Source organism: Candidatus Omnitrophota bacterium (assembly GCA_018894435.1).
Classification (GTDB): domain Bacteria; phylum Omnitrophota; class Gorgyraeia; order JAHIPI01; family JAHIPI01; genus JAHIPI01.
Genome location: JAHIPI010000027.1, coordinates 1 through 57,671 on the forward strand (window position 1 = coordinate 1; position 57,671 = coordinate 57,671).

Sequence of the window (57,671 nt, forward strand, 5' to 3'; positions counted from 1 at the left end):
AGTAGCAGAGTACTTGACTGTAGAGGTTCCGGGAGTTAAGGTACCACTTACTGTTAAGACTGTAGCAGTGGCGCCTGCATTGGCTAAGGTAAGTGTATAGCTTCCTGCTCCCAGATCCAAAGTATCAGGAGAGCCTACAGTGCCATCAATGGTGAGAGTATCTACTGTCATAGATGAGGCGAGGGTGAGTTTATTATTAGTAGCCGGCGCTACTGTATCTGTCTTATTGATGGAGACTATTCCGATATTCTGAGGTGTAGCTGTTGAGTCTGTGTATGTGGTAGCGGTTGTCCCATCAAATGTCCAGGTGCCTGTGCCTTTGGTAACTGCGCCAGCGGAAGCTATTGAGACACTGCCTGCTGTATTGACATTAGGATTATAGCTACTCAGTTGTAACTGTCCATTAGTAATCGTGAATGTGCCGTCTACATCTAAGTTACCGAAAATTATTATATCATCATTGATCGTGCCGTCGGGTCCGGTATTATTTAAAGTTAAATTATTGAATAGTTTACCTGCGCCTACACCGCCAGTGGTAATGCTCTGTTGGGCGGTGCCGTTAAAAGTAACCGTGTTGCTTCTGGCAGTGAAGGTGCCTGAATTAGACCACTGACCAGCGAGAGTAACACCATAGGAATTGGCTAATGTGGTATCGAGCGTAGCCCCAGTATCTATTGTTAAATTGCCGGTGAGAGCATTGCCAGCTGTTAAGTTACCAGTTAAGTCATAGGTCTCAGCGCCTGAGAGCTGTAATGAGTTGTAAGTAGTAGTGGCAACATTGATATTCCCTGCTGAATTGGTAGCAGAATATTTGACTATAGATGTGCCAGGGGTCAGTGTGCCGGCTACTGTCAGCACTGTAGCAGTAGCGCCGGCATTGGCTAAGGTAAGTGTATAGCCGCCAGCTCCTAAGTCCAAGGTATCAGCTGAACCAGCAGTGCCATCAATAGTTAAAGTATCAACCTTCATGCTTGAAGCTAAGGTTAACTTATTATTTGTACCCGGAAGAACTGTATCAGTCTTATTCAAAGTGACTATACCGATATTCTGGGTAGCTGCAGTTAAATCTGTGTATGTAGCAGCGGTTGTGCCGTCAAAGGTAATCGCTCCGCCCTTGGTAAAGGTGGTGCCTGCGTCTATTTGGAAGTTGCCTGCGTAGTTCTGGGTCTGAGAGTTAGCATTGAATGTGCCTGATTGCAGACGGAAGGTGCCGTCTACATCAAGCGCGGCGCCCAATACATATGTGGCCTTATTCGTATTCGTATCGTTAATGGTGAGGTTATAGTAATCCGCGCCAACGCCGAAGTCTTTTATGGTTAAGCTCTCGGCAATGTTGCGGCCATAGTAGGTAACTGTGCCTGAATCGATATCAAGGTTATTCACATTGGTAAACGTTTCAATACCTTTTAATCTGAATGTTCCGGAATTAGAGACTGCCCTTGCGATTGAGAACGCGAAATCGTAACCAGCTATATCCAATGTAGCGCCTGTATCTATTGTGAGATTACCCGTTAAGGCATTGCCAACTGTTAAGTTACCGGTCAAGTCATAAGTCTCAGTTCCTGAAAGCTGCAATGAATTGTAAGTAGTGGTAGTAACATTGATGTTGCCTGCTGAGTTAGTAGCAGAGTATTTAACTGTAGAGGTGCCGGGAGTTAAGGTGCCGCTAACAGTTAAGACTGTAGCAGTAGCGCCTGCATTGGCTAAGGTAAGCGTATAGCTTCCTGCTCCAAGATCTAAGATATCAGCCGAACCAACTGTTCCATCGATCGTCAGCGTATCCACAGTCATTGAAGAAGCAAGAGTGAGTTTATTGTTAGTAGCCGGAGCTACAGTATCAGTCTTATTGATTGAGACTACGCCGATATTTTGTGGAGTGGCAGTTGAATCAGTATATGTAGCTGCGGTTGTGCCATCGAATGTCCAGGTGCCTGTGCCTTTGGTAACAGCTCCTGCGGAAGCTATTGAGACATTGCCTGCGGTATTGACATTAGGATTATTGGTCAAAAGATTTAGGGTGCCATCAGTAATCGTCAGTGTCCCATTTACATCCAAAGCGCCTGATATAATCGCCTGGTCATAAGTCGCCTGGGTATTATTGAGCGTCAGGTTATAGAATGCCTGTCCGGCAGTAGTGATTGTCTGATGAGCTGAAGCATTGCCGGTGAGAGTAACTGTGCTTGTGCCTGCAGTAAATGTTCCTGAGTTAGTCCAGTTGCCGCTTGCTGTAATAGGGGCGTATGAGCTTGTCGCATCGAGGGTGCCATTTATTGTAATGTCTACGGCAGTAAGGCCATACTCTGTGCTAGTGGGTTTCACATCCAATGTGGCGTTAGAATTGATTGTTAAATTGCCTGTCATGGCATAGCTGCCTATAAGGTCGCCGGTCAGATTATATGTTGTAGCGCCTGTTGGAGTAAGTGTCAGGTTATTGTAAGCGACTCTTGCGATATTAGTGGCTGTAGCAGTGCCGGTATAGATTACTGTAGAGCCTGTGCCTTTATTGAAGGTGCCTGTAGCTACAAGAGGAGTACCTGTGCCTGTGATGGTTAATATATATGAGGTTGTCCCAAGATTAAATGTTGTGCCGGTACCGATACTTAAAGAGGTTAGCTTTAAGTTACCTATCATCGTGGTAGTGCCTGTACCACTAGTTACTACTACGCCTATGTCATTAGTAGTGGCGTTAGCATCTGATATATTCTGGGTAGCGCCGTCCAATGTGAGAGCCTGGCCGCCTGTGGCCTTGGTGAATGTGGAGCCATCCGCTATCGTGAAGTTACCTGATACATTAAGAGTCGAGGTGGCCTGAGTGAATGTGCCTGAATTAAGCGCGAAGGCTCCGTTAACGTCTACTGAGCCGGCCGCACCGCTTGTAAACGTCCCTCCCCCTATCGTTAACCCACCGTTAAAGGTCTGAAGGGCTGTTGAGGCCGAGTATGTGCCGCCGTTAATAGATGTAAGGCCTGTTACCGTGACGGTCATGGTGTTGGCATCGAAGATGCCAACTGAATTGATGAAGGCGCCTGTTACTGAAAGAGCATCCGCTAACTGCAGCGTGCCGGCTCCGGAGTGAGTGAGGTTGTAGAAGGATGAATTCGTTGTACCGGAAGTTAACGTCTGGGTTCCGCTAGCTTTATTAAAAATAACCGTAGAATCATCGGCGATGAACTGTGACGGCGCTGTGCCTGTGCCGTAGTTAAGCCAGTTACCACCGACGGTGATGGTTGATGTGCGGCCAGCGCCAACGTTACGCGTGGCATCGAGTTTTCTTAAACCTGTCTCATCATTAAAACCAATTGTTAAATTTCCGCCAACCGTAAGGTTATAACCATCGGTTTTCCAGGTAATTACGTTTCCAGCCGAATAAGCGGTTATAGATAAACTGTTTGTACCATTAAGCGTAACATTGCCTGTTTGAGTTATTGTTACGTTACCCCCTGTGACGATCCCACAATTATAGCCATTAGTTAGTGTGGGTATTGTAGCACTTGCAACAAAAGATAACATAGTAAGAGTAAGACTCGAGTTGACATCGAAACTGAGCGGATTAGCCCCTTTGAGATATATCCATTTGCTACCTGTCAACGTACCGGAACCAATCGTCAATATCGACCCAATGGCAATATGGCTACCCAAAGTCGTCGTATTACCGCTCTGTCCGGCGGTCAGGTTATTGAAGCCGTTAGCCGAATAACCTGATAAATTATTATACGTCAGCGTATTCACCCCATTCAGCACTAAGGTAGCACTGTTGTATTGAGTAGATGCCACTGTCCCATCCGCTGTGAATGTGCCGTTGCCGTTAATGGTAATAGTTGATGAATTGGCGTTGAAGCGTGAGGTAATAGATGACTGAACGAAGTTGCCGGCGAGCGTAATACCGTAAGAGTTGGCTAATGTAGTATCAAGTATCGCTCCTGCATCAATAGTCAGATTACCGGTTAAGGCATTGCCAACTGTTAAGTTACCGGTCAAGTCATAAGTCTCAGTTCCCGAAAGTTGCAATGAATTGTAAGTAGTAGTGGTAACATTGATGTTGCCAGCTGAGTTAGTAGCAGAGTACTTGACTGTAGAGGTTCCGGGAGTTAAGGTACCACTTACTGTTAAGACTGTAGCAGTGGCGCCTGCATTGGCTAAGGTAAGTGTATAGCCGCCAGCTCCTAAGTCCAGGGTATCAGCTGAACCGGCAGTGCCATCAATAGTTAAAGTATCTACTGTCATGGATGAGGCAAGAGTGAGCTTATTGTTTGTGGCTGGGGCTACTGTATCTGTCTTATTGATGGAGACTATTCCGATATTCTGAGGAGTAGCTGTTGAGTCTGTGTATGTAGCAACGGTGATGCCGTCAAAGGTAACTGCTCCGCCCTTGGTAAAGGTGGTGCCTAGATCCAGCTGGAAGTTGCCGGCATAGTTCTGGGTTTGACTGTTGGCATTAAATGTTCCTGACTGTAGCCTGAAGTTGCCATTCACATCCAAGGCATCTATTAATACCGCACTGCCAGCGGATTTATTGATGGTCAAGCCATAGAATGACTGACTATTCGATGTGATATTCTGGGTTCCTGTGCCGTTTAGAATAACCGTGGAGCTGCCGGGGGTGACGGTGGCGCGGGTAAAATCAACATTTCCGCCGATACTGACATTGCTCGTTGTGCCAAAATCGAAATAGCCGTAGGTATAACCGCTGCTGCCGTCCACATTAACATTGCCGGTAATGCTGTGCGTGCCGGTCTTAAACAGAATTTTTCCTCGATAGCCTTCCGGATAAGGAGCGTAACTTATTCCTAAATCCAGATTACCATTAACGGTTAGATTAAAGCCGTTTGTATCTAAAACTTGCGCTTCTGCTTCTGTATCAGCTAAGAAATCGCCGGCAATCCATAAAGTTCCGGTTGTCCAGTTGCCTGTCATTTGAATAGTCTTTGTATTAGCATACGCTATCTTGACCTGAACAGAAGTGCTAAATGCTTTTTGTGTTAAAGGGGTAGCGCTGGGTACAATGTCTATTCCACCGGTGGTTATACTCGAACCAGCGCCCATATCTAAAAAGTCATTCGCATTCGGATAAATAGCAATAGTACTCGCACCGGTCAAGACTGCGCTAGTTCCGAGAACAAGCTTCTTAGTGAAAACTCCGCCGGTTCTCGTGGAAGTAACACTGTTGCCAATTTGCAATACAGCAATAATATTGCCAGAATTTGGATTGGAGATATTCCCGTTTGCTCCCTGGATCCACGTACCTGTTGATGTAAGGATACCCGAAGTATTGGCAATGCTGATATTGCCATTTACAGTTACGGTTTGGCCGCCATCGATCAGTGTGCCATCGGTAACAGTAATACCTGTGCACGTTAACGCATCCACCAGCGTCCATCCGCCCGCGGCATTGCTTGAGTCAAATACGACAGTATTAAAAGTAGAGCCGCCGGTCGTAATAGTTTTTCCTACTGCGCTAGCGGTAAAGGTAACTGTTTCGCTGGCGCCTTTGGTATATACACCTCTTGTCCCAGAATCCCAATTGCCGCCGACATTAATCGGCGTATTATTGACTGAATTATTCAGGGTAATGGTTACGGCGCCGACCGTTGTATGGGTTATGGTAAGATTACCACCCACAGTAAGAGTGCCAATGCCTAAAACACCTGTAGCGGAGCCGGCATTGCTATTCGTTATGGTTAAATTGCCGCCGTAGGTTGTGGGGGTTATGGGCGCGGTTGTAGCGCCTTGTCCAATCAGATATTCAAATAAGCTCACAGAAATCGTGCCATTGTTGACAATGTTAGATGAGGCATTGCTAACATCTTTAGAAAACCTGCCCGCGCCGCTTAAGGTGCTTGCATTATTGATGGTTAAGGTGCCAGTCTGACCTACGTATAATCTCTTACCTGTCCCGATTTCCAGTTCTCCTGTAATATTCAGGGCATAAGAGGGATAGGCGGAAGTGCCTGTATTCCAGCTCACTTTGTTAATTCCGGAATTTATGGTTAATTTGTAGAATTTAACGTCCCAGTAACTCCCGCTTGTAGGAGTAGTAATGGTTTTGTTTCCCCCTGTGGCTGTCATAATTACTTCGCTTGTGCCATAAGTAAACGTCCCTGCCGAAGAATCCCAGTTGCCGCCGACATTAATTAGCGTGGCGCCGCTGCAGGTAAGCGTAACACCGGAGTTAATCGTGAGATTGCCTGAAACGCCGATAGTATAGACACCCACAGTATAGGTAGCGGCAGTGGTGGTCTTAGCTAATGTCAAAGCGCCGGCTGAAGTAACTGCCTGAAGCGTTGATGATACGCCTTCGCTGGTTAAGGTAATGTCACCGCTGGTAACTGTAGAAATCGTCCCTGAAGACTGGATGAGCGCTCCTGCGCCGGTATTAATCTGCAGCGCTCCGCTAGTGACTGTGAGGTTCCCGGCAATGGTGAGCGTATTGCCATTACTATTAATATATGCGCCGCCGGAGCCTGCAACTACGCCAGTGAGCGCTGTAGAAGGAGCAATATATAAATTCGCTACGTCTGTGCCTAATCCGCCAGTCGCGCCGCCGGCTGTCAATTTAAGATTTGCTGCCTTGATAATATTGGAAGCGCCGCCGGAATGGGTGATGTTTCCTGCTGCTGCCGCTAGCGTTAGGTCGCCAAGAGTTTTATAAAGTAGGTTGTCGCCGGTATTTTCCAAAACTCCGCCATAAGTAGCTGTGTTGGAAACAATGGCTAATTCTTCAGTCGTGCCGGATTCAACCGCGGTCTTAATATCCAAATTGCCCGAGGCTTTAGAAATGTGCGAAGCGCCAAGGGGCGTATTAGTTTCTACATAGACGCCTGTTGCAATTGGGATTGGCGTAGAGGCAGTGCCGACACTACCGGAGGTAGATTTTAGGACTATCGCGTCAGCGCTAAAGCTGGCTGAATTTGAAGTTATATTATTTGTTGCTGTAACATAGATAAAGTTGGCTCCGGAAAATGCGGAAATAGACCCCAGCGAAATATCATAACCCTTGATTGTTATATTGGAAGCCGTTGTGGTTGAAATTGTTCCGGAAGTATGGGTGAAATTTCCTGAGCCATTGGCATCGTAATCAGCTTGGATAGCTATAGAGCTGCCGGTTGAGCTAACATTTGCCTGGATATCAATATCGCCATTGGAATAGAGAAAAATATTCCCTGATCTGGAGAACGCGCCTGTAACTGTTAATTCTACCGGCGCGCCGGCAGTATCGCCAGTAGCATAAATAGTAGTGGTAGCTCCTCCGGATAAGCTGGCATTCTGGGTGGAGCCGCCGGTAGTAATAGTATTACCATTAATGATAAAGGTATTGGCGCCTTGCAGGGTTAGAGGGTTTCCCGTGCCGGCAGTTAAAGTCACTAAGCCTGCAGCGGTAAAAGTGAGGTTGCCTGAGCCATTGGCATTATAATCAGCTTGGATATAAAGGTAACTTTCGGTTGAGCCAACATTAGCCTGGATATCAATATCACCTTTGGAAAAGAGATAAACTACCCCTGATTTGGAAATCGCGCCTGTAACTGTCAACTCTACCGGTGCGCCGGCAGTATCACCAGTAGCATAAATGTTAAGGCTATTTCCTCCGGATAAGCTGGCATTCTGGGTTGAGCCAGCAGTAGTAATAGTATTGCCATTAACGCTAAAGGTATTGGCGCCTTGCAGATAATGAATGTTTGACGCGCCGGCAGTTAAAGTCACTGTAGCTGCAGCAGTAAAAGTGAGATTGCCTGAGCCATTGGCATCATAATCAGCTTGGATATAAAGGTAATTCCCTGTTGAGCCAACATCAGCCTGTATATCAATATCACCTCTGGACCAAAGAGTAACTATGCCGCTCTTAGAGATCGCTCCTGTGACTGTCAGCTCTACTGGCGCGCCGGCAGTATCGCCAGTAGTATAGATTTGTAAGCTATTTCCTCCGGATAAGCTGGCATTCTGGGTTGAGCCAGCAGTAGTAATAGTATTGCCATTGATGCTAAAGGTATTGGCGCCTTGCAGATAATGAGTGCTTGACGCGCCGGCGGTTAAAGTCACTGTAGCTGCGGCAGTAAAAGTGAGGTTGCCTGAGCCATTGGCATCTATATCAGCTTGGACATAAAGTGAGCTTCCCGTTGAGCTAACATTTGCTTGTATATCAATATCTCCTTTGGAATAGAGATAAACTGTCCCTGATTTGGAGACCGCTCCTGTAACTGTCAGCTCTACTGGCGCGCCAACAGTATCGCCAGTGGCATAAATAGTAAGGCTATTTCCTCCGGATAAGCTGGCATTCTGGGTGGAGCCGCCGGTAGTAATAGTATTGCCATTAACGCTAAAGGTATTGGCGCCTTGCAGATAATGAAGGCTTGATGCGCCGGCAGTTAAAGTCACTGTAGCTGCGGCAGTAAAAGTGAGGTTGCCTGAGCCATTGGCATCATAATCAGCTTGGATATACAGGGTATCTCCCGTTGAGCCAACATCAGCCTGTATATCTATATCGCCATAGGCTCGAAGATTAACCGCGCCAGTCTTAGAGATCGCTCCTGTAACTGTTAATTCTACTGGCGCGCCGGCGGTATCGCCAGTAGCAGTAATGGTAAGGCCGCCACTTCCTCCGGATAAGCTGGCATTCTGGGTGGAGCCAGCAGTAGTAATAGTATTGCCATTAACGCTAAAGGTATTCGCGCCTTGCAGGACATGAGCGCTCGATGCTTCGGCAGTTAAAGTCACTATGCCGACAGCAGTAAAAGTGAGATTGCCTGAGCCGTTGGCATCATAGTCAGCGTAGATACCTACAGAGCTGCCGGTTGCGCTAACATCAGCCTGTATATCAATATCACCTTTGGAAAAGAGATAAACTGCCCCCGATTTGGAAATTGTGCCTGTAACTGTCAACTCTATTGGTGCGCCGGCAGTATCGCCAGTAGCATAAATGTTAAGGCTATTTCCTCCGGATAAGCTGGCATTCTGGGTGGAGCCACCGGTAGTAATAGTATTACCATTAACGCTAAAGGTATTGGCGCCCCACAGTTTATGAACGCTTGATGCGCCGGCAGTTAAAGTCACTAAACCTGCAGCAGTAAAAGTGAGGTTGCCTGAGCCATTGAGATCGTAATCAGCTTGGATATAAAGGTAATTCCCTGTTGAGCCAACATCAGCCTTTATATCAATATTTCCATTTGCCCATAATCTTATAAGGCCGGCGCAGGAAATCGTATCATTGACTGTAATGTCCCCGACTATAGCCGAAATAATTGATTTGTAAACACTTAATGAGCCTGCAGAAGTAATCGCATCTAACGTGGCATTTGCCGCGTAGATGATGATGTTTGCTGTGCCGGTAGTGGTAATTTGTGTGGCAGAGCCCTGGATAAACGAACCATTGCCATCACGGTCAGAATCCGCGTTAAAAGTAATCGTGCCGGAGGCGGAAACCGAGGCATTGACATATATATCATTAGTAGCGGTGAAGGTCAGCGCGCCGGCATAGGCAGTAATCGGAGAATCAATCCAGATATTTACCGGGTCAAAATCAAGGTGGCTGGCAGAATAGGTGCCGCCAATGTCAAGGCTGTCAGCCTTAAAGATAATCGTGCCGTAGTCAGGGTTGGCAGCCATAATTCCGCGGGCGTAAATTGTCCCATTTAATGCTTTTAATACTATATCGCCGGTGGGCGTAGATAAAGTGCCGTTTAAGAATAAATTTTGGGTGGTTGAGATGAGGGTGAGGTTGTTGCTGGAAATAGTTACACCCCTAGCGACATAGATAGACCCATCTTGCGCTTCGAGGATAAGATTTGTGCTCTTTAAGTATTGAATTGCGAAATCGTCGCCGGGAGGACCCCTGACGGTTACGCCTTCGCCCATGATAGAAGATAAAGCTATTACTATATCTTCATTGGTTCTCACCACCTTGAGCGTGCCGGCTGCGGTTATTACGGGTTCCTCGCTATGACCGATATTGTTGCCTATAAGGGTGAGTGTTGAGGCAGGTATTATGGCCTGTCCTGAATCTGTCACTCCACCATTTTGGGCCTCCAGGGTAAGAGACTTAAGCGAACAATAGGTCACTGCTCCGAAACCTTCAACCGGTCCGACAATCGTAACCTGGTCTCCTTCTAACTCTATAACTGCTACTATGTCAATGTCACTTATATTCCTATATATATGGGTGACATTCGCGTTCACTATGAAAGGCTCTTCAATACTGCCTATTTGAATTCCTATCAGCTTAACCATATCACCGGGAACTGCTGTATCCGATATGTTAGTAACTTTCCCGTTTGGCGCTTCCAGCGTAATACTGCCGGCAGTCGCATACCTTAATATATCACCGTGCTCTGTGGTCATGGTGGTTATGCCGGCATCTGAGGTTACTGTGTTAATCTCTATGTCGCCTGCTGTATGGATGTAATGGGGCAGGCCCGCTATCTGAATCGGTGCAACACGGCTTCCTATTAATATATGGCCCTCGGCCGCCTCCATATCGTACAGGGTAAGAAGAGGAGCATCGACCATCAGGTCGCCTTCAAGAACGGCCAGCTTTGTCCCTTCGATCTGCCTCACCTCGCCGCCGAACGCGGTAATATCGAGGTCGCCCGATGAAGAGACGTTAGCCACTGTCACGCTTCCGGTTCCGGAATAGGCAGTGGTGCCTGACCTTATGGTTATATCCCCACCTCCCTGAGTAGATATGGCAGCATCGGCGAGTTGGGTGAAATCGCCTCCGTTTAGGTTATCATCATCTGCTATGAATACAAGGTCTGCCCCGTTTAATCCATATACATTGCCTGTAATATTGATATTGGCAGGCGTCGCTACGGTGAGGGACGCGGTTGCTTCCATTGTGCCTGCTAATGTAGTATCTAACAATGAGCTATATGAGATGTTCGCGCCCGTAACTTCGGCGCTTGCCAGTTGTACTATTTCGCCTTTCGTCGCCTCTATAGTGATATCACCTGAGGCGTACATGGTACCGCTATTTTCTATATCGCCCTCAGGCGCCAGGAGCGCAATGGTTCCGTCCGCATTCTCCACGATCTTAGCGGCCAGTATCATGCCTTCGTTGTTAACGGCATTAGCAAAGGCGTCTCTGGCAGCTGAGGCAGCAATAATGACTTTGCCTGAATCGGCCTGGATTGTCCCTGTATTTATTATGGCAGCTTCCTCATTGGTGGGGTTAGAGGTAACAGGTTCATCTATAGCCACCTGTATGAGGCGGTTATTTTCGAAACTGATGGTAACCTTGTTCCCGCTTGCCAGTGCCACCGTTCCCTGATCGGCCTGCAGCATCCCTTCATTTTTGATAGTCTGGGCTAAAAGGGCAATGAAGCCGCCATCGTTCACAGCTATTACTGCCTGGTTTACAATCTGGCCATCTTTGTTCAGTTTCTGGAAAACATATCTGCCGTTTCTGAAATCTTCTGTATCAATGTTCATTGTTGATGCAACAAGCGATCCAACATTGATGTTTGCGCTGGGGTCAAATACTATGCCGTTCGGGTTGACTATAAAGATATTGCCATTGGCATAAAGATAGCCAGCAATTACTGATTGCTGGCCGCCTATGACATTGTTAAGGACGTTTGAGTTTGCTGATGTCTGATAATAATAGACGCTCTCGTTTGCTGTGATATTTAAAGACTGCCAATTTAAAACTGCATTATCTGAGGGCCTTACGGTTACACTATTGGGGATCGAATAATCGATTTCGGCTGTGCCTTCAACTACCTGGCATCCTTCAGGAAGTGCGTGTACTGTGTTTACGCTAAATAATAAAAAAAGAGCAATCAAACCCGCAGCCCACATTATGCCGCTTGTGGCGCGTGTCTTTCTTGCCCTTATAATCTCGTTTTTACTGTGGCTTAACGTTCTCATTGCAAATCCTATTTTCGGCAACTGACAGCCATGACCAGAATGGCTTTAGGCTCTTAGTTTTGCGTCGCCAGCTTTTGCTGGTTTTGCCTTTTCGCTATAGAATTTAAAGAGAACCCGAATTACTTTGAGTGGTTTGGTTCGTCTTTACCCTTTTAGCCCTACTAAGAGTATAACACATAGTACCTTAAAAATCAAGTTTCGAGTCGTGGTATTATACGTAACTCATTGTGCTATAATATGTTATCTTACTAAACCCCCATTAAAAAGTCTTCCCTTGCCGAAAAATCGTGACAGGCGCTTATTTTTTCAGCCACTTTGTAATCTTAGGGTTCCGGCTCAGTTTGTCTATCTTCTTGTAAACTGTTACCGCCTCCTCATATCTTTTCTCAGCCAAAAGCGACTCTGCCTCATCATAAAGCGGCTTTATCTCAGAAAGTATACCTTGAAGTTTGTCTTGCGCTTGCTCCTCCCAAATCTTTTGCTCGATCTCCTTTATGCGTACCTTCGCTTTCCTCGCCAGCTCATCTATGTTGTATCTGTAGAATTCGGCACGGGAGGTACTAGTAAATAGCAGAACAACTAATATGGTCATTGCGAGCGCCGCGAAGCGGCGCGTGGCAATCTCAAAGTTTTTCATATAGATCCGTAAATTTAGGATTCAAGCTGTTTATCAAATCTATCTTCTTCTTTCTAGAACCAGCTTTAATCTGTTTTTCTCTTGCGATAGCCGTTTCAATATCGTCAAATACTTCATAATATACCAGCTTGTCAACATTGTATTTCTTGGTAAATCCCTCTACCATCTTATGCTTGTGTTCATACGCTCTCTTACGTAAATCGCTTGTAACGCCTGTGTAAATAACCGCATCCCCTTTGTTAGTCATTAAATAGACGTAGCCTTGCTTTTCATGCATATTTTATTTATTGAGATTGCTTCGTCCCGCCAAGGCGGGACTCGCAATGACACAGCCCCCCTTATCTCGCGAGCTCCAATGCCCTTTGATACGCTTCCCCGGCCTTTTCGAGGTCGCCTTCTTTATCGTACTTTTCTGCCTCTTCAAAGGCCTTGACCGCCGCCTCTTCTTCCGAATTTCCCGTGTGGCTCCAAGCCAGTTCAAGTACCTTCACATACGCCTCTTTTGCCTTTTTCCAATCTCCTTCTTTCTGGTATTTCACTGCCTGCTCAAACGTCATCTGCGCTTCTTCCTCTTTCTGGATAGTATCTTTTATCTCCACCTGAGTGCCGGTAATGACCTGGTCACGCAGCTCAACGACCTTGGCATACAGTTCCTTTGCCTCTTCGTAGCGGCCTTCCTGCTCCAGCGCCTGAGCCGTCTCAAACGAGTCTTTCATCTCCACTGACGGTGTTTCGTGCTTTACCTTCGTCAGTCTGTCTTCTATCCTCGTATACATCATCTCTTGTAAAAGCTGTTCATACTCGGCGAGTGACGGCTCCTCAAAGCTGAAATACATGTGCGCCTTGGGGCTTCTGCCGTAAGACGAGGCATCGCCGACAGGCCAGGCAACGTCATACCGAGCGGAGAGGCAATTCATAATATTTGCCCTTCCGCCAAAACCTACGCCTATGAAATTATGGTTATGCCTTGGCGTCGGGCTGGGCTCTCGGTAGTGCGCAAAGCCCCAGTCGGCAAATATCGTGCCCTGCAGGACGCGCCTCGGATGTATACCCTCAATGTGAAAACTGTCCGGAATAAAATAAAACGGATAACGTAATTCTATGCTCGCATTGTTGCCGTAATCGCCCAATGCGTCGCCTTCGCCGTAGCCCCTCACCGTATACATGCCGCCAATTCTATACTGCTCGGAACTTACAAGCGGATTATTTGACGCCTGTCCCGCCGCGCTCAAAAGAAGGTACGTTGAAAGAGGCATGGCGTTCATGCGAGAAATGGAGTAGGTATATTTAACAAATTTCCCGCCGCCTTTTTCTCTGGAGGAGTGTATGTCGTTCTCGTCCATAGAGTCCAGGAAATTAGGGAATGAAACGTTCAGCTCGTTTCTGAGCTGCGTCCTCCCGACGGCATCGCTCTCGTCAAGCGTAAAGGCGCCTTTCATAATCCGCAGTTTGTCGCGCGAATCCAAAACACCGCCTATGGTGGTCTTTGCCTCTTTTATGTCCATGCCACCGTCAATGGTGCCACCCAATGTGCCGGATTTGTAAGTAAGGTTAAAAACGGGGTGCGACATAAAGGGCGATACCGTTCCCGACCAGCTTTTTATACCGTAATCCTGAAAATCACCGCCTATTCTCGATTTAAAGTAAGACGCGGAAATCCCCAGCTTTGTACCGGATTCGTTAACGGGTATCGTGTAGTCTGCTATCCAGCCATAAAAATTGAATGTATCGGATCTCATGAAACGGCCGAAGAAGCGGTCGTCCCAGCCGAGGAGCGAGTTGTCTTCCAGTCCAAGGGTAAGACGCCAATTACCTGTCGTATTATTGCCGGTGTTATCAAAACTCAAAAAAGGATGCACCGGCGGCCTGTCCTTTACTTTTATCATTACGTCGCTCGTGTCCGGAAGCGAGCCGCGGTAAAGTACGGCCCGCACAATTCTATCGGGGCTCTGGTTTAGATACAAGAGGTCGTCTCTTAAGTCATTGTAATCTAAGATGTCGCCCCTATTGTTATTAATGCGTCTCTTTATTACGGACTCGTTTGAATTCTGAACGCCCTCTATATTGATATTGCCGTATTTGCCTTCAAGGACTTTTATGGTAACGGTATTGTCTGCGATCGTCTGCGGCGGGACATATGCCTGCGAGGTTATATAACCTTCCGATGTGTAAAGAGCGCTTATCTTATTGGCCGCCTCTATAAGGTCGTTCAGTGACAATTCCCTGTTTTCGTAAGGTTGCGTGATCTCTTTAATACGCTTCTCGGGAAATACGGTATTGCCTTCTACGTTTATGTGCTCAATTAGGAATTTCTTTGTGGATTCGGCCTCGGGGACTGCTATTTTCTTTTCTTCGTCTTCTATGTTTACTTTTGGCTGGGGTTTGAAACCTTGGAAAGGTTTTTGCTTCAAGATAGCGCTGCCCTCTTTGCCCGCTGTAGGTATGGGTGGTTGAGCGCGCAACAAAGAAGCCGTGAAGATACAGACGGCTAAAAGTGCAAAAAATATGATTTTTCGTAACTCTTTTTCTTTATTAGGCATATGTGTATTTGCGCTAATTATATTACTAACAATAATACCTGATTTTTTGGGTTTAGTCAACCCTTCGACGCACTATTTTGTAAAATCTAGCGGGTTTGCTCAGGGTTGACCCTGAGCGTAGTCGAATGGGTCAAGGCTGGAAGGTAAATTAGACGTACCTTTTCATCAATTCTTGCCACTTTCCCTGGGCCTTCAGGATAATCTCTATGACTTCGCGCACTGCGCCGCGTCCGCCCCCTTTTGAGGTTACATAATGGGCGGCTTCAAGGACTTCCGGTACGGCATTGGATACCGCTACGGCAAGACCGACTTTTCTCAAAACCGGCAGGTCCACAAGATCATCGCCGATGAAACAGACCTCTTCGGGAATGACTTTAAAATCGGACAATATCTCCCCGTATGCATCCGCCTTGCGTACGGCATTCTGGTAGGATTTGTCTATATTGAGGGTTTTTGCTCTTTTTGCCACAATCTGTGACTTTTTGGCGGTAAGTATAGCGGTTTTAAGGCCGGCCCTTTTAAATAGCGACAGCCCCATGCCGTCAGTCACGTCAAAAAATTTGAGTTCATCTCCTGAATTTGTGTATATTATGCGGCCGTCTGTCAGGACGCCATCCACGTCCATTACAAGTAGTTTGATCTTTTTAGCTTTTTCGTTTATCATCGTCATTTGGGGTCAGACCCTCGTTATGTAAACTACACCAGCCCCGCTTTCAGTAGATCCTGCACGTCCAGAAGCCCTGCGGGCCGGCCCTTGCGGTCAACCACCGGCATTTCGTCTATCTTTTTGGACTGTAATATCCGAAGGGCGTCAATTGCCATGGCCTCTTCCCCGATAGTTATAGGGTTCTTTGTCATTACCTCTTTTACGCGCTTACGCGTAATATCGCCTTTCGCCCTCACCTGGCGCCTCAGGTCGCCGTCGGTAAATATGCCTCGCAATACGCCGCTTTTATCAACAATGCTCGCTGAACCTGCGCGGGCGCGCGTTATCTTCAATAAAATTTCTCTCACCAGCTCGTCTTCACGCGCCACGGGATTAGCATCGCCCTTTCGCATTATGTCTTTCACCCTCAAAAGAAGCCGCTTGCCTAAATTGCCGCCGGGATGGTAGAGCGCAAAATGTTCTATTTTGAAACCTTTTTTCGCCTGCACCGCCACAGATAGCGCATCGCCCATCGCGAGCATAACGGTCGTGCTCGTAGTAGGAGCAAGCCCGAACGGGCACGCCTCTTTATTTATGCCGACATTCAGGACGCAGTCCGCGTTTCTCGCGAGCGTGGAAGACACATTGCCAACCATCGCAATAAGCGTGGCTCCTATCCGCTTTACAATCGGCAGTAAACTTATTATCTCCTCTGTCTCGCCGCTATTGGATATAGCTATAAGGCAGTCGTTCTTTGTAACTCTGCCAAGGTCGCCGTGCAGCGCCTCCGCGGGATGCAAATAAATGCTCGGCGTCCCCGTTGATGAGAAAGTCGCGGATATCTTCTGCGCTATAAATCCGGGTTTTCCCATGCCGGTTACTATTACGTGGCCCTTTGTCTTCAGGACGATTTTTACCGCCTTCACAAAATTTGAATCTATCCTTTTTATGAGGTCTTGTATGGCTTTTGCTTCTATTTTCAGCACTTCTTTGGCTTTTTTTATCGACATAACCCCTCTTTATGGGGTCAGACCCTCGTTATGTTAACTACGTAGTTTACATAATCAGGGTCTGACCCTAATGACCTTCTCTATTTTTTTCATTTTTTCAAGTATCGCCGGCAATTCCGCCAAAGGCAGCATATTCGGGCCGTCGCATGGAGCCTTGTCCGGCGCTTCGTGTACCTCTACAAATATGCCGTCTACGCCAACCGAGATAGCCGCATAAATAAGCGGCTCTATAAAACGCCTCTCCCCGCCGCTTGCCGCCCCAAGTGAGCCCGGCAGCTGTACCGAATGGCTCGCATCATAAATAACCGGTACCCCGAACCCCCGCATTATCAAAATGGAGCGAAAATCACTCACAAGATTATTGTATCCGAATATCGTGCCGCGTTCTGTGATTATTACTTTATTATTACCCGCGGAGGCGGCCTTTTCTATAGAGTGCTTCATGTCCCACGGAGAAAGGAACTGCCCCTTCTTTATATTCACTATTCTTTTCGTCTTTGCCGCCGCTATTATAAGGCTGGTCTGCCTTGAAAGAAGCGCCGGTATCTGCAAAATATCGAGGACCTCGCCCGCTCTTTTCGCCTCTTCTTCCGTATGCACGTCGCTCAGGATAAATACGCCGAGCGAGTCCTTCACCTTCTTCAGTATCTTAAGGCCTTTATCTATGCCCGGCCCCCTGTAAGATTTAACTGATGTCCTGTTTGCCTTGTCATAACTCGATTTAAATATAAAAGGCACCTTCGCTTTATCGGTAATCTTCTTGAGCCGTTCAGCGTGGCGCATCGTGCTTTTTTCGTCTTCTATGACACACGGCCCGGCTATTAAAACAGCGGGATTGTTGCCGCCTATTTTTATTTTGCCCAAAGTAACTACGTTCATTTGGCACCCATAATAGTTCTCGCGCGTTCCAAATCTTCCGGGGTATCTATTCCTATAGTATCGAACTTCGTTTCTATAACCTTTATCTTATATCCCGATTCCAAAACGCGCAGCTGCTCAAGCCCCTCGGTCATCTCAAGATGCGATTTCGGGAGATTGGTAAACTGAAAGAGGAAATCCTTGGTATAGGCATATATCCCTATATGCTTATAGTACATTGGCGTCGTCTCATGCCTGCGGTAGGGTATAATCGAGCGCGAAAAATATAAAGCGAAGCCGTTTTTGTCCTTCACCACCTTGACTACGTTCGGATTTTCTATCTCGCTCTTATCCTCTATCTTCTTTGCCAGGGTGGCCATATAGACATCTTTATCGTCCAAAATCGCTCTCGCCAGATCGTCTATCATCTCGGGCCGCACCATCGGCTCATCGCCCTGGATATTTATAATCACCTTAACGTCCAAAGGGTTTACCACTTCTATTAATCTGTCGCTCCCCGACGGCTGGTCCGGCGAAGTATATATGGCCTTTGCGCCAAAATCCGTCGCCGCTCTAAGCACCCTTTCATCGTCGGTCGCGATTATAAGATCGTCCACCATCTTGGCTTTTTTAGCGCTCTCCCACACGTGCTGGACAACGGGTTTACCCAAAAGATCGGCAAGAACCTTGCCGGCGAACCTCGCCGAGCTGAATCTCGCCGGAATAACTCCTATTACATTCATTTAGAGCTCCTTGACTGGTCGCGGGACACGTTCCTTAAGAATCGCTAATTTAATCGCCGGAACATGTCCCGCCGTTTGGCATTACAACCATTCTTTGCGTTATTGGTTCACCTGCTATGGCTACTGTCTATCTCTTTTCTAATTTTGTCTATCAATTCTTTTTGCGTAGTTACCGCGATACCGACCTTGCCGACCACTATCCCTGCCGCGCAGTTTGCTATGTGCGCCGCCTCTATAGCCTTTGCGCCGGAGGCAAGCGCCAGCGTATAGGCGCTTATGACCGTATCGCCCGCGCCTGAAACATCATACACTTCCTGCGCCACGGTGGGTATTTTTGTTATCTTGCCGTTTTTTTCGAAGACGCACATCCCGTTCTCCCCCAAAGTAATAAGTACCGCTTCGCAATTCAGGCGCTTTAGAAGCTTTCTCCCTATATCTTCTATAGAAACGCCGTTCTCCGTCAATATGCCCGCTGCCCTCGCCGCTTCATGATGATTGGGGGTGATAGCCGTTACATTCTTGTACATCGGAAAATGGCTCTCTTTAGGGTCGACCGTTATGATCTTTTTATGTTTTTTTGCCAGCTTTACAAGCGGAGAAAGGAGCTCCGGCACTATCACTCCCTTTCCGTAATCTTCTATTACCACAGCATCAATATGGCCTATGATCTCGTTAGCGAAATCCAGTATTTTCTTTACGGTGTCTTTGCTTATATTGCTAAGTTTTTCCCTGTCTATTCTTACTACTTGCTGGCTATGCGCTATAACTCTCGTTTTTAGGGTGGTGGGCCGCTCTGCTTCCATTATTACTCCCTCGGCATTTATCTCTCTCTTTGAAAGCTCTTCTATAAGGAGCCGCCCTCTTTCGTCATAGCCCACTGCGCCGGCCAAGTAGACTTTACAGCCGAGAGAACGTATGTTATTGGCGACATTGCTCGCGCCGCCCGGCATAAGGCTTTCTGAAGTAGCCCACACAACCGGCACCGGCGCTTCCGGGGAAATCCTCGAGACCTTGCCCCATATAAATTCATCAAGCATCAGGTCCCCTACGACAAGAACGGAGGCATTATCGAAATGCCTGATGATTTTTTTAAGTTTTTCTATTTTGAGGTCTTTCATATTACAGCCATTCCTTCCGCTTGAAATACACCAGCATGCTGATACCGAGAAGCAACATAACAATAGATATACCCAGAAAACCGTATTCCCAATTCAGGATAGGCATATACCTGAAGTTCATGCCGTAGACACCCGTTATTAAAGTTAGCGGCATCATTATGGTAGCTATCATTGTAAGCACCTTCATTATATCGTTGGTCTTATTTGATACCGTGGAGATATACACATCAAGCGCGCTGTTCAGCACATCTCTGTAAGTGTCTATAGTGTCGTTTATGAATATCATATTATCGTAAACATCGCGGAAATAGATGCGGGTCTTGGCATGAATAAAAGGCGAATCTTCTTTCGACAGGAAATTTACCGTATCGCGCTGGGGCCCTATAAAACGCCTCATATTCAGGACTTCCTTCTTTAAAGTAAATATACTGTTAAGTATGCTCTGGGTCGGATTTTTGAGCATCTGCGTCTCGATATTTGATATCTTATAATCCATTACGTCAAGGACCGGCAGGTAATTATCCACCAGAGAATCCACCACTAGATGGAGAAGCACATCCGCTCCCTTTGCCATCGACTGCGGGTTCTTCTGTATCCTCTCCATGGTACTCGATATCCCTTTCATGAGTTCCTGATGGATAGTGATAATATAATTGCTACCGATGCACATATTCAGTTCTATCATCTTTACTTTTTGGGCGCGTGGCGTAAGCGTAGCGCCATGCATGACTATGAAAAGATATTTCTCAAACCGGTCCACTTTCGGACGGGTGATCGTATTTATGCAGTCTTCTATAGTTAAGGGGTGCAATTCAAAGACCTTTTCTATCATATCCAGCTCTGCCTTTTCCGGGTCGATGATGTCGAGCCACAGGACGTCTTTTTCCGACTGGACAACGGCCTTCATTTCCTCGGGCTTGAGATTATTTATAATCTCGCCGTTCCCCTTGTAATAAACCAACGCTGTTGCCATAGTTCCTCCGTCACTATAGTAGCGGACACTTAAGTGTCCGCTACTGCTATTTATAACAATTTAAGCGAACTTATCATCCCGCTGACAGCTTCAAAGACATCGTCCGTCGTGATCATCTTCAGGCATTTGAAACCGTTCTCGCAATTATGCGCAAGGCAAACCTTGCAGCCGGCGTCTTTATGAAGAAACATGTCCTTTTCGCCGGTAGGCCCCCATCTTTTCGGACTGAGGCCGGGCTCGTTCCTTCCGAATATAACAACACAGGGTGTGCCCGCAGCCGACGCTATATGGACCGGGCCTGAATCATTTGAAATAAATAAGGCGCACTTCTTAAAGAGCGCGGCAAGCTCGCCCACGGACGTCTTGCCGGAAAGGTCCAGCACCTCAGTTTTTAGGCCTTTTAAAAGCGCTTGGGCGTCTTTTGAATCGGCCGGCCCGGATATCAATACCGCCTGAAAATTATACCGTTCTTTCAGCCGGTCTATCAACGCCGCAAAACGCTCCGCCGGCCACCTCTTTGAGGGGCAGCTTGCGCCGGGATGCACAGCTATTAAGGGAACGGCACCGTTATAGCCCTCGCGCGCCAGCTTTATATTTATCGAATTTTTGGCCGATTCTTTTACGGGCACATACGGCCTCTTATCCTTTGCCGTAATACCTATGTACTTTAATATATCTAAAGTATAATCCAATTCATGCTTTTCTCCAAGAAATTTTTTATCTTTTATCCTTTTTGTCAAAAGACCCGCCATCTTCCTGTCTAGGCCGATTCTTGAGGGGATGCCGGCTGAAAATGCTACTATATGCGCGCGGTTGGTCGGATGAAGTATAAGCGCTGTATCAAAGTGTTTTTTTCTTAAAGCCAGCCCGAAGAGGAGCGTCGCAAGAAAACTTTTATGCGCGCCGTCTTTATCATATATAATTACCTCATTGAGGTAAGGGTTACCTTCCACTATATCCCGGGCATAAGGCCGTACCATAACCGCAATATAAGCGGAAGGATAGGCATCCCTCACCGCCTTTATGGCCGGCGTAGAAAGCACCACATCGCCTATGCGGTCAGTCCGTATTAGTAGTATGCGTTTTGGGTTCATATTTTTAGCTATCAGCTATCAGCTCTCAGCTATCAGCTTTTAATTTCTTTTTTAAACCAGATATCATTGCCGAAATCTCATCGGATTTTTCAATAAGACAGCTTATGTCTCTTTCATTAAGATAATTTAACCGCTTAGCTATTTCTAGCCCACACATTACTTCATAAGAAGAACGTAATGAAATGCTCAAAAATCTATTAAACTCATTATCTGAACCAGCTCCGCTACCTTCGGCTATATTTAATGCTATTGACGTAGCTGCCCTTCTTAATTGACTCGTTAATCCATATATCTCATTCGTCGGAAATTTATTCGTAATCTTATAAATATCTTCTATAAAACTCATTGCTTTATTCCAAATTGTCAGTTTTCTGAATTTTTGTTCTTTCATATCTAATTCCTATTATAGCTGATGACTGACGACTGAAAGCTGACAGCTCACTTACCAAGCATTTCTTTCGCAACCTCAAACACTTCCTCCGCAGTGATCTCTTTCATGCATTCGTGCTCAAACTCGCACTGCGCCTTTTCGCAAGGAACGCAGTGTATCTTCTTTCTTATAACGCGGTCGTCTTTGCCTCTCGGGCCGTAGAGCCGCGGGTCCGTCGGGCCGAATATCGCCAATACTTTTGTTCCGGCGGCAACTCCTAAATGCATGGGAGCGCTGTCATTCGTTATAAGCAGGTCGCTCTTTTTTAAAAGTGCGGCAAGCTGGCAAAGGCTCGTTTCGCCGGTAAGGTCAGTTACCTCTTTATTTGCGGCGGCTATTATATCCTTTACCGCCCGCCTGTCCGCCTTGTCGCCTGCCAATATCACATCGGCGTCGATTTCGTCAATAAGACGCCCTACAAGCTCCGCATATCCTTTTTTCGTCCATCTTTTTATCTCGCTTTTCGCGCCCGGCGCTATGGCAACAACGGGTTTTTTTGAGTCGCTCTTTTTTATTATCTTATCTATAAAATCAATGTCTTCCGTGGGTATATGTATAAAAAAAGGCGCGTCCTTTACTTCGAGCCCTATTGAACTCAGTTTTGCGAGGTGCTGCTCCTTTTTATGCCTGACGGCCCTTGGGACATTTTGAATGGGGCTCGTCCTGTATTTTGCGCCCAGAAGAAACGGGAAAAGCGAATTTCTCATATCTACTATAAGGTCATAACGGACCTTTCTCAATTTCTGTATGAGGCGGCGTTTCTCTTTAAGGGATGTGTGCTTATTGTAGATTATCAGCTTAAATACAGCCGGATGTTTTTTGAATAAGTCCTCACCGTTCGGGCCGACCATCACGTCGAGTCTAGCGCTTGGAAAATGGCCGCAAAGGACCGACATGACGGGTGTCGTCAGCACTATATCGCCTATATTGCTCAGTGTGATAAATAGCATGCGTTTTACTTTGGATTTGTCTATTTTCATAACATGCTTGGGGTCAGACCCTGATTATGTTAACTACGTTTCTTGGGGTCTGACCCCAGATACCCTTCTTCCTCAATCACCTTCATAACATCTTCCGGTGTAACGGCAGCCATGCACCTATTCTCGCGGCAGGTCATATCATAACAAGGAACTGAACAACCAATATCTTTCTGTATCACCGTATAATTGTCTCCGCCGTAAGGGCCGGTTATGGCCGGATCCGTCGGCCCGAATATCGCTATCGTGCCGGTATGCATGCTTACAGATATATGCATAGGCCCGGAATCCCCGGAGATAACGAGTTTGGCTCTTTCAAATATAGCCGCCATCTCCCTTATCGCAGTCCTTCCGCATAAAGATACCGTCTTATGGCGCATCGCTTTAGATATTTCTTCGGCCAGTTTCTCGTCTTTTCTGCCTCCGCTTATCACTATCTTTACACCGTATTTCTCCCGAAGCCGGTCGCCCAATAAGGAGAAATGCTCTACGGGCCACCTCTTAGGATCCCAGTTACCGCCCGGATTCAACACCACAAAACGCTCATTTGTGTTTATGCCCAGGGACTGTAAGAGCGCTTCGACTTTTTTTCTGTCAATATCCGTTATAAAAAACTCGTAATTCTTTTTAGAGGTATCCGCCCCTGCCGCTTCGGCCAATTTGAGGAAATATTCCACTTTATGCATCCCGCACCCGCGCGCGGGCGCTGGATCGGATTGCTTCAGCTTCCCGGTCAGGATGCATCCTCTCCCTTTCGTGTCATAGCCAATGCGCTCTTTTATCCCCGCCAAAAATGTAATGAATGCGCGTGTAAACGAACGGTGAAGTATAAAAGCTGTGTCAAAATGCTCTTTTCGCAGCTTCATTATAAATCGGATCTTCCCCGCAATACCTCTTTCGCTCGCGTCTTCATCGAATATTATTAGTTCGTTAATACGCGAATTCGCCTCCAGCATCTCTTTCGTGCGCGGCACGACGACACAGGCGATGTAACTTTCAGGGTATGCCTCGCGGATAGCTCTTATGAACGGCGTGGAAAATATAACGTCGCCGAGCCAGTTCACGTTGATGATTAATATTTTCTTCCGGGTTTTGGGTTTAGGGTTTATCACCTTTTTATATAAATTCTCGACTTTATCCGCCATCTTATCCAGCGTAAAGTCTCTCAACACCTCTTCCCTTGCTTTTTCGCCAAGTGCGGACATCGTCTTCTTATCATTTAATAAATCTACGATCTTCCGGGCAAGGTCTTCGGCGTCGCCCACATTAAAAAGGATGCCGTTTTTCTTATCCTTTATAACATTCTCTATGCCGCCGACTCGACTCGCGATGCACGGTTTCGCCGAAGCCATCGCTTCCAAAAGCGAAAGGCCAAGACCTTCCTTCACCGAGGGTAAAATGAAAATATCCATAACTGAAAGCGGCTTTTTTGTGTCTTTTGCGCTTTTCGAAAATACTACATTGTCGCCGATGCCGAGTGTATCCGCAATTTTCCGCAGCCTCTTCTCGTCGGGGCCGTCACCGACCATCAATACCTTGAGAGACGGCACGCTGTCCGATACCCTGCTTGCCGCTTTAAGCAGTACCTCCTGGCCTTTCACAGGCGAAAGCCTGCCTATTGTGCCTATCACAGGGCCTTGGGCTTGGAACCCCAGTTCTTTTTTCTCCTTTATTTTATCGGCGTCAGCTATATCCCTGCGAAAATATTCGGTATCTATGCCGGTATATATAAGTTCCACTCTATCTTCCGGTAATTTGAAGTCATCCATGAGATGCTGCTTTACCGCTTCGCTTATCGCTATCACTTTCACGCCCCAGGCTCCGTACAAGATCCTTCCCAGGCGGGTTTTAAAATAACCGTGACAAGTAGTAATATAAGGTACGCCCGTAGCGCGTGAGGTAAGGGCGGCCACTACCGCCGTAACCCTTGTATGCGCGTGTATTAATTCTATATTTTCCCGCTTCACTATATCTTTTACGGCAAAAAATGTTTTGATTATCTTCGGGCTCAGTTCCGATTTAGTTTTTATATCCAGGTGAAAATGGTTTATGCCGCTTTTGGAAAGTTCCCCTTCCAGATCACCGCCAGAAGAAGCCACGAAAATAACGTGATTTCTCGCCTTCATGGCCTTAGCCAGATTGGCGACATATACGCCTATCCCGCCGATATTAATGTGTGTTGTTAAGTGCAATATGCGCATAAATCTCCGGGGTCGCTGGGGTCAGACCCTCGTTATGTTAACTACGTAGTTTACATAATCAGGGTCTGACCCCAAATACTTCTCCACCGCTTTTAGCACTTCATCCGCTTTTATGTTTTTCATGCAGCGGTTATTTTTCGGGCAAACGCTCTTATAGCACGGGCTGCATTTGATATCGGATTTGAGGACAATGGAATTTTCTACTTTCGTCATGTGTCTTTCGGGATCCGTCGGTCCAAATAGCGCCACTACCGGCACGTTAACAGCCGCTGCTATATGAAGCGGCGCGCTATCAGTAGTCACATATACTTTAAAACGGCTTATGAGCGCCGCAAGCTGCATGATATTTGTCTTTCCCGCCGCTATTATGGGCTTACTCGCCGATAGTTTCGCCGCTTCTTTTGCCGGGGCAATATCCAGAGCTGCGCCGGTAAACACCGCCCTTATATCATGTTTCTTCGCAAGCGCGTCGCATAGTTCGGCTATTTCTTCGACGGGCCATCTCTTCGACTGCCATCTCGTACTCGCGGCTACATTTATGCCCACAAGAACATGCCTTTCGTCTACCCAGTTTTGTCTCAGAAAGTCATCCACCCATTCATAGTCCTCTTTTTTAGGCCAGAGCTGCGGCACTTCATCTTTTCTGTCTATACCGAGCATTGCGAGCGCCCTAAACTGATGCATTACCGGTTCGGCCGGTACTACGGAATCTTTGATCTTTTTATTTAAAAAGATGCTCCATTTACCGTTATCATAGCCATACCTTAAATTTGCCATAGTCAGAAGTGAAAGAAGGTGGCTCGTCCTATTGTTCTGCAAATCCACGACTATGTCGAAATCTTCCTTTCTCAAACGTCCTGCCAATTTTAAAAGCCCCTTCCATGTCTTATCTCTGTTATCCGGTTCGAATATTATCCTCTCGTTTATGTACGGACAGCTCTCAAGCACACTGCTTGATGCTTCGCCGACCAGCATCTTTATCACGGCTTCGGGAAATTTTTTCCGTATCGCCTGTAATGAAGGGATGGATAAGATCACATCGCCGAGAGCGCTCAGCTTAATAACCAGTATCTTCCTAAGTTTTATAGCATCCTCATAGACTTTCACGGTCTTCTCCGCCATGGAAGTGAGAGAATATTTATCCTCGACATCCTTTCGCGCCCGGGCGGCAATAGACCGGGCCAATCCGTTGTCCTTAAAAAGCCTCGTTATAGCTTCTGCTATGGAGTGCGGGTCTTCGGGAAATACCAATAAGCCGTTTTCTCCGTCGCGGATTATATCGGTTACCCCGCCTACCCGCGTAGCCACTACCGGCACGCCTACCGCCTGCGCTTCTATAATAACCCTGCCAAACGCCTCCGGTGCCCGCGTCGGCAGGACAAGCACATCAAGTTTAGACAATATCTGGGGGATATCCGTCCTCTGGCCCATAAATTCCACGACGCTGCTTATCCCTAACTGCCTTGTGAGGGCCTCAAGCTCTTCTCTGTATCTGGGTTTGGAATGCGGGGCGTCGCCGACTACCAGCAATTTTACATTCGGCATTTTTCTGAATATCATCGCTACCGCCCTGAAAAGATCCGCATGGCCTTTTAGCGGCGTTATTCTTGAGACTACGCCTATAATAAAATCTTTTTTCCGAGGGCTCTTCTCGCCTGCCGCGGCATCGATCTGTTTTAAGAATCTGAATTCGTCGAGATTGACTCCGCGCGGTATCAGCCTTATTCTGTCGTAGGGCGTAGCGAAATCTTTCATCATGTGCTCGGCCATATCGCGGCTTGCTACTATTACAAACCTTCCCCAGCTCATGGGCCTTGAAAAAAGCCCGGTGTTATAATAACCGTGCGCTGTGGTTATAAATATCCTTTTAGTCAGTTTTGCCGCTCCTGAGCCAATTATAGCCGGCACCCTGCTTCTTGCGTGAACTATATCTATGTCTTCCTCTAATATGATCTTCGCCACTTTTCGTATCATCATTATAACGGTGACGGGAGATTTTTTCCCTACCGGAAGCGTGTAATGTTTAGAGCCTTCTTTCCGAAGGCGCTTTACGAGCCCGCCGCCACCTGATATCACGACGGATTTATGGCCCTTTTGGACGAGATAGCCGGCCAAATCTACCGCTCCGCGCTCCACACCCCCCACTTCCAGCTCTGGTAATATCTGTAGTATGTTCATTTTCAGCTTTCAGCTTTCAGCTCTCAGCTTTCAGCTGCCAATTTACCTGACCACAATCAGGTTTATAGCTGATAGCTGACGGCTGACGACTGAAAGCTTAATTAAACTATCCTTTTCACTGCCTCGTATATTTTTTCGTTATCGTTCAAACGCTTCGGCTCTTCGTCCGAATCCATAAGCCCTACAATATTGTCTTTCAGGTCTTTTACTTCCGAGAGGCAGATATGCCCTTTGGAGGCCATCTTTTTAAGGAACAGCTCGTGCTTGTTCGCTGCCGGCGCCGAGAGTTTTTTGTTCGGTTTAAACGCTATAACGTGTTTGCCGGAACTCGCCGCCTCCGAAAGCATGGAAGTCGATTCGCCCGAAACTACCACGACCGAAGACGCGCCCAATATCCCGCCAATGGCCCATTCAGGATTGCGCTCAGCGGATATTATAACAAGCTTTGCAAGTTCATCTTTTCCGAGTTTCGTCTTTAGGAGATTGTTTACCTCATTACTCGTCCTTCTTGATGTGGTCGCGAGTATGTTTGCGTCAAGTTCATGTGCTGCGCCGAGCACTTTTTCAATCACATCTTCCACAAGCGCCTTGTCCAGCGAATAATTCTTATTGTCCCCGCCTATGAATAACCCTATATTTTCCTTATTGCCGAGTTCCGCGATCCTCTCCAGCTGCTTCAGGTCATCGGCCATCTTTTTTTGCGATATCAAATTGGGCATGCCGAGCGTCTTTACAATATTTTCTCTTTCGGCGGGCCTGTCGTGTTCCGGTATTATGTTTATGTCAAAATTGCGCACTGATAAAAGCGACGGTTTCATAAGCGCGATGCTTTTTGCGCAGTTTTCCCTGCTGAAGAGGATGTTTACGGCCGCCACGCGCGATCCGCATGATATCACTATGTCGGCGTAAGCACTTTTTATCTCGTCATAACATTTAGGATCCAAAACAAGATTGAGCAGCTTCATCCTGAACAAGCAATAATTTGAAATAAGGGGCGTGATTAAAGCGGCAAGGGTCCTTCCGAAATCACTTTTATACGTTATCTCTATCACCCTTTTTTCGGTATCGCGCTCGGTATAGCCGAATTCGCGCCGCGATTCTTTTATCTTCTCGAAGACGGCAAGCGATTGATTTAAATGGCCCGCCCTGCCGTCTGTTAAAATAACCACCTTCCTCAAAGGTGTAGATTTCCATCTTTTATGAAGCCAAAGCCACTGCTCAGGGCTTTTCCTTACAAATGATTCCAAGAGAGAGCCGAATCTCTGCATTGCTTCAAGCTCGTTAGCTTCCATGTCGCCTTCACTGCTGAGTGCTATGGGTTTCTCTATAAATATTGTATGGTAAGGACCGTCCCTTCTTACGACAAATGCCGGCACTATGAGGGCACCCGTCTTTCTCGCCAGCGCGAAAGCGCCTCTCGGACTGGAAGTAGGCCTCGCGAAGAAATTTATAAATACCCCCTTTTTGCCGGCGTCCTGATCGGAGAGGATCCCGACTATGCCGTTTCTCGCGAGGTGCTCGTATATCTCCCTTGTTGCCATGCCTTTTTTTATGACCTTGCAGCCCTTGCTTTCTCTGGCGGCATTTAAAAGGTTGTTCAACCGCGTCATCTTCTGTTCCCTCGCAAGCACAAAAAGAGGAAAGCCTCTTAGCGCGCTCGCGATACTGGAAAGTTCCCAGTTTCCAAAATGACCCGTAAGGTATATGGTGCCGCGGCCAAGTTTAGCCGCGCTTTCAAAATTATGCCAACCCTCCACTTTTATATATTTCTCAAAATAGTCCTTGTCAACGTCGGGCAATCTCAAGATTTCCACAAGCATTTGGCCAAAATTCCTATATAGGCGCTTAACGGTACGCCGTATCTCTTCGGGCTCCTTTTCCGAGCCGAGCGCCGCGCGCATATTGGAATACGCCACCTTCGCCCTCTTGTAATTTACAAAATATGCGATACTGCCAAAGCCGCGGCCAAACGCCAAAGCGGTATCTACGGGAAGTATCCTGAAAAGCGCGCTTGCAAAATTAGCTATTAAATAAAGAACGTAATCGAGCAACTATCTCCTCCTTATTCCTCGTAACTGTGGCTTCTATCAGCAGGCTTAAAAGATCCACTTTTTTGCCTCCTCCGGAAGCCTCTATCAAACTCGCAAGGCCGTCCGTACCGTTATTTTTTGAGCGTATGATATCCTTTTCTGTAGTAATGACGGTATCAATGCCTTCACGCGCGCATTTTTCGATCACTGAGTCAACATCCTTCATGCTGTACAGGTGATGGTCCGCATAATAGAAACTCTCGGCGATATTGGCGCCCAGATTTTTTATCATCCACTCAAAGTAGCCGGGATTGGCGATAGCCGCAAGAAGAGCTACACGCCTGCCTTTTATATAATCCAACGGCACGATCCCGCCGGATACTCTTTTTAGGCCTGCCGGTTTATAGAAAGATTCTACGGCGACAATATCATCTTTTATCTTCTTTAGCTCCGCGTATATTGCGGGCTTATTGCTGGCGCCCATATCGGCCTTTGTCAAAACGGCCATGTCGGCCTCTTTCAGGCGGCTGAGCCCTTCGCGCAGGATACCAGCCGGAAATAATTTCATATTTCCAAAGGGCGAAGTCGCATCTATGAGGACTATATTGAGGTCTCTTTTCAGCCGGCGATGCTGAAAACCGTCATCAAGTATAATGCAGTCGCTTCCAAACTTGTCTATGGCGCGCTTTGCGCTTTTATATCTATCGGCCCCTACTATTACGGGTATACCGCTAAGGCGTGTTTCAAGAAGATGCGATTCATCTTCGCCGTAACCTCTTATCAAAACGGCGACATTTTTTCCCATCGCCTTTACGTTCTCCGCCAGCATGATAACAAAAGGCGTCTTGCCGGTACCGCCCAACGTTATATTACCCACACTGATGACCTTGGCGGATACTTTTCTGCAAGGCAGGATGCCGGCCCTATACAAAAAAGATATGCACTTTAAAACAATGGCGTACAAAAAAGAGCATAACGATAGAATTATTCCTACTACATAAGCATCCGGCGTCTTCCTTTCGCCTTTCATTATTGAGAGCATGTACAGTTTTAATTTATCCATGGTAAACAAGATCCATAATCAAAAGCGCGTTGCGTTCCGTCGAACCGACGTTATCCATAACGACTTTTCGGGCATTCTCGCCCATTATCTTCCGTTTATGTTCGTCGAAAAGGAGCTCCCTCAGGTATTTTGCCAGCTCCTCCTCGTCGTCCGCCACGAGAAGCGCGCGTTCATTCAGAAAGAGTTCCGCCATATCCTTAAAATTATCCACAAAAGGCCCGGTTATTATCGGCTTTGCGTACGCCGCCGGCTCCACAAAATTATGGCCTCCTTGGGGAACAAGGCTTCCGCCCATAATCACAATAGCGGCTATCTGATAAAGTACTTTCAGATTGCCGATAGAATCAAGCAGAAATACGCAATCGTCCAAAAAGTGCGCGTCCCGGCCGCTTATTATTTCCGACATCCTTACGGGAGTAAAGTCAAACTTTGATATAAGCGCGGCTATTTCATTTACCCTCTCTATGTGACGCGGAGCTATCAAAAGCCGCGCATCCGGAAAATCACCTTTTAGCGACTTAAAGGCTCCAAGTATCTTTTGGTCTTCTCCACGGTGAGTGCTGCCGGCTATGATAAGTTTTGCCTGATGAGGAAGCCAAAGATCACTTTTTTCTATCGGGAAAAACGAGCGCGCGGCCGTATCGGATACCTTATATATCATATCAAATTTCATGTTACCGGTAACTTTTACCCTGTCGGAAGGCGCGCCCAGCTCTATTATTCTCGCCGCGTCGTCTTTCGCCCTCATGGCAAAAAGGGTAATTTTTGAAAGTATATTACTCATGACCGGTTTTATAAGCATATAATTCGCAAATGATTTCGCGGATATGCGGCCGTTCAAGAGCGCTATAGGTATCTTATTGTCATGAAGCGCCGAAATAAGATTGGGCCATATCTCGGTCTCTATGGAAATAAACAGGCACGGGTTTATTTCTTTTATCACCTTTTTTACGATAAATGTCAGATCCAGCGGCAAGTATATTACGATGTCCTCTTTTGCGGCTATGGAAAGCGCTATCTCGTGGCCCGTCTTGGTTACATTTGATATAACGAGGCGTTTTGACGGAAAAAGAGTCTTAATCCTCTCTATGAGGCCCTCCGTAGTCTTCATTTCCCCTACACTTACGGCGTGGATCCATATGGGCCTTGCACGCGCCATGCCCAGGAGTAATCCCTTGTCAAATATGCCGAAGCGCTGCATAAAATCCTTATGCGCCTTCTTTTTTATCAGAAAATAAGGCAGATACACCAGCGCAAACAATATAAAAAACAGATTGTAAAGTATCCGCATTTTGCCCTTACGCGCGAGGATGCGCTTTGTCGTAAATTTCTTTTAGCCGTTCAGTAGTAACATGCGTATATATCTGTGTTGTGGATAAATTCATGTGCCCCAGAAGCTCCTGCACACTTCTCAGGTCCGCGCCCCTGTTTAAAAGATGCGTAGCAAAGGAATGCCTGAGCGTGTGAGGGGATACGCCTTCCCGGAGCGATACCCTTTTTATATATTTCTCCAGGACCCTTCTTATGCTCCTGTCAGTAAGCCTTGAACCGCCCTTGTTTAGAAAAACCGCCTTCTTATCATTAAGCCTTGCAACGCCTCTTTTATCCAAATAATTCCTTATCGCGCGAAGTGCCTTGTCCCCTATGGGAGCGAGCCTCTCTTTTTTGCCTTTGCCGAAGACCTTCACTACGCCGCCTATGAAATCCACGTTGTCGAGACTCATGCCTACGAGTTCGCTTACGCGTATACCCGTAGAATAAAGCGTTTCCATTATTGCTCTGTCGCGCAGCCCGGCGGCGTCCTTTTCATTGGGAGATTCTATCAACCGGGAGACCTCGTCCGGCCCTAAAAAGATAGGCAGCTTCTTATCCAATTTCGGCGTAGCTATGCCTGAAGACGGGTTTGCCTTTATATAGCCTTCCCTGTACAAGAATTTAAAAAATGACCTCAATGACGCCAGTTTTCTCGCGACAGTTCGTTTCGAATAATTCTTCGCCTTCATATTGGCGAGATATTTGCGCAGAAAAAGATAGCTTACGTTTTCCACGCTTGTCTCGCCCAAAAACTTCGCGAAATCCCTCAGGTCTACGGAGTAGTTCACTATCGTGTGGTGTGAGGCATTCTTTTCTATATTAAGATAATTTACGAATTTATCAATGTAGCGCAGCATACGATTTATGTAGAGGACATTTAAACGTCCTCTACTCCTGTGGACAACTTATTGTCGGGCGTATCTTTTGAGGGCAGAGTACGGGAGACATAGCGGCACGCGGGAAACTTGGTACAGCCGTAAAAGGCCCCCCTCGAGGAGCGCCTTTCCACAAGCTCTCCTCGGCAATCAGGCTGGGGGCATTTCACTCCGGTGGTAATAGATTTGGCATTCTTGCAGCGGGGGAAGTCGGAACAGCTTAAGAATTTTCCCTTTCTGCCCCACTTTATCACCATCGGCTTGCCGCATTTATCGCATACCTCGTTCGTAGGCGTATTGATATTCTTAATGCTCTTCATGTCCTTCTGAGCCTTTTCGAACGCTATTTTAAACGGCGAGTAGAAATCCCTTAGGACCTTAAGCCATTCTATCTTTCCCTCCTCCACCTCGTCCAGCTCCTCTTCAAGATAAGCGGTAAATTTTATATCCAACACTTTCGGAAAATGCTTGGTTAAAAGCTCTGTCACCACCATGCCCAATTCTGTCGGGTAGAGATAGCCCTTTTCCCTTTTAACATAATTGCGTAAGGTAATAGTCGAGATAATAGGGGCATATGTGCTGGGGCGGCCTATGCCTTTTTCTTCAAGCTCTTTTACCAAAGAAGCGTCGGAGAACCTCGGCGGAGGGTTTGTAAAATGCTGCGACGGGTCCAACTTAATAAGTACCAATAATTCTTTTTCCTGTAAGTGCGGCAGGGTGTTAGTTTCTTTGTCAGTATCATGGTATAGGGCGGTAAAGCCGTCAAAAAGGACCTTGGTGCCGCTTGCCCTGAATATACATTTGCCCGCTTCTATATCTGCGCTGACAACGAGATTAAGCGCCGGTTCCATCTGGCTCGTGACGAACCTCGTCCATATAAGCTCGTACAATTTATGCTGAGCGCTCGAGAGATGCTCCTTTATGGCATCCGGTTCGTGAAGAGGCAAACTTGGCCTGATAGCTTCATGCGCCTCCTCGGCGCTCTTTTTTGATTTGTATTTATTGGGTGCCGCCGGGCAGTATTTTTTCCCGAATTTTTTTGTAATATACTCCCGCACCTCGTTCTCTGCTTCTTTGGACACGTTGACGGAATCGGTCCTCATATAAGTTATGAGCCCTGCGGCTTCTTCCTTACCCAGCTCTATACCTTCGTAGAGTTCCTGCGCCACTTTCATTGTTTTGCCAACCGAAAATCCGAGTTTATTAAACGCGTCCTGCTGCATTTTGCTCGTGGTATAAGGCGGGTACGGCGAACGCCTCTTTTTTATCTCCCTTACGCTCTTTACTATGAAGTTTTCTTCTTTAAGGCCGCCTATAATGGCTTCCGCTTCTTTTCCGGCCTTTAATTTCGATTCGTTGCCGTCTATCAATATCAATTTCGCCTTAAAGGGCCTCGTCTCCCCTTTGTCCGTTTCGGCGGCATCCGTAAGAGCGCCTCTCTTTTTTAGAAGGGCCTCTACTTCCCAATATTCCACCGGAATAAACGCCTTTATTTTTTGCTCCCGTTCGGCTACCAATCTGAGAGCCACCGACTGAACCCTGCCGGCGCTTAAACCCGAACCGACCTTCTTCCATAAAAGCGGGCTAAGGCTGTATCCGAGCACCCTGTCAAGTATCCTTCTTGCCTGTTGCGCGTTCACTTTGTTAATATCCAGTATGTGGGGATTTTTGAATGCCTCTTTTATCGCCCGTTCCGTTATTTCGTGGAAAGTGACGCGGTGGATCTTATCGTTTATTCCGGAAAGCTGGTCCCTCAGATGGTATGCTATCGCCTCGCCTTCTCTGTCAGGGTCCATCGCCAGGTAAATATCCTCCGTCTCCTTCGCGCCTTTTTTAAGCTCGGAAAGGATCTTGCGCCGTTTTGCCATAACTATATAACGGGGCTTGAAATCATTCTCAAGGTCAACGCCCATCTCGCTCTTCGGCAGGTCTATTACGTGCCCCATTGAAGAGAGGATAATGTAATCACTGCCTAAAAACTTGTTTATAGTTTTCGATTTTGTCGGCGATTCGACCACTACCAGATGTTTTGCCATTAGGTTTCCTTTACGTGCTTGTCATTGCGGGCCCCGCCATGGCGGGGCGAAGCAATCTCATTCGAGATCCCTCGTATGCTCCTATTCGTCGCATCCTCGGGATGAAATTCGGCCTGATGACTTACATTCGCTACGCTCTGTAAGTCATGGCCTCATTTCACTTCAGTATAAAATTCTTGCCCGGTAATTCCCGAATAATATTTTTTATCTCCAGCCTCACAAGAAGCGACGCCACCTTATCAACACTCATATTACTCTTCTCGGTCAGATCATCTATATATGAAGGCTCATAACTTAAAAATGCCGTCATTGCCAACTCATCTTTAGTTAAATCCTCCCGGCCGCTTATCCCTTTTGCCGGGCCGTCCGCGGGTTTTTTATAGAATCTCAGCTTATTTTCTATCTCCTCAATAATATCGTCGGGGCCTTCTATTAGCTTGGCGCCTTCTTTTATAAGCCTGTTCGTACCGGCGCTAGTTTTGGAATCGACCCTACCGGGCATGGCAAATACGTCTCTATTATCTTCCAGCGCAAAATTCGCCGTTATAAGGGCGCCGCTACTCTCGCCGGCCTCCACAACTACCACGCCGAGCGAAAGGCCGCTTATAATCCTATTGCGCCTCGGAAAATTCAGTTTAAGAGGCGGCGTATCCATGGGAAACTCGGAGATGACGGCTCCGTGGGCGCTGATCTCCTCCGCGAGCTTTTTATTCTCCGGCGGATAGATATCGTTGAGGCCGCTGCCGAGCACCGCTATCGTGCGTCCTGACTTAAGCGCGCCCTTATGCGCCGCCGTATCTATGCCGCGCGCCATCCCGCTCACGATCGTTATGCCGCGCGAAGCAAGGGCCTCGCTCAATTTCTCCGAACTCGATATGCCGTAATGAGACGGTATCCTTACGCCGACTATAGCCACACTATCGGCGTCTTCGGGTTTTATCTCGCCTTTTATATAAAGAACTATAGGGGGCGAATAACTATTTTTAAGAAGCTCCGGATATTTGGGGTCAAATACGCTTATGGCGTAGACACTTCTTTTTTCCATCAAACGGAGCTCCTTATCAAGCTCCTCTCTTTTTAAGGAGGCTATCTTATCTGCTATTGTTTCCCCGATATTCGGTATCTTGGCCAGCTCCCGGCGCGGGGCCTTTAATACAGCCCCGGGTTCTCCGTAGAATTTTAGGAGGCCTTCGAGCTTTTTAAAGCCGAGGCCCTCCGCCATATTGAGGAGTATGTAGTCTTCTATATGCGTCATATGTTATTTCCCGGTCCTCCGGTAGATCTCCATGATTTCGTTGGCGATATCCCGAGCCGTCTTCCCTGTCGTGTTTATCTGATAATCTGCCCTTCTATAATACGATTCTCTTTTCTTTAAAAGATAACTTATCTCGCCAAGCGGGTCTTCAACATTCAAGAGCGGCCGGTGCGTCCTTTGGCTTACCCTTTTGTATATCTCCTCCGGCGTGGCATTAAGGCAGAAAAGAATGCCGTTCATCTTGAGGTCAGCCACATTCAGTTCGTTTATTACAGCGCCGCCGCCCGTATCTATGACAGTCGATTCCTCTGCCGATACTTCCATTATCGCTTCCCGTTCAAGCTGCCTGAAATAAGATTCGCCTTTCTTCGCGAATATATCATTTATGAACATGCCGGCTTTCTTCTCTATGATATCGTCTGTCCTGATAAAAGAAATGCCAAGCTCTTTCGCTATGAGAGCGGCAACGACCGTCTTGCCGGTACCCATGAAGCCTACTAGCACAATGTTCTTCTTGGGCATGCGCATTTTGTCTTCCATAGTTTTTCGCTCGCAATATCTCTTATTAACCACATCAATATGAATTCCACGGGTTCCCCAAGGAATTCGCTACTTCCCAAATGCGGGCGAATTTCATACCTAAAATTTTTCCAGCATCTTTATATAATTCTGATAGTTCTTGGTAATTTCCCCAAGCGCGTCCGAACCGAACTTCTCCAAAAATGCGCCTGCGATTTCAAAGGCGCATACTCCTTCCGCTACTACTGAAGCGGATGGCACTGCGCATATATCAGACCGCTCAAGCGCGGCGCTCGTCACTTCTTTCGTGATTATATCCACACTTTTAAGGGGATTTTTGAGTGTTGATATCGGTTTCATGGCGGCCCTTATTACTACGGGTTCTCCATTTGTTATGCCGCCTTCTATTCCTCCGGCATTATTTGTGGATCTTCGGAATCTGCCGTCTTTATATATTATCTCGTCGTGCGACTTTGAACCCATCCTCTTTGCCAGAGAAAATCCCGCGCCTATTTCAACTCCTTTTATCGCTTGTATAGACATTACGCCCATTGCGAGCCTTCCATCAAGCTTCCTGTCCCACTGGACATGCGAGCCCAGTCCTGGGGGCTGGCCTGTTATTACGACCTCAAATATCCCGCCAAGGGTATCGCCGGCCGATGAAGCCTTGTCGATCTCCTCGCACATCAATTTCTCCGCCGCTTTATCCGCGCAGCGCAATATGGAACCGGATGCTGTATTTTTTACCTCCGCGAGGGTCTGGCCGGATGTATGGGCGTCTATCCCGCCTATGTGTATGACATGAGAAAATATATCTATGTCAAACTCCGAAAGAAAAATCTTACAGACTGCTCCTAGTGCGACTCTCGCCGCCGTCTCTCTTGCGCTTGAGCGCTCGAGGATATCGCGCATATCGCGCCTTCCGTATTTCATGGCTCCCGCCAGATCCGCATGGCCCGGCCTTGGAGAATGGATCTTCGGCAGTTCGTCTATTCTCGCGTCGGCATTCTTAATAAGAAGCGAAATAGGGCTCCCTATCGTTTCGCCGTTTCTCAGGCCCGAGAGTATTTCTGCCTTATCAGCCTCTATCTTCATCCTCTCGCCGCGGCCATAACCTGACTGCCGTTTTTTAAGCTCATTATTTATAAAATCCGCGGGTATCTTGAGGCCCGACGGCATTCCTTCCAGTATGGCAAGGAGCGCCTTACCGTGAGATTCGCCAGCCGTTAAATATCTTAGCATTGCACACCCCCGTTAAGGAATTTTTAATACAGAAAAAGATAGCTGAGTATCCTGTCCCCCCAAAAAATGACAATAATCGCGGCCAGTGAAATATACGGCCCGTAGGGAATAGTCTCTATTTTATATTTAACCTTAAGCATTATGCCCACAAAAGCGCCGAAAAAAGGCGCGATAAAAAATACCAAAAGCGCCATTTTCCATCCGAGAAATGCTCCTATCATGGCCATCAGTTTGACATCCCCTCCGCCCATAGCGTCTTTCTTAAAAGCAATGGTCCCTAAAACGCCTATAAGGTATATACTGCCTCCGCCTACTAAAACTCCCAAAAGAGAATTTATTAAGGCCTTCTGGCGGCTTATTTCTCCGAAGATAGACGGGAAAATATACGCCGCTATAAGCCCTATTATTATCCCTGAAACCGTTATAGAATCGGGTATTATCTGAAAATCAAAATCTATGAAAGTCGCCGCAATAAGTGCCGAAACAAGCAGCGCCATAAAGGCGAACTTCTCGCTAGACCCGAAACTTATAAAGAGCGCAAGGAATAAAAGCGCCGAAGTCAATTCAACTATGAAATACCGGGGCGAAATAGTCCTCGCGCAAAAACGGCAGCGCCCCCGCAGAAAGATGTAACTCAAAAACGGGATATTGTCATACCAATGAAGCCTGTTATTGCAATTGACGCAGTGCGACGGCGGATAGACGATAGATTCGTTCCGCGGAAGCCTGTGTATACAGACATTAAGAAAGCTCCCAACGACGGAGCCCATTATAAATATAAATATTTTTAAGCCCATTTTATAATACACCGCTGAGCGCCTTCTTCATAAGATGAATCGGCGCTTTTTTGCCTGTCCAGATAGTAAAGGCCAATGTACCTTGGTTCAACAGCATCCCCATTCCGTTCGCTGTCACAGCGCCCCTGTTTCGGGCATCGCGTAAAAGCGTGGTCGTCCTGGGGTTATATATGGCATCGTAAACTAAAAGGCCCTTATGTATAAAATTGGGCTCAATTACTCTTGGGTCGGACACCTTCATGCCGCAGGGCGTAGCGTTTACTAAAACATCGGAATTGAGGACCATCTCTTTTATGGCCTTATTCTCTTTCTTAAGAGCGATCGCCTCGCAGGACGTGTGCCTGGAAACGGCCTTTGCCAAAGCCGCCGACTTTTCCGCTGCATCATCCACAAGCGTGATACGTCCGGCGCCTTGAAGCGCAAGCGAAAAAGATATGGCCCTGGAAGCGCCGCCTGCGCCGATTATAAAGAAACGCTTACCCTTAGGTAGTATGCCAAATTCTTCCTGCAGAGACTTTACGAACCCTTTGCCGTCGGTGTTAAAACCCTTCGGCTTTCCGTCTTTAAGCGCGATTGTGTTTACCGCCCCTATAAGCTCGGCCTCTTTTTCTACATCGTCAAGATATTTTAATACCGCCTCTTTATAAGGTACGGTGACATTCAGCCCGCGTATGCCCAGCACTTTTAAGCATTGCATAGCTGAACCGAGGTCCTTGGGTTTTACTTCAAACGCCACATACGCGGCGTTTATGCCAAGTGATTGAAATGCGGCATTGTGCATAGCCGGCGAAAATGTATGATGAGCCGGATATCCTATAATGCCGTACAGTTCCGTGCTTCCGTTTATACGCATATTTGCCTTTATAGGGCCGTCTTTGTTTTGCTTTTAGCCGTGCGCTTATTTGTAATTCTACTCACGGCATTCAGATAGGCCTTGGCGCTCGCCTCTATGATGTCGGTGCTTGAACCTCTGCCCGTCAGGATCTCGTCTTTGACTCTTATCCTTACCGTAACATCTCCGACGGCATCTTTGCCGCCCGTAATCGCGCGGAGGGAATAGTTCAGGAGTTTTCCCTTAACGCCCGTGATCTTATCGATCGCCTTATAGCATGCGTCTACAGGCCCGTCCCCGGTAGAAGTTGCCTCGGCCGTTTTGTGGCCGGATTTAAGCTTGATTGTTGCACGCGGGGTGATCTTATTGCCGCTGGTTACTTCAATGGAATCAAGCCGGTACTTTTCCGTAATGCTTCTTGTAGTCTCTTCTACTATAGCGATAAGGTCTTCATCGAAGACCTCTTTCTTTTTATCCGCCAGCTTTTTGAAATCGAGAAATGTCTTGTTTATCTCGCTATCGCTCAGATTGAATCCGAGTTTTTTAAGCCGCTCACTGAAAGCGTGCCTGCCGGAATGTTTTCCCAGCACAAGGCGCGTCATTTCTACGCCCACATCCGACGGTTTCATTATCTCGTATGTGGTCCGGCGTTTCAGCACACCGTCCTGATGTATGCCGGATTCGTGCGAAAATGCGTTCGCGCCCACAACGGCTTTGTTCGGCTGGACTATTATGCCCGTAAGCCTGCTTACAAGCTGGCTTGTTTTGTAAAGTTCTTCTGTCTTTATGCCGGAGGTAAACCCGAATAGGTCCTTCCGCGTATTAATCGCCATTACTATCTCTTCCATCGAAGCGTTGCCGGCGCGTTCGCCCAAGCCGTTTATGGTGCACTCGACTTGTCTCGCGCCGTTTTGGAGCGCAACTATGGAATTTGCGACGCCCAGGCCCAAATCATTATGGCAATGGACACTCAAAACGCATTCATCAATATTGTTTACGTTTTCCTTTATTCCCTTTATAAGGCGGCTGAATTCCGAAGGAATGGCGTAGCCGACTGTATCGGGTATATTCACTGTTGTAGCGCCCGCGTCTATAACTGCCCTTACAACCCTATACAAAAACTCTTTCTCTGTGCGCGAGGCATCTTCCGGCGAAAATTCTATATTCTCGGTAAGGCGCTTTGCGTATTGGACTCCCCACACCGCAAGGCGCAGTATCTCGTCTTCGGCCTTCCTCAGTTTATATTTCATATGTATCTTTGACGTGGCCAAAAATACGTGGATGCGGCGGTTTTTGGCGTACCTCACCGCCTGATAAGCTGTATCGATGTCTTTTTTGAGGCATCTTGCCAGCCCGCAGATCGTAGGGCCTTTTATATTTTTGGCAACGGCCTTTACGGCCTCAAAATCGCCTTTGCTTGAAATGGGAAAACCCGCTTCAATGACATCGGCCTTAAGGTGCGCGAGCTGCCTAGCTATTTCAAGCTTCGCCTTAGGCGTCAGAGACGCCCCCGGTGACTGCTCGCCGTCACGCAGCGTCGTGTCGAATATTATGACTCTGTCACTACTCATTTATTTGCTCCTCCATCTAGCTTTCAGCTTTCAGTCTTCAGCTTTCAGCTGAGAGCTGACGGCTGATAGCTGATAGCTCTCTACTTTTTCATCCAGGGCATCATTTCGCGCAGCTTCTTACCCACTGCCTCTATGGGATGTTCATCGCCCGCTTTTAAAAGCTTGTTAAAATTGGGCCGTCCCTCTTCGTTCTCCCTTATCCATTCGCGGGCAAACTTGCCGGATCGGATATCCTTCAACATCTTCTTCATTATTTTGCGGGTCTTTTCAGTTATAACCATGGGGCCGCGCGTAACATCGCCGTAGCAGGCCGTATTTGAAACCCTGCGCCTCATCCCGCTTATGCCGGTCTCCTGTATAAGATCGGTTATCAGTTTCAATTCGTGCAGGACTTCGAAGTATGCTATTTCCGGTTGATAACCCGCCTCTACCAGCGTGTCAAATCCTGCCTTGATCATTTCGCTGACGCCTCCGCAAAGAACAGCCTGCTCTCCGAAAAGATCTGTTTCTGTCTCTTCAGAAAATGTAGTCTCAATAACGCCTGCCCGCGTTCCGCCTATCGCTTTAGCGTAAGCGAGCGCCAGTTTCATAGCATCACCGGTAGCGTCCTGATGAATGGCCACAAGGCATGGAACGCCTTTCCCTTCTTCGTACATCTTTCTCACTAAAGCTCCCGGGCCTTTCGGCGCCACCATAAAGACATCTATCTTCTTACTCGGTTTTATCTGCTTGAATCTTATATTAAATCCGTGTGAAAAAACAAGCGCCTTTCCCTTGGTCATATACGGAGCTATGGATTCCTTGTAGACCTTCGCCTGCACGTGATCCTGCGTCAGTATCTGGACGATATCGGCCTGCTTTGCCGCTTCGGATGCGGATATAGGATTGAAGCCATCTTTTTTTGCCGTCTCATAATTCGGGCTCGCTTCTATTTCGCTCACTATGACATTGAGCCCGCTGTCGCGGAGGTTCAGCGCCTGGCCCCGGCCCTGTATGCCGTAGCCGATTATGGCGATCTTTTTATCCTTTAATATACTCGGGTCTGCATCGTTATCATAGTAAATCTTCAGCATAATTATTTTCCTTTCTCGGTCTATCGGGGTCAGACCCTCGTTATGTAAACTACAAATATGTGCCGGGGGTCTGACCCCCTCCCGCGGCACATATAATTAATAACCGACTGCCACTCTTCCGGTCCTGACCAGTTCCTTTACGCCGAATTTCCCGAGCTCCTCGAGCAATTCTTTTATCTGCGCCTGGTCTCCAACCGCTTCAATGATCGCGATATCTCCTTTTGAATATATGATCTTCCCTACATACTTATTAAGAAGATTCTCTATCTTCCCTTTGTCTTTCGGGGAATAATCCACTTTTATTAAAACCATCTCTCTGTCAATATGCTCTTTCTTCGTAAAGTCGGTAACCGTTATAACGTCGATCAATTTATTGAGCTGCTTCTTTATCTGTTCGAGTATCTTCTCGTCCTCGGCCTCGACCACTACAGTCATATAAGAGACTACCGGGTCCAATGTCTCAGAGACGGCGAGAGAGGCAATATTGTACCCCCGCGCGCTGAAAAGCCCGGCAATACGCGCCAAGACACCGAATTTGTTTTCTACTAGAAGTGATATTGTCCGCCTCATGCCAACCCCCCGATAATTTTGTTAATCGCTTCGCCCGCCGGCACCATAGGATAGACATTCTCTTCCGCTTCCACGCGGAAATCTATAAAAACTGTGTTATCCGTTTTGATGGCCTTCTCGATCGCCGGGCGCACGTCTTCTTTTTTGCTGACAGATATGCCCACCGCGCCATAGCTTTCGGCAAGCTTCACAAAATCGGGCCCTGTGATCGAAACCTGCGAATAACGCCTTTTGTAAAAAAGTTCCTGCCATTGCCTGACCATGCCCAAGTAGCCATTATTGAGTATCGCCACTTTTACATTTATTTTATTGCAAACGCAAGTGGCGAGTTCCTGTATATTCATTTGTATTGAGCCGTCGCCGGCTATATCAAACACAATTTTGTCCGGACACCCCACCTTAGCGCCCATAGCCGCGGGAAAACCGTACCCCATCGTCCCGAGGCCGCCGGAAGAGAGGAATGTGCGCGGATGGGAATATTGGTACCATTGGGCCGCCCACATCTGATTTTGCCCGACCTCTGTGGCAATAATAGCGTCGCCTTTTGTCGCCTCATAGATCTGCTCGACCACATACTGGGGCTTAAGAATGCCGTCTTCTTTATATTGCATGGGGAACTTCTTCTTCCACTCATCCACGGTCTTAAGCCATTCTGAGGTATCAGGTGCCTTTTTGATTTCGCCTACCAGTTCGCTTAATATATTCTTTGCGTCTCCCACTATGGGTATTTCTACGCTGACATTTTTACTTATGGAAGACGGGTCTATGTCAATATGCACAATCTTGGCGTGAGGCGCAAATGCGTCGAGCCTCCCCGTCACGCGGTCGTCGAAACGCGCGCCCACTGCGATAATAAGATCCGATTCCATTATAGCGTGGTTTGCATAAGCCGTACCATGCATGCCGAGCATTCCCAAAGAAAGCTCATGTTTTGACGGAAAACCGCCTATGCCCATAAGGGTCCAGGTAACGGGCGTCTTTATTTTTTCTGCCAGGTCTCTAAGTTCTTTGTGCGCGCCGGAGATTATGATGCCGCCACCCGCGTAAATAATGGGCCTTTTGGCAAGCGATATCGCCTTTGCCGCCTTTTTTATTTGTCCCGGATGTCCGACGTACGTCGGTTTATAACTGCGCATTGTAATTTTTTCGTGCCAAATAAACTCCGCCTCCGCCATTTGGACATCCGATGGTATATCTATAAGCACAGGCCCGGGCCTGCCTGTCGATGCCACATAGAACGCTTCGCGCACTATGCGCGCGAGGTCTTTGATGTCTTTCACAAGATAGTTATACTTTGTTATGGGTCTGGTTATTCCCGTAACATCCGCTTCCTGAAAAGCGTCGTTTCCTATGAGGTGTGTCTTTACCTGGCCTGTGATGGCAACCATGGGAATAGAATCCATATACGCGGTTGCCAGGCCGGTAGTAAGATTTGTGGCGCCGGGGCCGGAAGTAGCAAGACATACCCCGACTTTGCCCGTTGCCCGCGCATATCCGTCCGCCGCGTGAGCAGCTGCCTGCTCATGGCGCGTCAGTATGAAATTTATCTTTTCGTCATAAAGGGCGTCTAAAATAGGCAGGACCTGCCCGCCAGGGTAACCGAATATGACATCGACCCCTTCTTTTTTCAAAGCCTCCAGAAGTATATTCGCGCCTTTTAATTTCATTTTCCGAACACCGCCCCTTCATTCGCCTGCGTAACCGCTTCGGCATACCGCTTAAGATATCCTTCGCTAATGGATGGCTTGGGCGCTGTCCACTTGGACAGCCTCTTCTTGATCTCGCCAATATTCACATCTAGTTCCAGTTTTCTATTGGGGATATCTATCAGGATCGTATCGCCGTCTTTGATCGCGGCGATCGGCCCGCCGATTGCCGCCTCGGGAGATATGTGGCCAATGCACGGACCTTTAGTCCCGCCGGAAAATCTTCCGTCAGTTATAAGCGCGACATCGTTAGCAAGGCCCATACCGACAATACTCGATGTCGGCGAAAGCATCTCCCTCATGCCGGGTCCACCCCTCGGCCCTTCGTATCTTATGACCACAACGTCGCCTTTTACTATTTTTGCGTTCATTATCGCCTGCATCGCCGATTCTTCCGAATCAAAAACGCGCGCGCGGCCTCTAAACTTTAACATCTTACTGGAAACAGCGCTCTGCTTAACAACCGCGCCATCCGGCGCGAGGTTGCCGTAAAGTATTGCCATGCCGCCCTCTTTATGGTAAGGGTTATTGAGCGGACGGATGATTTCTTCGTCAAATATCCGCGCCTCCCGCGCTATCTTGGATATTTTATCTCCGGACACTGTGTCGACGTCGTTCAGTCTATTGCGAAGCCTTTTAAGAACAGCGGGTATACCTCCGGCCATATCAAGATCTTCCATAAAATATTCTCCGCCGGGCAGTAAATTGACGATGTGCGGCGTTTCGCGGCTGATCTTATCAAATTCCTTTAGCGGCAGATTAATGCCAAGTTCATTTGCTATGGCTTTTATGTGAAGGACCGTGTTGCTTGATCCGCCCATTGCCATATCGACAATGATAGCATTTTCAATCGCCTCTTTGCGCATGATGGTGCGCGGCAGGACATTCCTTCTCACAAGCGAAATGATCCTTTCGCCGCTTTCAAAAGAGATCCTGTCTTTTTTTGCCGAAACAGCGAGCGCTGAAGCCGAATAAGGAAGGCTCATGCCCATCACCTCAGTAATGCAGGCCATGGAATTAGCCGTATAAAGCCCCTGGCACGATCCTGCGCCGGGGCACGCTTCCATTTCAAGACAGCCCAATTCTTCCTGCGATATCTCGCCCTTTTTGAAGCGGCCGACTGCCTCAAAGGTATCTTTTACCAAAGAAAGCCTTCTGCCTGCATACCTTCCGGAAAGCATAGGGCCTGCCGTTACGGTTATTGCCGGCAAATTAAGCCTTGCCGCCGCCATAATCATGCCGGGCGTTATCTTATCGCAATTAGTAAGTAAAACCATCCCGTCAAGCGAATGCGCCCTCATGATCGTCTCGACCATATCCGCGATTAGCTCGCGGCTCGGAAGCGAATACTTCATGCCTGAATGGCCCATAGCTATGCCGTCGCATATGCCCGGTATCCCAAATATAAAAGGCACGCCTCCCGCGCTCACAATACCCCGCTCAATAAAGCGCTCCAGCCTCCGCATCCCTATATGACCGGGTATTATGTCAGAGTGGCTTGAAAATACCCCTATGAAGGGCTTGGCCATCTCCTTTTTAGTAATACCGGTTGCGTAAAGTAAGGCCCTGTTACCCGCTCTTTCCAGTCCTCTTTTTATCTTGTCGCTGCGCATAACATTCCCCCAATGAGTCCCGCCATGGCGGGACGAATTGATCCCGCAGCTTACGCAGAAAATTTTGCAGAAATTTTCAAGTGCTTAAGCAAGGGACTATCTTATTCATTTTACATTATAAGACCCATTATTATACCCATGGGGAGGAAATTTGTCAACAAAATTAGGATTTAGCGGGAATTCTTGTATATCCTTGGAACGCGGTTAGTTATGGAGCAGACTATTTCGTATGGAATCGTGCCTGCCAGGCGCGCAAGCTCTTCGCAGCTTATCTCATTATTGCCCTGTTTGCCTATTAGGACGACTTCATCTCCCAACTTGACCCCCTCTATGTGTCCAACGTCTACCATGGTCTGGTCCATGGTAACCTTTCCTACTACCGGGGCCTTCTCGCCCCTGACTAGGACCTTCGCCTTATTGGAGAGGATACGGCCGTAGCCGTCGGCATAGCCTATCGGAAGAGTTGCGATAACTGTGGGTTTCTGGGTGATGTAGGTCCTCCCGTAACTTATGGACATCCCGGGTGGCGTCTTTTTAAGAAATACTATCTTTGTCTTAAGGGACATCGCCGGTTTAAGGCGAAATAGGCGTGAAAACGACCTTTTCGGATACATGCCGTACATTATTATTCCCGGCCGCACTAAATTTAAATGCGCCTTTTTAATAGCAACAATCGCTATGCTGTTGGCGGCATGGCGGTAAGGTATATCTATGCCAAGGTGCTTGAGTTCTTCCAGGAGGGCATTAAAAGAGTCAAGTTGATATGTCGTAAAGAATTTATCCCTGCCGGCTACGGAAAAATGGGTATATATGCCTTCTACAAAAATATTTTTACAATCGAAAATGACATCCTTAACAAAATCGAAAGCGCCTTCATGCCAGACGCCTATGCGGCCCATGCCCGTATCTATCTTGATGTGAACTTTTGCTTTTTTCTTCAGCTTGGCCGCCGCCCTATTGATGATCTTGGCAAGCTCCATATCGCACAGGGTGAGCGTTATGTCATTTTTAATAGCCGGCTCCACTTCTTTGGGAAGCACCGAACCCAAAACGAGTATCGGCGTCTTTATTTTTCTTTCGCGAAGATGGAGCGCCTCGTCGAGAGTGGCAACGCCGAAGAAGTCCGCGCCGGCTTTCTCAAGCGCCTTTGTGACCTCAAACATGCCATGGCCGTACGCATTGCCTTTTACGATGACGAGTATGGATGCGCCGTTCGCCACCAATTTCTTGACCTGCCGATAATTGTAGACAATGGCTCCGAGATCGACCTCAGCCCACGTAGCCCTATGCGTCATTTTTGTTTTAAACATATCATCCCTTTGGGGTCAGACCCTCGTTATGTAAACTACGATGGCCGGGGTCTGCCCATGACATTGCAATCCCGCGCATACAAATAAAGCGGCTCTAAATCGTACGGGTCGTCACGCTTACCGCTTTTAAACATCTCGAGCCCCAATTTGGCGATCACGCTCGCCTTGGGAAACCACCGATTATCTTCGATAAACTTTGCCTTGATCGTCTTCTCTGCCATCAACTTATCTTTATATATAGCTATGCCGTCGCCTAGAAATAAAACATCTCCTTCTAACCGTTTCATCAGCCGCTCAACAGGCTCAAGCAAATAATCACTATTCCTTACAAGTCTATCACCATCTATGCGATAAATACAAGCGTAGACCTGACTTTTCTTTGCATCCAGAATCGGTATTGGGGTCAGACCCCCATTATGTAAACTACGATGGCCGGAGTATAACTCCAAAGCATTATATGCTATTGCGTCCAGCGTCGGCACGCCAATTATGGGCTTATTTAATGCTATGGAAAAGGCCCTCATCGCCGTTACGCCTATCCTGAGACCCGTAAAAGAGCCGGGGCCCATACCGACGGCAAAAAGATCGACGTCTTTGAGTTTCTTTCTGGCTTTCCTTAGCGCCTTTTGTATAGTCGGCACAAGAAGCGCCGAATGGCTAAGCCGGCCTATTGCGTTATAATCGGAGAGCACCTTATTACCGCTTATTACGCTTACCGTCAAAAATTCTGTAGACGTGTCTACGCCAAGTGTTATCATAATTTCATCTTCTCGAGCATCTTTTCGTAACGTTTTCCATGGGCTTTCGCGCTAATTCTTCTTTTGCTCGAACCTGCGATATCGATATTTATCATAAGATATTCTTTCGGCAATGCCTCTTTCACTTTATCGGCCCATTCTACAACCGAGACACCTTTGCCGTAAAAATATTCATCATATCCGACGGTGGAAAACTGTAAAATATCTTTTAGTCGATAAACGTCAAAGTGGTAAAGAGGAATTCGCCCCTTATATTCCTTAAGAATTACAAAAGACGGGCTGTTTACATAGCTACTTTGTTTTACGCCTAAGCCTCTAGCAATCCCTTTAGTCAAAACCGTCTTGCCGCTTCCAAGCTGGCCCGAAAGCCCGACCACGTCTCCGGCCTTCAAACTTTTGCCGAGCCGTTTGCCGAAATTTATCGTCTCATCCCTGGTCTTAGAAACAAAACTTCGTGCCATTAAAATACCTAGCCCCCGCTAATCTAACCTGGTTAGTCTAACCTGGTTAGATTTGTCAGGTTAGAAATGTCGATATCCTGCCGGCTTCAATCCGACTCTTTTTCCGCTCTTATCCACTATTGTGACGTTTTTGTATTCAGCAACAATCTCGCCTATCATACTAACTCGAACACCAAGCTTTTTAGTCAATACTTTTTCATTCACATTGCCCGGCATCGTAAATAAGAGCTCGAAGTCTTCACCGTCGGTCAGTGCGCCCTTTAAGGACGAACCCTTGGAAATAGGAATGTCTTTTTCGTATATAAGCGCGCCGGTATTACTTGACTCGGCAATATGCCGCAAGTCTGATGATAGCCCATCCGAGATATCTATCATAGCGTTGACTTTGAAATTTTTGACTAAAATCCTAGCTTCTTTGACTTTGGGAGTAAAATTATATTGCTTGACCTTTATGGATCCGCCTAATCGCCCTGTGACATATATCTTGTCGCCTATTTTGGCGCCGCTGCGTTTAACTAAGCGGTGTTTTTCCACTTCCCCGACGACACAGACATCACAAATAAGCTTATCCGATTTATTAGTATCACCGCCGATAAGTTCCACTTTGTATTCCTTCGCTAATTTAACGAAACCCGCGTAAAAATCATCGACAACCTTAACCGGCATGTTTGGCGGTAAACCGACCGATATAAGACAATATTTTGGAACTCCCCCCATAGCCGCAATATCACTCAAAGATACCGCTAATGCCTTTCTTCCGACTCTCTTTGGCCCGGCTTTTCTCAAATTAAAGTGGACGCCATCTATCAGCATGTCCACAGTTAGTAGAAGATACCTATCTTTTGTATAATCTATAACGGCGCAATCATCGTCGATGCCCAAAACGGCGCTCTTCAGAGGTATCGCTTTCTTCTTTACTCTCTCTATTAAACCAAACTCGCCGAGCGTTTTTATCTTCATGTGGCTTATTTTACCACTAATAATCCCATATTTGTAGCATAATTAGGGTCAGACCCCGATTATGTTAACTACAGTCCATTAGTAGTGCCTCATATTCTTTTTTTGCCATATCTATATCGTCATTCAACATCTTAAGTATAAAAGTGGCATCAACCAACCCATCGTCCATGCTGCTTGGTAAGTAGCTTTTTATCGAAGAATATTTATAATCTCTGGGGTCTTGACAGAGTCCGTGTTTTAGCGGATTCCTATGAATATACCTGCTTACCCCTAAAAGATACCTATCATCTTTTATGATCTTTGACTTATATCGTCCTTCGAATACATGGCCGGTCCTGCCAAATTTTTTATTATAATACATTGTAAAGCTGGTATTTACACATTGCATAATTTTTGAAACGAGGGCTTTCTCGGAAGCTTCCATAAGGAGATGTATGTGGTTAAGAATAAGGCAGTAACAATATAATTTATATCCAAACCTTTCCTTATAGCCTTTTAAGATCTCCATATATCTATTAAAACAATCTGTATCAATAAAGACATTTTCGCGATTATTGCCGCGAATCATCAGGTGGCAGGGGATGCCTGCCGCTTCCATCCTAAGTGGCCTGGCCATAAAAACTCCTTTGTTCGTTTGTATAACTGCTCTCATATATATATACGAACAAGGGAGCTATTTTCTTTCAAAAATTATTTTATTTTTTCATTTTAGCGTAGTTTACATAACGAGGGTCTGACCCCGTATCTTACGATTGACTTGGTAAATGGTACTACTTAACGTACTCTTTTTTACCTCTGCTGCTCACTATGGGTGGCTTTCAACGTCTTCAAGAGTCCGCATTTCAACATGGCCATCCATGAAAACTACATTAGTCCTGGGTGATAAATAACCATTTTTGTTCCGCCCTTTTCCATGCGGAGAACCTGGCCACCAATCGCGTACTAAAAATAAATCTGAAAACGGCGTTCTTATCTGCGAAACTCTTATACCGCATAAATCAGTATTAAATGCGTACTGGCTTCCCCACGTATCAAATACATAATTCCTGTTGCTGGGACAATTGAACATCTGAACGTTCGGGCTATTGTCATCTTTAATATCCAGATAGCGGTTGATAGCTCTCATACTTGCCGGAACGTTGGAATATGAACCGGTTTTTCCGCCGAATGTCCGTATCATATCATATTTAACACCCGTATAACCGGGGTAAGCGTTATATCTGGAAGGAAATGCCTCTCCGTTATCATCAAGATACAGATGCCAGGCTATGCCCATCTGCCGTACATTATTTGCGCACTGTACGCGCCGCGCACCTTCCCGTGCCCTGCTAAGAACAGGCATGAGTATAGCCATAATAACCCCAACAATAACTATAACTACAAGCAGTTCTATTAAAGTAAACGCTTTTCTATTCATAGTGATGTTCCACCTGTTGGCGTAGTTTACATAGCGAGGGTCTGACCCCAGATTCTACCTGATATTCTCATTTTTTTGTCGCTGCGACATCATCCAATGTGGGTCTTACCATTCTCACCGCACTTGTATCTAAAGGATACCAACTAATAGAGCTATCCGACCACAACACATTTACCCCATTTTTGTGATTGCCATTGAGCTCTACACGAGGAGGCCCGTTGATACCAAGGTATGCATAGTGATCAAATACTAATATTGCGTTACTTAGTTTGCTCAGACCGATTACCTTATCAACCCCGGGTGTATTTGTAAAATAAAATCCTCCATAAGTGACAAGAAAAGAAGAAGCCCCTCCCCAGTAATACGTTATTGTATAATCCGTTCCGGTAATGACACCGCTTTTTCCGAAATTATCGGGGCCTCTGGGTTCTCGCATAGAAGGTTTTGCCGAAGGACAATACATGATATTTAAATCATCCACATAGCTGGGATAAAGATACCCCAAGCCTTGTTTTTGATTAAGGCTTCCTATCCATATTGTATTCATATAGGAAAATGTCGTACAAGGCGGCAAAGAATCATTATTATCATCAGCATACATATACAGGGCCACGCCGATCTGCCTCAGGTTATTAGCACACATTGCCCTGCGCGCTCCCTCTCGCGCCGCGCCCATAGCCGGTATAATCAAAGCCGCGAGGATGCCTATTATAACTATTACAACCAGAAGTTCGATTAATGTGAATGCTTTTTTCGCCATATTCCTTTTTCTGTTTAGCGTAGTTTACATAACGAGGGTCTGACCCCAGATTCGGTTATTATGGCTGTGATTAAGCGTGCCGGCGTAACGTCAAAAGCCGGATTATATGCTTTCACGTTTTTAGGCGCAATGCGCTTCGTCATTACCGTCCGCACTTCATCCTCATCCCGTTCTTCTATCGGTATGTGCTTACCTGAAGACAATTTTAAATCGATTGTAGAAACAGGCGCAACTACGTAAAACGGTATTTTGTGGTATTTTGCTAACACCGCCAGATTGTATGTGCCGATTTTATTGGCGACGTCTCCGTTTTGCGCGATTCTGTCGGCCCCGACGAATATTTTGTCGATCTTGCCTTTTGCCATAAGGCTTGCCGCCATATTGTCGCATATGAGTGTCGTATCGATGCCTGCTTTCAATAATTCCCACGCTGTAAGCCGCGCGCCCTGCAAAAGCGGCCGCGTCTCATCGACAAAGACTTTTATTTTCTTACCCTGTTTTTTTGCCTCAAATAAAACGCCGAGCGCCGTGCCGTAATCTACCGTCGCAAGCCCGCCGGCGTTGCAATGCGTCAAAATACTATCGCCGTTCTTTATAAACTTTGCGCCGTGGCGGGCCATCTTTCGGCAGCATATCTTATCTTCTTCCATAATTTTGACCGCTTCTTTAAGAAGGGTTGATTTTATCTTCGTCACACTATCTGACTTATTTTTTTCCGCGCATCTTCTCATCCGCTCCAACGCCCAGGCCAAATTCACCGCTGTGGGCCTGCACGAGACAAGATATTTTATGATTTCGTCAAGGCGGCGTTTGAATACCCCATACTTATCAGCTCGCATATTCTGCGTGCCCAAAACTACACCGAAAGCGCCCGCCACGCCTATTGCCGGCGCGCCCCGAATTTTTAGCTTCTTTATCGCCCACCACATTGTTCTAGCATCTCTAATATTGAGGTAGGCCAGCTTATGCGGCAGCTTCGTCTGATCTATTATTACCGCTTTTTTGTTTTTCCATGCAATTGTCTGCATAGTGGCCTTGTCGCGGGACACTCCGCTTAAAACACGCTTAAGTTATTGGGCGCGGGGTGTCCCGCCGTGTGGCGATATTCGTAACTTATCGCTTTTGGTCGCGGCTTCGATGGCTGTTCAGCTCCTCCATAACAGCCGCGTTAATAACCCCTTCTTTATATAGATCGCCTTATGCGGGCACATCTCGTGGCAGCAGAAACACCTAATACATATATTATCATATATGCGCGATTCTGTCTTGCTGATAGTAATTGCGTCAACCGGGCAGGCAGTCTTGCATATGCCGCACTTCACGCATGCCTTCTCGTATATAAACGGCCTAAAATTGAGTATTCCCCGCATGAAGTCCATTATAAAATCCGGCAGCGCGCTCACAGCGCTCGCCGTCACGGGCAGCCTGAATTTCTTAAACTTTACCGCCTCTATGGGTTCGCCCAATACTTCTATTTTATTCAGATCTGCCTCTCCCGCGTTCCGCCTGCGCGCTTCATTTACTATGATGTCTTTTGAAGCAGGCACGCCTGCTATTTTGGATATGACTGCGTCAAGGCTTACCCCGTCGGCACTGGCCGCGACTATACCGGTATTTACAACTCTTCCCGCTGCCGGCCCTTCACCTTCCATTCCCACAATACCGTCCAATATAGAAAGCCCGGGCTTCACTATCCCGTAGACATCCAGTAATATTGCAGCAAATTTTTTCGGCTGGGGGCTTTTTTTATGACACTGGCTCTTAAAAAGGCCGGGCACCATCCCAAAGGTGTTCTTTACGGCACCTGTCATCACCGTAAAAACATGCGTCTTGAGTTTAGGCAGCGATAGTATAAATGACGCTTTAAGCGCCTCAATGGCTATTGGATAGCCCCCTACCATCCGCGATTTGTCAAATTTTACCAGCTCAGCATTTTCTTCTTCGGCAACGCTCTTTATGCCGGTCTTTTCGTAGACCTCTTCAATCTCTTTGGTGCCCAAAAATGTCCCCGGCGAATCGCCGACAAGCGCTTCTCGGCCGGCTTTTTTTACCAATCTTATTGCCGCTCTCACGACTTCCGGGTGCGTGCAGACGGCCTCTTCCGGAGGGCTCGCCGAAAGGAGATTCGGCTTTATAAGGACCGTATCGCCTTTTTTTACAAAACTTCCTATGCCGCCCAATAGTTCCACAGAGCGAAATACCGCGGCTTCTACTTTATTAGGATCATAGTCACTGCATTTGACTATTGATACTTTGGACATGCAAACCTCTCATAGTAGGGGACGTTTAAACGTCCCCTACTACTATATTTAGTTCGAAACGCTTTTTAAAAAAAGCAAAACGACAAGCATCGCGGAGTTATGCATAATATGCGCTGTTATCGAAGAGACGAGACTGCCCGTCTTTTCGTAAATATAGGCAAGCAGGATGCCGAGCGAAAGAATCGGCACAAAGCTCGCCAAGTTTGCGTGGACATAGGCAAAAAATGCCGCGCTTACGAGCACGCCGCCCAATATCCCTATTCTGTTCTTAAGAGCGCCGTACACAAAACCCCTGAAAAATATCTCTTCCATCACGGGCCCGAGCAAGGAAGTGAAGAAGCACATATAAATCAAAGACGGCATATCTTCTTCTTTTTTTAATATCTCCACGACTTTCTGCGGCTCGACGGGAATATTCAGAACTTTGAATATGACCGCTACCGCTATCGTGACTACCAGAAAAATAGGTACTAATCCGATATAAGCCGTTATTCCGTACTTTACATTAAGAAAAAAATTCTTTGCGGTCAGCCCTAGCGAGTTCATATTGCGCTTTTTGACAATAAGCACAAAATAGAATATGGCCCCTACCGCCACAACGTCAAGCACCGTTGCTATAACCATGAGCTGAATATTGCCCCTTAAAATAATATTCGGCAAAAAAAGAGCGGCGCCTATAGTGAATAAAGCTGCCACCGATTCCGCGAAAAAGAATATTATTATGACCTTACATATCTCTAAGATACCCCAATCAGCTTTTCCGACGGCTTGAGTTATAGCAATGGATTCCCTATCCTGTATTTTATCGCATAAAAATAACCCGTCTATGATAATTCCCGCCAAAAAAAGCAATAAAAAACCCATAGATAACATAAGGAACGCCATGTAAATAATGGGTTTTGATGTGACGGCCTTTATTATATTTTCGTTAAATATCGCATCCTCTTCCGATGATATCTCTTTATCAAAGATCTTTGATATCGGTACCGCTTCTAATGCCTTACTGACTGAGTAGAGCGAAAAATTGGCCAGGATTATAAATGCAAGAAGAAAAAGGTAGAGCTTTTCACGTATAATTATTTCTTTAAGCTTCATATTCTATCCAACCCGAAAAAGTGGATGGCATTTTCGGTTGTCACTTCTTCTATTTTTTCTCCGGGTATATTTTTGACTTTTGATATCTCTTCCGCAAGATATTTAAGATATGAGGGTTCGTTGCGCTGGCCTCTAAACGCCTGAGGCGCTAAAAAGGGGGCATCTGTTTCTAAAAGAAGTTTCTCGAGGGGCGTTTCGGCGAGCACCAAGCGGAGGAGCTTTGCGTTCTTGAACGTTACGTTACAGGTAAAAGAGACAAATAATCCCATCTCAAGGCATTGGCCCAGAAATTCTGGATTTCCGGAAAAACAATGCATAACGCCTTTAATCTTTCCGCCGGTTTCCTCTTTGAGAATAGACAACGCATCAAGATCCGCCTCCCGATTATGTATAACGAGCGGCAGATCACACTCGACGGCAAGCCTTATAAATCTCCTGAAAGCATCTTTTTGGCTGTCTTTAGGGGACTCGCATTTATAGTAATCCAATCCGACCTCGCCTATGGCGACAACTTTCTTATGCTGTGCCATGCGCCGAAATTCTGCGATCATTTTTTCGTCTGCCAAAGGCGCGTCATGCGGATGGATGCCAAGGGAGGCAAAGACCTCGTCGTACTTATCGGCAAGTTCCAGGGACCTTTTAGAGCCCTCAGGGCTTGAGCCTATATTTATTATATATCTGACGCCCTCAGTGCCGGCCCTTTTTAAAACATCATCCCTGTCTCTATCAAAATCTTTAAAATCAAGATGGCAGTGAGTATCTATTAGCATTTTTATGATTGCGATTATTTGTCCGAGCGTATTCTTGGAAAAAGAGGATTGGCCTTATTTATTTTTAAACCGGGCTCGGCAAGGGCCTTTTTGCCTTTCATATCGTCAAAACACGCCTCGGTAAGTCTTCCTTTAAACGCAAGCTGCCTCCACATCTCGGCGGCAGTAGAAGGCATAAAAGCCGATACTGCTATCGTTACGATACCCAGGCTCTCGAGGAGGTTATGCATCACGGCCTTCAACTCCTCGTCTTTCTTCTCTTTAAAAAGGGCCCATGGCTTTGACTCCTCAATATATTTATTGGCGGCGTTGACCAACTCCCATATAGAAGAAAGCGCGCCGCTGAAATTGATTTGGGCCATATTTCGTATCATGGAATCGGGTAAAGTTTTTATTATCTCTTTTATCTTGGCGTTCTTCTCTTCCGAAGCGCTGCCCGACGCTTTAGGAGGAATTATTCCGCCGTAATATTTTTCCACCATGGTGAGAGTTCTGTTAAGCAGGTTGCCAAGGTCGTTTGCCAAATCCGAATCATGGCGAGTAATTATAGAGTCTTCGTCAAAGGAGCCGTCGAGCCCGAAAGATATCTCCCGCAGGAGAAAATACCGGAATGCGTCCTTACCATAAGTAGCTATCATATAATTGGGGTCGACTATATTTCCCTTTGACTTGGACATCTTTTCGCCTTTAAATGTCCACCAGCCGTGGGCAAAGATCGTTTTGGGCATTGGAAGGCCGAGGGCCTTCAGCATAATCGGCCAATATATGGCATGATGCCTTATTATATCTTTTCCTATAATATGAAAATCGGCGGGCCAGAGAGAAAGAAATCTTTTCTCATCTTTGGGGTAACCGGCGGCGGATATATAATTTATAAGCGCGTCAAACCAAACATATGCTACAAAATCTTTATCAAATGGTATTTCTATGCCCCATTTTAGCCTATCTTTCGGCCTTGAAATACACAGGTCTATAAGCTCTTCGTTCGAAAGTAGCCCCATGATCTCGTTTCTTCTGGAGGTGGGTTTTATAAAATCGGGATTTGCATTTATATAATCCTTGAGCCAATCTTTGTATTGAGATATCTTGAAAAAATAGTTATCTTCTTCTATTTTTTCTACAGGGCGTTTGCAATCAGGGCAGACGTTTTCGCTCACCTGAAAATTCGTCCAGAATGTCTCGCATGGCGTGCAAAAATAACCTTCGTATTTCTTTTTATATATGTCGCCCTTTTTATTGAGAGCTTCAAGGATATATTTTACTGCTTCTTCGTGACTTTTATCGGTCGTCCTTATGAAAAAATCGTACTCTATATCAAGGTTTTTCCATAGGGTTTTGAAATTTTCGTGTATTTTGTCTACGAATGCTTTCTCTTCGCCCTCTTTATGCCCAGCCTCTATACTCGCCTCTTCTATCTTCTCCCCGTGTTCGTCTGTCCCCGTCAAAAAAAATACATCCTCCCCCAGAAGCCTGCGAAACCTCGCCAGGGCATCCGTAGCTATTTGGGTATAGGCGTGGCCTATGTGGGGGGATGCGTTTACATAATAAAGAGGCGTGGTTATATAGAATATTTTACCTCTCGCTTTTTCGGTCATTTCCGTTCCTTCGGGGATATGGTATTCCAGGGAATTTCTACCTGCCTGCCGTCTTCGGCTTCTATCGTTACCGTTCTTTTAATGGCATTTACATTTATTACTTTGCCTTTAACATCTTTGGTCTTTATCCTTTCGCCTTCGCGCGGCATGTCCTTCATCAATTCTTTATAACATTCGTGTTCATAACTAAGACAGCACATAAGACGCCCGCACAATCCGGATATTTTAGCGGGATTTAAAGGAAGGTTCTGGTCTTTGGCCATTTTTATAGTTACCGCGTCAAAATCCTTTAAAAATGAAGCGCAGCAAAGCGCCCTGCCGCACGGACCGAATCCGCCTAGAAAACGCGCTTCATCCCTCACGCCTATCTGCTTCAGCTCTATGCGCGCTTTCAAAATGGCCGCAAGGTCCTTTATGAGCTCCCTGAAGTCCACCCTCCCTTCGGCGGTAAAATAGAATACTACTCTTGATCTATCAAAGGAGTATTCGGCGTCAATGAGTTTCATGGGAAGATTGTGCGCTTTTAT

At 46.7% G+C, this 57,671-nt stretch carries 43 protein-coding genes and 1 riboswitch (1 of these 44 running past the window's edge); all 43 genes read right to left on the reverse strand.

The features are described from left to right. On the reverse strand, positions 1–11,856 hold an 11,856-nt coding region (locus tag KKI13_02045; protein ID MBU4487832.1), incomplete at its 3' end, for a filamentous hemagglutinin N-terminal domain-containing protein. A 13-nt stretch (positions 11,857–11,869) separates the two neighbouring features. Further along, positions 11,870–11,954: riboswitch (cyclic di-GMP riboswitch) on the reverse strand. A 200-nt stretch (positions 11,955–12,154) separates the two neighbouring features. After that, positions 12,155–12,493, reverse strand: coding sequence for a hypothetical protein (locus KKI13_02050; protein ID MBU4487833.1), 339 nt, complete (start codon positions 12,491–12,493; stop codon positions 12,155–12,157). Further along, positions 12,480–12,740: a GIY-YIG nuclease family protein gene (locus KKI13_02055; protein MBU4487834.1), complete on the reverse strand. Its 261-nt coding sequence runs from the start codon at positions 12,738–12,740 to the stop codon at positions 12,480–12,482. The genes KKI13_02050 and KKI13_02055 overlap by 14 nt, the downstream gene beginning before the upstream one ends. A 91-nt stretch (positions 12,741–12,831) precedes the next feature. Further along, the gene (locus KKI13_02060; protein ID MBU4487835.1) at positions 12,832–15,033 is read right to left on the reverse strand and encodes a hypothetical protein; all 2,202 of its coding nucleotides are present in this window, start codon (positions 15,031–15,033) and stop codon (positions 12,832–12,834) included. Between the two features lie 148 nt (positions 15,034–15,181). Next, complete coding sequence (locus tag KKI13_02065; GenBank protein MBU4487836.1) at positions 15,182–15,697, reverse strand: HAD-IIIA family hydrolase; 516 nt, start codon at positions 15,695–15,697, stop codon at positions 15,182–15,184. A 32-nt stretch (positions 15,698–15,729) separates the two neighbouring features. Beyond that, complete coding sequence (locus KKI13_02070; GenBank protein MBU4487837.1) at positions 15,730–16,689, reverse strand: KpsF/GutQ family sugar-phosphate isomerase; 960 nt, start codon at positions 16,687–16,689, stop codon at positions 15,730–15,732. Positions 16,690–16,743: 54 nt separating this feature from the next. Beyond that, positions 16,744–17,568 carry a 3-deoxy-8-phosphooctulonate synthase gene (gene kdsA / locus KKI13_02075; protein ID MBU4487838.1) on the reverse strand — a complete coding sequence of 275 codons (825 nt, stop codon included), beginning with the start codon at positions 17,566–17,568 and terminating at the stop codon, positions 16,744–16,746. Next, positions 17,565–18,290: a 3-deoxy-manno-octulosonate cytidylyltransferase gene (gene kdsB / locus KKI13_02080; protein MBU4487839.1), complete on the reverse strand. Its 726-nt coding sequence runs from the start codon at positions 18,288–18,290 to the stop codon at positions 17,565–17,567. The genes kdsA and kdsB overlap by 4 nt, the downstream gene beginning before the upstream one ends. A 107-nt stretch (positions 18,291–18,397) precedes the next feature. Then, positions 18,398–19,408, reverse strand: coding sequence for a D-glycero-beta-D-manno-heptose-7-phosphate kinase (rfaE1, locus tag KKI13_02085; protein ID MBU4487840.1), 1,011 nt, complete (start codon positions 19,406–19,408; stop codon positions 18,398–18,400). A 1-nt stretch (position 19,409) separates the two neighbouring features. Beyond that, positions 19,410–20,381, reverse strand: coding sequence for a magnesium/cobalt transporter CorA (gene corA, locus KKI13_02090; GenBank protein MBU4487841.1), 972 nt, complete (start codon positions 20,379–20,381; stop codon positions 19,410–19,412). Positions 20,382–20,431: 50 nt separating this feature from the next. Further along, positions 20,432–21,475, reverse strand: coding sequence for a lipopolysaccharide heptosyltransferase II (waaF, locus tag KKI13_02095; protein ID MBU4487842.1), 1,044 nt, complete (start codon positions 21,473–21,475; stop codon positions 20,432–20,434). Positions 21,476–21,500: 25 nt separating this feature from the next. Then, positions 21,501–21,866 (reverse strand): four helix bundle protein, encoded by a 366-nt coding sequence (locus KKI13_02100; GenBank protein MBU4487843.1) that lies wholly within the window; start codon positions 21,864–21,866, stop codon positions 21,501–21,503. Between the two features lie 47 nt (positions 21,867–21,913). Next, positions 21,914–22,885, reverse strand: a complete 972-nt coding sequence (locus KKI13_02105; GenBank protein ID MBU4487844.1) for a glycosyltransferase family 9 protein — start codon at positions 22,883–22,885, stop codon at positions 21,914–21,916. 29 nt (positions 22,886–22,914) lie between these two features. Beyond that, positions 22,915–25,083 (reverse strand): lipopolysaccharide heptosyltransferase II, encoded by a 2,169-nt coding sequence (gene waaF, locus KKI13_02110; GenBank protein ID MBU4487845.1) that lies wholly within the window; start codon positions 25,081–25,083, stop codon positions 22,915–22,917. Positions 25,084–25,104: 21 nt separating this feature from the next. Further along, entirely contained in the window at positions 25,105–27,261 is a 2,157-nt protein-coding gene (locus tag KKI13_02115) for a glycosyltransferase (GenBank protein MBU4487846.1), read from the reverse strand. A 101-nt stretch (positions 27,262–27,362) separates the two neighbouring features. Further along, positions 27,363–29,312, reverse strand: coding sequence for a mitochondrial fission ELM1 family protein (locus KKI13_02120; protein MBU4487847.1), 1,950 nt, complete (start codon positions 29,310–29,312; stop codon positions 27,363–27,365). Beyond that, entirely contained in the window at positions 29,281–30,354 is a 1,074-nt protein-coding gene (gene lpxK, locus KKI13_02125) for a tetraacyldisaccharide 4'-kinase (GenBank protein ID MBU4487848.1), read from the reverse strand. The genes KKI13_02120 and lpxK overlap by 32 nt, the downstream gene beginning before the upstream one ends. Then, complete coding sequence (locus tag KKI13_02130) at positions 30,347–31,645, reverse strand: 3-deoxy-D-manno-octulosonic acid transferase (protein ID MBU4487849.1); 1,299 nt, start codon at positions 31,643–31,645, stop codon at positions 30,347–30,349. Before KKI13_02130 ends, lpxK begins: the two co-directional genes overlap by 8 nt. 7 nt (positions 31,646–31,652) lie before the next feature. Further along, a complete protein-coding gene (xerC, locus tag KKI13_02135; GenBank protein ID MBU4487850.1) occupies positions 31,653–32,525 on the reverse strand; it encodes a tyrosine recombinase XerC in 873 nt (290 codons plus the stop codon). Between the two features lie 20 nt (positions 32,526–32,545). Continuing rightward, on the reverse strand, positions 32,546–34,579 hold the full coding sequence (topA, locus tag KKI13_02140) for a type I DNA topoisomerase (protein ID MBU4487851.1): 2,034 nt from the start codon (positions 34,577–34,579) through the stop codon (positions 32,546–32,548). A 157-nt stretch (positions 34,580–34,736) separates the two neighbouring features. Next, positions 34,737–35,834: a DNA-processing protein DprA gene (gene dprA / locus KKI13_02145; protein ID MBU4487852.1), complete on the reverse strand. Its 1,098-nt coding sequence runs from the start codon at positions 35,832–35,834 to the stop codon at positions 34,737–34,739. A gap of 3 nt (positions 35,835–35,837) precedes the next feature. Then, entirely contained in the window at positions 35,838–36,407 is a 570-nt protein-coding gene (locus KKI13_02150; GenBank protein MBU4487853.1) for a shikimate kinase, read from the reverse strand. Between the two features lie 66 nt (positions 36,408–36,473). Then, positions 36,474–37,595 (reverse strand): chorismate synthase, encoded by a 1,122-nt coding sequence (aroC, locus tag KKI13_02155; GenBank protein ID MBU4487854.1) that lies wholly within the window; start codon positions 37,593–37,595, stop codon positions 36,474–36,476. Positions 37,596–37,618: 23 nt separating this feature from the next. Continuing rightward, entirely contained in the window at positions 37,619–38,392 is a 774-nt protein-coding gene (locus tag KKI13_02160) for a prepilin peptidase (protein ID MBU4487855.1), read from the reverse strand. Position 38,393: 1 nt separating this feature from the next. After that, entirely contained in the window at positions 38,394–39,245 is an 852-nt protein-coding gene (locus tag KKI13_02165; GenBank protein ID MBU4487856.1) for a shikimate dehydrogenase, read from the reverse strand. A gap of 8 nt (positions 39,246–39,253) precedes the next feature. Next, positions 39,254–40,795: a 2-isopropylmalate synthase gene (locus tag KKI13_02170; protein MBU4487857.1), complete on the reverse strand. Its 1,542-nt coding sequence runs from the start codon at positions 40,793–40,795 to the stop codon at positions 39,254–39,256. An 80-nt stretch (positions 40,796–40,875) separates the two neighbouring features. Continuing rightward, positions 40,876–41,868: a ketol-acid reductoisomerase gene (gene ilvC / locus KKI13_02175; protein MBU4487858.1), complete on the reverse strand. Its 993-nt coding sequence runs from the start codon at positions 41,866–41,868 to the stop codon at positions 40,876–40,878. A gap of 96 nt (positions 41,869–41,964) precedes the next feature. Next, on the reverse strand, positions 41,965–42,438 hold the full coding sequence (gene ilvN / locus KKI13_02180) for an acetolactate synthase small subunit (GenBank protein MBU4487859.1): 474 nt from the start codon (positions 42,436–42,438) through the stop codon (positions 41,965–41,967). Beyond that, the gene (gene ilvB / locus KKI13_02185) at positions 42,435–44,105 is read right to left on the reverse strand and encodes a biosynthetic-type acetolactate synthase large subunit (GenBank protein MBU4487860.1); all 1,671 of its coding nucleotides are present in this window, start codon (positions 44,103–44,105) and stop codon (positions 42,435–42,437) included. The genes ilvN and ilvB overlap by 4 nt, the downstream gene beginning before the upstream one ends. Further along, entirely contained in the window at positions 44,102–45,757 is a 1,656-nt protein-coding gene (ilvD, locus tag KKI13_02190; protein ID MBU4487861.1) for a dihydroxy-acid dehydratase, read from the reverse strand. The genes ilvB and ilvD overlap by 4 nt, the downstream gene beginning before the upstream one ends. A 170-nt stretch (positions 45,758–45,927) precedes the next feature. Next, complete coding sequence (alr, locus tag KKI13_02195) at positions 45,928–47,052, reverse strand: alanine racemase (protein MBU4487862.1); 1,125 nt, start codon at positions 47,050–47,052, stop codon at positions 45,928–45,930. 50 nt (positions 47,053–47,102) lie between these two features. Next, positions 47,103–47,825 carry a tRNA (adenosine(37)-N6)-threonylcarbamoyltransferase complex dimerization subunit type 1 TsaB gene (tsaB, locus tag KKI13_02200; GenBank protein ID MBU4487863.1) on the reverse strand — a complete coding sequence of 241 codons (723 nt, stop codon included), beginning with the start codon at positions 47,823–47,825 and terminating at the stop codon, positions 47,103–47,105. Continuing rightward, the gene (tsaE, locus tag KKI13_02205) at positions 47,822–48,286 is read right to left on the reverse strand and encodes a tRNA (adenosine(37)-N6)-threonylcarbamoyltransferase complex ATPase subunit type 1 TsaE (protein MBU4487864.1); all 465 of its coding nucleotides are present in this window, start codon (positions 48,284–48,286) and stop codon (positions 47,822–47,824) included. The genes tsaB and tsaE overlap by 4 nt, the downstream gene beginning before the upstream one ends. Positions 48,287–48,346: 60 nt before the next feature. After that, positions 48,347–49,246 (reverse strand): thiamine-phosphate kinase, encoded by a 900-nt coding sequence (locus tag KKI13_02210; GenBank protein ID MBU4487865.1) that lies wholly within the window; start codon positions 49,244–49,246, stop codon positions 48,347–48,349. Between the two features lie 64 nt (positions 49,247–49,310). Continuing rightward, a complete protein-coding gene (locus KKI13_02215; GenBank protein ID MBU4487866.1) occupies positions 49,311–49,862 on the reverse strand; it encodes a transposase in 552 nt (183 codons plus the stop codon). A 189-nt stretch (positions 49,863–50,051) separates the two neighbouring features. Beyond that, on the reverse strand, positions 50,052–50,663 hold the full coding sequence (locus KKI13_02220) for a DUF1559 domain-containing protein (GenBank protein ID MBU4487867.1): 612 nt from the start codon (positions 50,661–50,663) through the stop codon (positions 50,052–50,054). A 67-nt stretch (positions 50,664–50,730) separates the two neighbouring features. Next, entirely contained in the window at positions 50,731–51,423 is a 693-nt protein-coding gene (locus KKI13_02225; GenBank protein MBU4487868.1) for a DUF1559 domain-containing protein, read from the reverse strand. A gap of 14 nt (positions 51,424–51,437) precedes the next feature. Then, positions 51,438–52,451 (reverse strand): S-methyl-5-thioribose-1-phosphate isomerase, encoded by a 1,014-nt coding sequence (gene mtnA / locus KKI13_02230; GenBank protein MBU4487869.1) that lies wholly within the window; start codon positions 52,449–52,451, stop codon positions 51,438–51,440. 117 nt (positions 52,452–52,568) lie between these two features. Then, complete coding sequence (locus KKI13_02235; GenBank protein ID MBU4487870.1) at positions 52,569–53,684, reverse strand: DUF362 domain-containing protein; 1,116 nt, start codon at positions 53,682–53,684, stop codon at positions 52,569–52,571. 48 nt (positions 53,685–53,732) lie between these two features. Next, positions 53,733–54,779, reverse strand: a complete 1,047-nt coding sequence (locus KKI13_02240; protein MBU4487871.1) for a CPBP family intramembrane metalloprotease — start codon at positions 54,777–54,779, stop codon at positions 53,733–53,735. Next, on the reverse strand, positions 54,776–55,549 hold the full coding sequence (locus tag KKI13_02245; GenBank protein MBU4487872.1) for a TatD family hydrolase: 774 nt from the start codon (positions 55,547–55,549) through the stop codon (positions 54,776–54,778). Before KKI13_02245 ends, KKI13_02240 begins: the two co-directional genes overlap by 4 nt. Before the next feature lie 14 nt (positions 55,550–55,563). Continuing rightward, on the reverse strand, positions 55,564–57,144 hold the full coding sequence (metG, locus tag KKI13_02250; GenBank protein MBU4487873.1) for a methionine--tRNA ligase: 1,581 nt from the start codon (positions 57,142–57,144) through the stop codon (positions 55,564–55,566). Continuing rightward, positions 57,141–57,671 carry the 3' portion of a stage 0 sporulation family protein gene (locus KKI13_02255; protein ID MBU4487874.1) on the reverse strand. 279 nt of this gene lie beyond the right edge of the window, so 531 of the gene's 810 nt are visible here — the last part of the coding sequence; its start codon lies beyond the right edge, outside the window; it ends in the stop codon at positions 57,141–57,143. The genes metG and KKI13_02255 overlap by 4 nt, the downstream gene beginning before the upstream one ends.

Coding starts and splice junctions, on each gene's coding strand:
- KKI13_02050 (MBU4487833.1), bottom strand. CDS start 12,493: ATGAAAAACTTTGAGATTGCCACGCGCCGCTTCGCGGCGCTCGCAATG.
- KKI13_02055 (MBU4487834.1), bottom strand. CDS start 12,740: ATGACTAACAAAGGGGATGCGGTTATTTACACAGGCGTTACAAGCGAT.
- KKI13_02060 (MBU4487835.1), bottom strand. CDS start 15,033: ATGCCTAATAAAGAAAAAGAGTTACGAAAAATCATATTTTTTGCACTT.
- KKI13_02065 (MBU4487836.1), bottom strand. CDS start 15,697: ATGATAAACGAAAAAGCTAAAAAGATCAAACTACTTGTAATGGACGTG.
- KKI13_02070 (MBU4487837.1), bottom strand. CDS start 16,689: ATGTCGATAAAAAAAGCCAAAGAAGTGCTGAAAATAGAAGCAAAAGCC.
- kdsA (MBU4487838.1), bottom strand. CDS start 17,568: ATGAACGTAGTTACTTTGGGCAAAATAAAAATAGGCGGCAACAATCCC.
- kdsB (MBU4487839.1), bottom strand. CDS start 18,290: ATGAATGTAATAGGAGTTATTCCGGCGAGATTCAGCTCGGCGAGGTTC.
- rfaE1 (MBU4487840.1), bottom strand. CDS start 19,408: ATGAAAGACCTCAAAATAGAAAAACTTAAAAAAATCATCAGGCATTTC.
- corA (MBU4487841.1), bottom strand. CDS start 20,381: ATGGCAACAGCGTTGGTTTATTACAAGGGGAACGGCGAGATTATAAAT.
- waaF (MBU4487842.1), bottom strand. CDS start 21,475: ATGAACCCAAAACGCATACTACTAATACGGACTGACCGCATAGGCGAT.
- KKI13_02100 (MBU4487843.1), bottom strand. CDS start 21,866: ATGAAAGAACAAAAATTCAGAAAACTGACAATTTGGAATAAAGCAATG.
- KKI13_02105 (MBU4487844.1), bottom strand. CDS start 22,885: ATGAAAATAGACAAATCCAAAGTAAAACGCATGCTATTTATCACACTG.
- waaF (MBU4487845.1), bottom strand. CDS start 25,083: ATGCGCATATTGCACTTAACAACACACATTAATATCGGCGGGATAGGC.
- KKI13_02115 (MBU4487846.1), bottom strand. CDS start 27,261: ATGAACATACTACAGATATTACCAGAGCTGGAAGTGGGGGGTGTGGAG.
- lpxK (MBU4487848.1), bottom strand. CDS start 30,354: ATGGATAAATTAAAACTGTACATGCTCTCAATAATGAAAGGCGAAAGG.
- KKI13_02130 (MBU4487849.1), bottom strand. CDS start 31,645: ATGCGGATACTTTACAATCTGTTTTTTATATTGTTTGCGCTGGTGTAT.
- xerC (MBU4487850.1), bottom strand. CDS start 32,525: ATGCTGCGCTACATTGATAAATTCGTAAATTATCTTAATATAGAAAAG.
- topA (MBU4487851.1), bottom strand. CDS start 34,579: ATGGCAAAACATCTGGTAGTGGTCGAATCGCCGACAAAATCGAAAACT.
- dprA (MBU4487852.1), bottom strand. CDS start 35,834: ATGACGCATATAGAAGACTACATACTCCTCAATATGGCGGAGGGCCTC.
- aroC (MBU4487854.1), bottom strand. CDS start 37,595: ATGCTAAGATATTTAACGGCTGGCGAATCTCACGGTAAGGCGCTCCTT.
- KKI13_02160 (MBU4487855.1), bottom strand. CDS start 38,392: ATGGGCTTAAAAATATTTATATTTATAATGGGCTCCGTCGTTGGGAGC.
- KKI13_02165 (MBU4487856.1), bottom strand. CDS start 39,245: ATGCGTATAAACGGAAGCACGGAACTGTACGGCATTATAGGATATCCG.
- KKI13_02170 (MBU4487857.1), bottom strand. CDS start 40,795: ATGAGTAGTGACAGAGTCATAATATTCGACACGACGCTGCGTGACGGC.
- ilvC (MBU4487858.1), bottom strand. CDS start 41,868: ATGCTGAAGATTTACTATGATAACGATGCAGACCCGAGTATATTAAAG.
- ilvN (MBU4487859.1), bottom strand. CDS start 42,438: ATGAGGCGGACAATATCACTTCTAGTAGAAAACAAATTCGGTGTCTTG.
- ilvB (MBU4487860.1), bottom strand. CDS start 44,105: ATGAAATTAAAAGGCGCGAATATACTTCTGGAGGCTTTGAAAAAAGAA.
- ilvD (MBU4487861.1), bottom strand. CDS start 45,757: ATGCGCAGCGACAAGATAAAAAGAGGACTGGAAAGAGCGGGTAACAGG.
- alr (MBU4487862.1), bottom strand. CDS start 47,052: ATGACGCATAGGGCTACGTGGGCTGAGGTCGATCTCGGAGCCATTGTC.
- tsaB (MBU4487863.1), bottom strand. CDS start 47,825: ATGATAACACTTGGCGTAGACACGTCTACAGAATTTTTGACGGTAAGC.
- tsaE (MBU4487864.1), bottom strand. CDS start 48,286: ATGGCACGAAGTTTTGTTTCTAAGACCAGGGATGAGACGATAAATTTC.
- KKI13_02210 (MBU4487865.1), bottom strand. CDS start 49,246: ATGAAGATAAAAACGCTCGGCGAGTTTGGTTTAATAGAGAGAGTAAAG.
- KKI13_02215 (MBU4487866.1), bottom strand. CDS start 49,862: ATGGCCAGGCCACTTAGGATGGAAGCGGCAGGCATCCCCTGCCACCTG.
- KKI13_02220 (MBU4487867.1), bottom strand. CDS start 50,663: ATGAATAGAAAAGCGTTTACTTTAATAGAACTGCTTGTAGTTATAGTT.
- KKI13_02225 (MBU4487868.1), bottom strand. CDS start 51,423: ATGGCGAAAAAAGCATTCACATTAATCGAACTTCTGGTTGTAATAGTT.
- mtnA (MBU4487869.1), bottom strand. CDS start 52,451: ATGCAGACAATTGCATGGAAAAACAAAAAAGCGGTAATAATAGATCAG.
- KKI13_02235 (MBU4487870.1), bottom strand. CDS start 53,684: ATGTCCAAAGTATCAATAGTCAAATGCAGTGACTATGATCCTAATAAA.
- KKI13_02240 (MBU4487871.1), bottom strand. CDS start 54,779: ATGAAGCTTAAAGAAATAATTATACGTGAAAAGCTCTACCTTTTTCTT.
- KKI13_02245 (MBU4487872.1), bottom strand. CDS start 55,549: ATGCTAATAGATACTCACTGCCATCTTGATTTTAAAGATTTTGATAGA.
- metG (MBU4487873.1), bottom strand. CDS start 57,144: ATGACCGAAAAAGCGAGAGGTAAAATATTCTATATAACCACGCCTCTT.